At 71.8% G+C, this 56,355-nt stretch carries 50 protein-coding genes, 3 pseudogenes and 2 riboswitches (2 of these 55 cut by a window edge); of the genes and pseudogenes, 29 read left to right on the forward strand and 24 right to left on the reverse strand.

The features are described from left to right. A protein-coding gene (locus tag FSY66_RS01815; RefSeq protein WP_042529932.1) for a heavy metal-responsive transcriptional regulator crosses the window boundary here: on the forward strand, window positions 1-385 show its 3' portion. 5 nt of this gene lie to the left of the window's left edge; only the last 385 of its 390 coding nucleotides appear in the window; its start codon lies beyond the left edge, outside the window; it ends in the stop codon at window positions 383-385. A gap of 47 nt (window positions 386-432) precedes the next feature. On the opposite strand, the pseudogene FSY66_RS01820 reads toward FSY66_RS01815, so the two are convergent. Beyond that, a pseudogene (locus FSY66_RS01820) lies at window positions 433-681 on the reverse strand (LLM class flavin-dependent oxidoreductase); the annotation flags it as partial. A 127-nt stretch (window positions 682-808) separates the two neighbouring features. On the opposite strand from FSY66_RS01820, the gene FSY66_RS01825 reads away from it, so the two are divergent. From FSY66_RS01825 to FSY66_RS01835, 3 genes are all read left to right on the forward strand, one after another. Further along, window positions 809-1,429, forward strand: coding sequence for a TetR/AcrR family transcriptional regulator (locus FSY66_RS01825; protein WP_144790647.1), 621 nt, complete (start codon window positions 809-811; stop codon window positions 1,427-1,429). Next, window positions 1,426-3,303, forward strand: coding sequence for an MDR family MFS transporter (locus FSY66_RS01830; RefSeq protein WP_144790649.1), 1,878 nt, complete (start codon window positions 1,426-1,428; stop codon window positions 3,301-3,303). Before FSY66_RS01825 ends, FSY66_RS01830 begins: the two co-directional genes overlap by 4 nt. Before the next feature lie 189 nt (window positions 3,304-3,492). Then, entirely contained in the window at window positions 3,493-4,950 is a 1,458-nt protein-coding gene (locus FSY66_RS01835; RefSeq protein ID WP_144790651.1) for an aldehyde dehydrogenase family protein, read from the forward strand. Between the two features lie 30 nt (window positions 4,951-4,980). Here FSY66_RS01835 and FSY66_RS12490 read toward each other — a convergent pair whose 3' ends face one another. The 4 genes and pseudogenes from FSY66_RS12490 to FSY66_RS01855 all read right to left on the reverse strand — a co-directional run bounded on the left by FSY66_RS12490 (window position 4,981) and on the right by FSY66_RS01855 (window position 7,059). Next, the gene (locus FSY66_RS12490; protein WP_186304348.1) at window positions 4,981-5,415 is read right to left on the reverse strand and encodes a PhzF family phenazine biosynthesis protein; all 435 of its coding nucleotides are present in this window, start codon (window positions 5,413-5,415) and stop codon (window positions 4,981-4,983) included. Between the two features lie 68 nt (window positions 5,416-5,483). Beyond that, a pseudogene (locus FSY66_RS13085) lies at window positions 5,484-5,816 on the reverse strand (PhzF family phenazine biosynthesis isomerase); the annotation flags it as partial. 132 nt (window positions 5,817-5,948) lie between these two features. Continuing rightward, the gene (locus FSY66_RS01850; RefSeq protein WP_260853340.1) at window positions 5,949-6,185 is read right to left on the reverse strand and encodes a DUF6953 family protein; all 237 of its coding nucleotides are present in this window, start codon (window positions 6,183-6,185) and stop codon (window positions 5,949-5,951) included. A gap of 10 nt (window positions 6,186-6,195) precedes the next feature. Beyond that, the gene (locus FSY66_RS01855) at window positions 6,196-7,059 is read right to left on the reverse strand and encodes a TOPRIM nucleotidyl transferase/hydrolase domain-containing protein (protein ID WP_144790655.1); all 864 of its coding nucleotides are present in this window, start codon (window positions 7,057-7,059) and stop codon (window positions 6,196-6,198) included. A 230-nt stretch (window positions 7,060-7,289) separates the two neighbouring features. Here FSY66_RS01855 and FSY66_RS01860 point away from each other — a divergent pair, with 230 nt between their 5' ends. From FSY66_RS01860 to FSY66_RS01875, 4 genes are all read left to right on the forward strand, one after another. Then, entirely contained in the window at window positions 7,290-8,237 is a 948-nt protein-coding gene (locus FSY66_RS01860) for an ABC transporter ATP-binding protein (protein ID WP_144790657.1), read from the forward strand. Beyond that, complete coding sequence (locus FSY66_RS01865; RefSeq protein ID WP_144790659.1) at window positions 8,234-9,517, forward strand: ABC transporter permease; 1,284 nt, start codon at window positions 8,234-8,236, stop codon at window positions 9,515-9,517. Before FSY66_RS01860 ends, FSY66_RS01865 begins: the two co-directional genes overlap by 4 nt. Window positions 9,518-9,620: 103 nt before the next feature. Beyond that, window positions 9,621-10,232, forward strand: a complete 612-nt coding sequence (locus tag FSY66_RS01870) for a hypothetical protein (RefSeq protein WP_144790661.1) — start codon at window positions 9,621-9,623, stop codon at window positions 10,230-10,232. 170 nt (window positions 10,233-10,402) lie between these two features. Next, the gene (locus tag FSY66_RS01875; protein ID WP_144790663.1) at window positions 10,403-11,446 is read left to right on the forward strand and encodes a hypothetical protein; all 1,044 of its coding nucleotides are present in this window, start codon (window positions 10,403-10,405) and stop codon (window positions 11,444-11,446) included. A gap of 156 nt (window positions 11,447-11,602) precedes the next feature. On the opposite strand, the gene FSY66_RS01880 is transcribed toward FSY66_RS01875, so the two are convergent. Then, the gene (locus FSY66_RS01880) at window positions 11,603-12,946 is read right to left on the reverse strand and encodes a YihY/virulence factor BrkB family protein (RefSeq protein ID WP_144790665.1); all 1,344 of its coding nucleotides are present in this window, start codon (window positions 12,944-12,946) and stop codon (window positions 11,603-11,605) included. Between the two features lie 102 nt (window positions 12,947-13,048). On the opposite strand from FSY66_RS01880, the gene FSY66_RS01885 reads away from it, so the two are divergent. Continuing rightward, entirely contained in the window at window positions 13,049-14,305 is a 1,257-nt protein-coding gene (locus FSY66_RS01885) for a phospholipase D-like domain-containing protein (RefSeq protein ID WP_144790667.1), read from the forward strand. A gap of 140 nt (window positions 14,306-14,445) precedes the next feature. Here FSY66_RS01885 and FSY66_RS01890 read toward each other — a convergent pair whose 3' ends face one another. Together FSY66_RS01890 and FSY66_RS01895 are read right to left on the reverse strand one after the other, a co-directional pair. Further along, window positions 14,446-14,805, reverse strand: a complete 360-nt coding sequence (locus FSY66_RS01890; protein WP_144790669.1) for a hypothetical protein — start codon at window positions 14,803-14,805, stop codon at window positions 14,446-14,448. 176 nt (window positions 14,806-14,981) lie between these two features. Then, entirely contained in the window at window positions 14,982-15,188 is a 207-nt protein-coding gene (locus tag FSY66_RS01895; RefSeq protein WP_144790671.1) for a cold-shock protein, read from the reverse strand. A gap of 749 nt (window positions 15,189-15,937) precedes the next feature. Here FSY66_RS01895 and FSY66_RS01900 point away from each other — a divergent pair. The 3 genes from FSY66_RS01900 to FSY66_RS01910 all read left to right on the forward strand — a co-directional run bounded on the left by FSY66_RS01900 (window position 15,938) and on the right by FSY66_RS01910 (window position 19,466). Beyond that, complete coding sequence (locus FSY66_RS01900; protein ID WP_144790673.1) at window positions 15,938-16,624, forward strand: hypothetical protein; 687 nt, start codon at window positions 15,938-15,940, stop codon at window positions 16,622-16,624. 105 nt (window positions 16,625-16,729) lie between these two features. Further along, entirely contained in the window at window positions 16,730-17,560 is an 831-nt protein-coding gene (locus tag FSY66_RS01905) for a hypothetical protein (RefSeq protein WP_144790675.1), read from the forward strand. Window positions 17,561-17,792: 232 nt separating this feature from the next. Beyond that, window positions 17,793-19,466 (forward strand): alkaline phosphatase D family protein, encoded by a 1,674-nt coding sequence (locus tag FSY66_RS01910; protein WP_144790677.1) that lies wholly within the window; start codon window positions 17,793-17,795, stop codon window positions 19,464-19,466. Window positions 19,467-19,482: 16 nt separating this feature from the next. On the opposite strand, the gene FSY66_RS01915 is transcribed toward FSY66_RS01910, so the two are convergent. Further along, complete coding sequence (locus FSY66_RS01915) at window positions 19,483-20,277, reverse strand: hypothetical protein (protein ID WP_144790679.1); 795 nt, start codon at window positions 20,275-20,277, stop codon at window positions 19,483-19,485. A gap of 187 nt (window positions 20,278-20,464) precedes the next feature. Here FSY66_RS01915 and FSY66_RS01920 point away from each other — a divergent pair, with 187 nt between their 5' ends. Both FSY66_RS01920 and FSY66_RS01925 read left to right on the forward strand, forming a co-directional pair. Then, the gene (locus tag FSY66_RS01920) at window positions 20,465-21,124 is read left to right on the forward strand and encodes an SDR family oxidoreductase (protein ID WP_144790682.1); all 660 of its coding nucleotides are present in this window, start codon (window positions 20,465-20,467) and stop codon (window positions 21,122-21,124) included. Window positions 21,125-21,271: 147 nt separating this feature from the next. After that, window positions 21,272-22,780, forward strand: coding sequence for a sugar porter family MFS transporter (locus FSY66_RS01925; RefSeq protein ID WP_260853342.1), 1,509 nt, complete (start codon window positions 21,272-21,274; stop codon window positions 22,778-22,780). Window positions 22,781-22,836: 56 nt separating this feature from the next. Here FSY66_RS01925 and FSY66_RS01930 read toward each other — a convergent pair whose 3' ends face one another. Beyond that, on the reverse strand, window positions 22,837-24,204 hold the full coding sequence (locus FSY66_RS01930) for a galactokinase (protein ID WP_144790686.1): 1,368 nt from the start codon (window positions 24,202-24,204) through the stop codon (window positions 22,837-22,839). 78 nt (window positions 24,205-24,282) lie between these two features. Next, window positions 24,283-25,554 (reverse strand): FUSC family protein, encoded by a 1,272-nt coding sequence (locus FSY66_RS01935; RefSeq protein WP_144790688.1) that lies wholly within the window; start codon window positions 25,552-25,554, stop codon window positions 24,283-24,285. 302 nt (window positions 25,555-25,856) lie between these two features. Between FSY66_RS01935 and FSY66_RS01940 the strand changes: the two genes are divergently transcribed. After that, a complete protein-coding gene (locus tag FSY66_RS01940; RefSeq protein WP_144790690.1) occupies window positions 25,857-26,525 on the forward strand; it encodes a DUF6318 family protein in 669 nt (222 codons plus the stop codon). A gap of 528 nt (window positions 26,526-27,053) precedes the next feature. Continuing rightward, window positions 27,054-27,605, forward strand: a complete 552-nt coding sequence (locus FSY66_RS01945) for a hypothetical protein (RefSeq protein WP_260853343.1) — start codon at window positions 27,054-27,056, stop codon at window positions 27,603-27,605. A 21-nt stretch (window positions 27,606-27,626) separates the two neighbouring features. Here FSY66_RS01945 and FSY66_RS01950 read toward each other — a convergent pair whose 3' ends face one another. The 4 genes from FSY66_RS01950 to FSY66_RS01965 form a co-directional block, all read right to left on the reverse strand. After that, window positions 27,627-28,196: a DinB family protein gene (locus tag FSY66_RS01950; RefSeq protein WP_144790692.1), complete on the reverse strand. Its 570-nt coding sequence runs from the start codon at window positions 28,194-28,196 to the stop codon at window positions 27,627-27,629. Window positions 28,197-28,227: 31 nt separating this feature from the next. Further along, window positions 28,228-29,256: a hypothetical protein gene (locus tag FSY66_RS01955; RefSeq protein ID WP_144790694.1), complete on the reverse strand. Its 1,029-nt coding sequence runs from the start codon at window positions 29,254-29,256 to the stop codon at window positions 28,228-28,230. Window positions 29,257-29,328: 72 nt separating this feature from the next. After that, window positions 29,329-29,874, reverse strand: a complete 546-nt coding sequence (locus FSY66_RS01960) for an S-layer homology domain-containing protein (RefSeq protein WP_144790696.1) — start codon at window positions 29,872-29,874, stop codon at window positions 29,329-29,331. A 24-nt stretch (window positions 29,875-29,898) separates the two neighbouring features. Beyond that, window positions 29,899-30,945: a hypothetical protein gene (locus FSY66_RS01965; RefSeq protein ID WP_144790698.1), complete on the reverse strand. Its 1,047-nt coding sequence runs from the start codon at window positions 30,943-30,945 to the stop codon at window positions 29,899-29,901. 154 nt (window positions 30,946-31,099) lie between these two features. Continuing rightward, window positions 31,100-31,198: riboswitch (glycine riboswitch) on the forward strand. Between the two features lie 142 nt (window positions 31,199-31,340). Between FSY66_RS01965 and gcvP the strand changes: the two genes are divergently transcribed. The 4 genes from gcvP (at window position 31,341) to FSY66_RS01985 (ending at window position 37,469) form a co-directional block, all read left to right on the forward strand. After that, entirely contained in the window at window positions 31,341-34,412 is a 3,072-nt protein-coding gene (gene gcvP, locus FSY66_RS01970) for an aminomethyl-transferring glycine dehydrogenase (RefSeq protein ID WP_260853346.1), read from the forward strand. Further along, the gene (gene gcvT, locus FSY66_RS01975) at window positions 34,409-35,566 is read left to right on the forward strand and encodes a glycine cleavage system aminomethyltransferase GcvT (RefSeq protein ID WP_144790700.1); all 1,158 of its coding nucleotides are present in this window, start codon (window positions 34,409-34,411) and stop codon (window positions 35,564-35,566) included. Before gcvP ends, gcvT begins: the two co-directional genes overlap by 4 nt. Before the next feature lie 85 nt (window positions 35,567-35,651). Continuing rightward, window positions 35,652-36,032 (forward strand): glycine cleavage system protein GcvH, encoded by a 381-nt coding sequence (gene gcvH / locus FSY66_RS01980; protein ID WP_186304349.1) that lies wholly within the window; start codon window positions 35,652-35,654, stop codon window positions 36,030-36,032. Window positions 36,033-36,038: 6 nt separating this feature from the next. Next, on the forward strand, window positions 36,039-37,469 hold the full coding sequence (locus FSY66_RS01985) for an L-serine ammonia-lyase (RefSeq protein WP_144790702.1): 1,431 nt from the start codon (window positions 36,039-36,041) through the stop codon (window positions 37,467-37,469). 98 nt (window positions 37,470-37,567) lie between these two features. Here FSY66_RS01985 and FSY66_RS01990 read toward each other — a convergent pair whose 3' ends face one another. Then, complete coding sequence (locus FSY66_RS01990; RefSeq protein ID WP_144790704.1) at window positions 37,568-38,098, reverse strand: CPBP family intramembrane glutamic endopeptidase; 531 nt, start codon at window positions 38,096-38,098, stop codon at window positions 37,568-37,570. Window positions 38,099-38,215: 117 nt separating this feature from the next. Beyond that, window positions 38,216-39,841: a MocR-like pyridoxine biosynthesis transcription factor PdxR gene (gene pdxR / locus FSY66_RS01995; RefSeq protein ID WP_144790706.1), complete on the reverse strand. Its 1,626-nt coding sequence runs from the start codon at window positions 39,839-39,841 to the stop codon at window positions 38,216-38,218. Window positions 39,842-39,928: 87 nt separating this feature from the next. Between pdxR and pdxS the strand changes: the two genes are divergently transcribed. Further along, window positions 39,929-40,855: a pyridoxal 5'-phosphate synthase lyase subunit PdxS gene (gene pdxS, locus FSY66_RS02000; RefSeq protein WP_396350866.1), complete on the forward strand. Its 927-nt coding sequence runs from the start codon at window positions 39,929-39,931 to the stop codon at window positions 40,853-40,855. After that, window positions 40,852-41,409: pseudogene (pdxT, locus tag FSY66_RS02005) on the forward strand (pyridoxal 5'-phosphate synthase glutaminase subunit PdxT); the annotation flags it as partial. The gene pdxS and the pseudogene pdxT, both read left to right, overlap by 4 nt. Before the next feature lie 107 nt (window positions 41,410-41,516). On the opposite strand, the gene ald reads toward pdxT, so the two are convergent. Continuing rightward, window positions 41,517-42,608, reverse strand: coding sequence for an alanine dehydrogenase (ald, locus tag FSY66_RS02010; protein WP_144790710.1), 1,092 nt, complete (start codon window positions 42,606-42,608; stop codon window positions 41,517-41,519). A 95-nt stretch (window positions 42,609-42,703) separates the two neighbouring features. After that, window positions 42,704-43,186, reverse strand: coding sequence for an SRPBCC domain-containing protein (locus FSY66_RS02015; RefSeq protein ID WP_144790712.1), 483 nt, complete (start codon window positions 43,184-43,186; stop codon window positions 42,704-42,706). A 71-nt stretch (window positions 43,187-43,257) separates the two neighbouring features. On the opposite strand from FSY66_RS02015, the gene FSY66_RS02020 reads away from it, so the two are divergent. The 3 genes from FSY66_RS02020 to FSY66_RS02030 all read left to right on the forward strand — a co-directional run bounded on the left by FSY66_RS02020 (window position 43,258) and on the right by FSY66_RS02030 (window position 45,658). Then, entirely contained in the window at window positions 43,258-44,079 is an 822-nt protein-coding gene (locus FSY66_RS02020) for a GNAT family N-acetyltransferase (protein WP_222115493.1), read from the forward strand. Window positions 44,080-44,180: 101 nt separating this feature from the next. Continuing rightward, complete coding sequence (locus FSY66_RS02025; protein WP_144790714.1) at window positions 44,181-44,939, forward strand: YoaK family protein; 759 nt, start codon at window positions 44,181-44,183, stop codon at window positions 44,937-44,939. Further along, the gene (locus tag FSY66_RS02030; RefSeq protein ID WP_144790716.1) at window positions 44,936-45,658 is read left to right on the forward strand and encodes a M50 family metallopeptidase; all 723 of its coding nucleotides are present in this window, start codon (window positions 44,936-44,938) and stop codon (window positions 45,656-45,658) included. The genes FSY66_RS02025 and FSY66_RS02030 overlap by 4 nt, the downstream gene beginning before the upstream one ends. A gap of 771 nt (window positions 45,659-46,429) precedes the next feature. Here the strand turns inward: FSY66_RS02030 and FSY66_RS02035 are convergent. From FSY66_RS02035 to FSY66_RS02055, 5 genes are all read right to left on the reverse strand, one after another. Beyond that, window positions 46,430-48,058, reverse strand: coding sequence for an AbgT family transporter (locus tag FSY66_RS02035; RefSeq protein WP_144790718.1), 1,629 nt, complete (start codon window positions 48,056-48,058; stop codon window positions 46,430-46,432). Between the two features lie 7 nt (window positions 48,059-48,065). Next, window positions 48,066-48,575 carry a glutathione peroxidase gene (locus FSY66_RS02040; protein ID WP_144790720.1) on the reverse strand — a complete coding sequence of 170 codons (510 nt, stop codon included), beginning with the start codon at window positions 48,573-48,575 and terminating at the stop codon, window positions 48,066-48,068. Between the two features lie 141 nt (window positions 48,576-48,716). After that, the gene (locus FSY66_RS02045) at window positions 48,717-49,370 is read right to left on the reverse strand and encodes a LutC/YkgG family protein (RefSeq protein WP_144790722.1); all 654 of its coding nucleotides are present in this window, start codon (window positions 49,368-49,370) and stop codon (window positions 48,717-48,719) included. Further along, window positions 49,367-51,277, reverse strand: a complete 1,911-nt coding sequence (locus tag FSY66_RS02050; RefSeq protein WP_144790724.1) for a LutB/LldF family L-lactate oxidation iron-sulfur protein — start codon at window positions 51,275-51,277, stop codon at window positions 49,367-49,369. The genes FSY66_RS02045 and FSY66_RS02050 overlap by 4 nt, the downstream gene beginning before the upstream one ends. After that, a complete protein-coding gene (locus FSY66_RS02055) occupies window positions 51,274-52,134 on the reverse strand; it encodes a (Fe-S)-binding protein (RefSeq protein ID WP_144790726.1) in 861 nt (286 codons plus the stop codon). The genes FSY66_RS02050 and FSY66_RS02055 overlap by 4 nt, the downstream gene beginning before the upstream one ends. A 164-nt stretch (window positions 52,135-52,298) precedes the next feature. On the opposite strand from FSY66_RS02055, the gene FSY66_RS02060 reads away from it, so the two are divergent. The 4 genes from FSY66_RS02060 to FSY66_RS12740 all read left to right on the forward strand — a co-directional run. Then, on the forward strand, window positions 52,299-53,969 hold the full coding sequence (locus FSY66_RS02060; RefSeq protein WP_144790728.1) for an L-lactate permease: 1,671 nt from the start codon (window positions 52,299-52,301) through the stop codon (window positions 53,967-53,969). Next, window positions 53,966-54,739 (forward strand): FadR/GntR family transcriptional regulator, encoded by a 774-nt coding sequence (locus tag FSY66_RS02065; protein ID WP_313955527.1) that lies wholly within the window; start codon window positions 53,966-53,968, stop codon window positions 54,737-54,739. The genes FSY66_RS02060 and FSY66_RS02065 overlap by 4 nt, the downstream gene beginning before the upstream one ends. Before the next feature lie 77 nt (window positions 54,740-54,816). Further along, entirely contained in the window at window positions 54,817-55,410 is a 594-nt protein-coding gene (locus FSY66_RS02070; protein ID WP_186304350.1) for a hypothetical protein, read from the forward strand. A gap of 304 nt (window positions 55,411-55,714) precedes the next feature. Then, window positions 55,715-55,891, forward strand: a riboswitch (cyclic di-AMP (ydaO/yuaA leader). 2 nt (window positions 55,892-55,893) lie between these two features. Continuing rightward, window positions 55,894-56,355 carry the 5' portion of a C40 family peptidase gene (locus tag FSY66_RS12740; protein ID WP_260853353.1) on the forward strand. The gene runs 243 nt beyond the window's last position, so 462 of the gene's 705 nt are visible here — the first part of the coding sequence; the start codon lies at window positions 55,894-55,896; its stop codon lies beyond the right edge, outside the window.

Here is a 56,355-nt window from a genome sequence, read left to right on the forward strand (position 1 = left end):
CATCGGAGAACTCGCCGAACGCGCGGGCACCACCTCGAAGACGCTCCGGTTCTACGAAGAGCAGGGACTGCTGCCCCCGGCCGACCGGACGCCATCCGGGTACCGCGACTACGCGCCCGACGCCGTCGCCCGGATCGACTTCGTTCACCGTGGCCAGGCCGCAGGCCTCACCCTCGCCCAGATCCGCCAAATCCTCGACATCCGCGACAGCGGCCACGCGCCCTGCGAGCACGTGCGAGACCTCCTCGACGCGCGCCTGGCCGAGATCGAGCAGCAGATCGCCCAGCTCACCGCCCTGCACGGCACCATCGCCGACCTCCGGCACGACGCCGCGCACCCGGACCCCGACACATGCAGCCCAGACCAGGTCTGCCGGTACCTGTAGAGGGACGCGGACCGAGAAAACGAGAGCCATAACACGAACATGCGCTAGCGCATGTCGATCACGCCCGTGCCGATCTGGAGCCGCGATGTCCGGGCGCCGATCGCCGAGAGCAGCGGGAACGGCGCCGAGTGCTGCTGCGCGAAGTGGTGCACGCGGAAGAAGGCGCCGTCCACGCCGAGCTCCTCCGCGGCGACCGACAGGTCGATCGCCTGGTGCAGCACGTCCGCACCGGTCCGGGTCTGCGATCCGGGCACGTCCGACCAGTGTCCGAAGGACAGGAAGCCGAGCTGGGTCATGTCATCTCCTGGGGGTGAGCGATGTTCCGCCCTCAGTAACGTGATACGTCACGAGAATCATCCCGCTGTGCTGATCCTCACCAGAAGTGCAGTTGTGCACCATTGGCAGTGATGCAAAAATGCACAGGTGCAAGAATCAAGCCTGAGGGAGCGGAAGAAGGCCCAGACGTGGCATGAGCTCCATGTCGCCGCGGCCGAAGCCGTCCTGGACCGGGGGCTCCATGCCGTCACGGTCGAGGAGGTCGCCGCCTCGGCGGGGGTCTCCCCGCGCACCTTCTTCAACTACTTCGCGTCGAAGGACCACGCTCTCCTGGGCGTGCGCGACCCGGAGCTCCCGCCAGGGATCGCGGAGCACCCGCCCGAGGGGTCCTGCACGCTGCGCCGCGTGGTCGAGCTGTACGTGCAGCTCATGTACTCGGCCATGCCGGCGAGCAGCGCGCAGCTGCGGAGCCGTCTCATGAAGGCCCATCCGAGTCTCGGGGGCCTGCTCAAGGACACGATGCACCGCTGCGAGCACATGGTGCACGACGTCGTGCGCGGCTGGGCCGAGCAGGGCCTCGAGCCGCAGGTCCTCGGGCCGGGCGACGATCTCGACCAGCGCATCGGCATGCTCGTGCAGATGGCGGGCGCCGTGCTGCGCTTCGTGCTCACCAGCCCGGACCGGGTGCCGGGCACCCGACCTTCCCCGGAGGATCTCGACCGCGCGGTCGAGCTCCTCGACAGTCTCAGCAGAACGGACCGATCATGACCTCCACACCACCACGGGGCGGCCCCGGCGCGGGGCAGGGCTCCGCGGGGGACCGCCCGACCGGCACGCTGACCGCGGTCGACACGGCCAGCCTCTCCCTGCCCAGCTCCTCGACGATGACCGGGCAGCTGCCCGCCGTGCGGGGCGATGAGCGGCGGGAGCAGGAGGCGGCCGCGGCCCCGCGTCCGCGTCTCGTGCCGATCTTCATCGCCCTGATGCTCGCGATGCTGCTGGCCTCGCTGAACCAGACGGTGCTCTCGACGGCTCTGCCCACGATCGTCGGCGAGCTCGACGGCGTCCACCAGATGCAGTGGGTCATCACCGGCTACATCCTGGCCTCGACCGTGACCATGCCGTTCTACGGCAAGATCGGCGACCAGATCGGGCGCAAGCCCCTGCTGGTCGGGGCGATCCTCGTGTTCATGGCCGGCTCGATCGTGGGCGGGCTCGCCCCGACCATCTGGTGGCTCATCGCGGCCCGCGTGGTCCAGGGCCTCGGCGGCGGCGGCCTGATCATCCTCTCCCAGACGGTGATCGCCGACATCGTCCCGGTGCGCGAGCGCGGCAAGTACATGGGCGTCATGGGCGGGGTCTTCGCGCTGTCCTCGGTGGTCGGCCCGCTGATCGGCGGCTGGATCACGGAGGGCCCGGGCTGGCGCTACGCCTTCTGGATGAGCGTCGCGCTGGGCCTGGTGGCACTGGCGGGCGTCGTCTTCTTCCTCAAGCTGCCCACGCACCGCGGCCGCGTCGCGGTCGACGTCTGGGGCATGCTGACCCTGGCCGTGGCCACCGTCGCCGTGATCCTGACGATCACGTGGGGCGGCAGCACCTACGACTGGGCCTCCGCGCAGATCCTCGGCCTGATCGTGGTCGCCGTGGTGTTCACCGCGATCTTCATCGTCATCGAGTCCCGCACGGCCGAGCCCGTCATGCCGCTGCCCATGTTCCGCAGCCGCACCTTCGTGCTGGCCACGGTCGCGGGCATGATGATCTCCGTGGCCATGTTCGGCGCGATCGGCTACATGCCCACGTACCTCCAGATGGTCCACGGGGCCAGCGCGACGTCCTCGGGCCTGCTGATGACCCCCATGATGGCAGGCGTGCTGGTCGCCTCGATCGGATCGGGCGCCCTGGTCTCGCGCTACGGGCGGTACAAGGCCTACCCGATCGTGGGTGCGGTGCTCGTGATCACGGCGCTGTACCTGTTCTCGCAGCTCACCGTCGACGACTCCGTGTGGCATGTGTGCCTGGCGCTGGGCGTCATGGGCGTGGGCCTGGGCCTGATCATTCAGATCCTGGTCCTGGCGGTGCAGAACGTGTTCCCGGGCTCGATGGTCGGCACGGCCACCTCGGGCAACAACTTCTTCCGCCAGGTCGGCGCCACGATCGGCTCCGGCGTGGTCGGCGTGGTCTTCGCCGGGCGCCTGACCGATCTGATCGCCGAGCGCATGCCGGCCCAGGCGCAGGCGGCCATGGGGGACCAGGGCTCAGACGCCTCGTCCGGGCTGACCCCGGAGCTCGTCTCGGGCCTGCCGGGCCCGGTCAAGGACGCGGTCACGTCCTCCTACAACGACGCCCTGACCCCGATCTTCCTGGTGATGATCCCGCTCGTGGTGCTGGCGCTGCTCCTGATGATCTTCATCCCGGAGACGCCGCTGTCCACCACGCTCGAGCGCTCCGGGGCGCAGAAGGGCTCGGATGCCGAAGCGGACGACGACGGCCGCGCCGCGTCGGACGACCGTCCGGCCGGGACTGCCTCCGCGCCGAGCGCGCCGGAGCCGGCGGATGACCGGACGGCGACGGGCCCGTCCCGCCGCGAGCCCGAGCCGAGCGAGCTGCCCGTGATCCGGCAGCGCGAGGACGGCAGGGGCTGAGCCTGCCGAGCAGATCCTGCTGAGCGGCGCCCTGCCGCGCCGAGCCCGCTGAGCCGGGCCTCCCGGCCCGATCGGCGCTCCGCGAGCGGCCCGGCGGATGCGAGACATCGCAGCCGCCGGGCCGCTAGTCTCGGCAGCACCGACGATCCGTCCGGTGCCGGGCGGATCCCGATCAGCAGGGAGACCAGCATGGCGCTTCTGGACACGTCCGCGTTCGAGGGCAGGATCTTCACCGGGACCTGGGAGGACGGCGACGGCGAGCCGATCGTCGTCCGCAATCCATCCGACGACGCCGAGCTGGCCTCGATCGGCTCGGCCTCCGTGGAGCAGGTCCGCCGGGCGGCGCACCGCGCCGAGGAGGCGCAGCGGCAGTGGTACGGGCTCCGGCCCTCCGAGCGCGCGGCCGTGCTGCGCCGGGCGGGGCAGGTCATCGAGGAGAACCACGACGAGCTCGCCGACTGGGTCATCCGCGAGACCGGCGGCATCCCCGCCAAGACCGGCCTGGAGGTGGGCAATTCCGCGGCCGAGTGCTTCGAGGCCGCGGCTCTCCCGACCCATCCGCACGGCCAGTGGCTGCCCTCCGACGGCGCGCACTGGTCGTTCTCGCGGCGCCGGCCCTCGGGCGTGGTCACGGTCATCACCCCGTTCAACTTCCCGCTGCTGCTGGCCATGCGCTCCGTGGCCCCCGCCCTGGCCACGGGCAACGCGGTGCTGCTGAAGCCGGACCCGCGCACCTCCGTCATCGGCGGCTTCGCGCTGGCCCGCGTCTTCCAGGAGGCCGGGCTGCCGGAGGGCGTCCTGCAGGTCCTGCCCGGCGGCGGCGAGATCGGGGCCGCCTGCGTGGAGGCCGACGAGGTCCGGGTGGTCTCCTTCACCGGCTCGACCGCGGCCGGCCGGAAGATCGGGGCGACGGCCTCGGAGCGGCTCAAGCGAGCGCACCTGGAGCTCGGCGGCAACAACGCCACGATCGTGTTGCCGGGCGCGGATGTCGATCTCGCGGCCTCCGCCGGGGCCACCGGCTCGTTCTTCCACCAGGGCCAGATCTGCATGACCACCGGCCGGCACATCGTCCACGCCGACGTGCACGACGAGTACGTGCAGCGGCTGACCGAGCGGGCGGATGCGCTGGCCGTCGGGGACCCGTCGACCGGTCAGGTCCACCTGGGCCCGATCATCGACGAGGGCCAGCTCAAGTCCATCGACTCGATCGTCCAGGACTCCCTGGCCGCGGGAGCGGCCGCCAGCACCGGAGCCGATCACGACGGCCTGTTCTACCGCCCCACGGTGCTCACCGGCGTCACCGCGGACATGCCGGCCTGGTCGCAGGAGATCTTCGGACCGGTCGCCCCGGTGCACTCGGTCGCTTCCGTGGACGAGGCCGTGGAGCTCGCGAACTCCTCCGAGTACGGGCTGTCCATCTCGATCATGGGCCCGGTGGGGGAGGCCATGAAGGTCGCCGACCGCATCCGCTCGGGCAAGGTGCACATCAACGAGATGACGGTCGCCGATGAGGCGAACGCCCCGTTCGGCGGCGTGGGGGACTCGGGCAACGGCGGACGCTTCGGCGGCCCCGAGGCCAACCTCGAGGCCTTCACCGAGATCCAGTGGGTGACGGTCGCCCCGGACGAGGTCCAGCACCCGTTCTGAGCGGGCTCCCGCGGCGCCGCCGGACGGGGCTCAGGCCTCGAGCGTCCCGGCGCTGCGGGAGATCACGGCCCCGCCCACCCAGGTGGCGTCGGACTCGACGGCCACGGTCATCAGCGCGACATGGCCCACGGCCCTGCCCTGGGCCACCGTGAACGACGGCGGCATCAGCCCGCGCGGCACGAGCCAGGTGGCGAAGGCCGCGCTGAGCGTCGCGGCGGCCCGGGGCTCGTCGATCCTGCGCGACGGCGTGAACGAGCGCAGCTCGACGTCCGCGGGCCCTCCGGGCTCGTGCGGGCCGAGCACCCCCACCAGGTGCTGTCCGAGCTCGGCGATGCTCGGCTCCATGGCCATGACCGTCTCCGCGCTGTCCACGAGCAGCCCCAGGAAGCCGGAGCCGGCATCCAGCCACGCGGCCTCGCGCACGCGGGAGGCCTCCAGGCCCAGGACCTCGCGGATGATCTCCACGGTGAGGTCGTCGGGCTCGCCCGGTCGAACTGACTGGGGGCGGCGAAGCGCAGGGACGTCCCGTCCTGGACCTCGACGGCCGTCAGGCCGATGTCGCTCTGCTGGACCAGGCGGCCGGCGGCCGGGGCGCCGCCGCGGTCGAGCCAGGCGCGGGCGGCCGCGAGCGTCGAGAGGCCGGCGAAGCGGACCTCGGTCTGCGCGCGGAAGGCCCGCGTGCGGAAGTCGGCGCCCTCCTCGGTCGGGGAGAGCACGAAGACCGTCTCCTCGTGCGGGAACCATTCGACGAGGCTGCGGATCCGCTGCTCGCAGAGGCGGTCGGCCTCGAGCACCACGGCGACCGGGCTGCCCTCGAAGGGCTCGGTGGAGAACACGTCGACGACGGCATGGGGAAGGGCAGTCATGCCCCTGAGCGTAGGTGCGCGCTCACCCGTCCGAGGCCCGGCGGAGGGGTCCCGGCGCAGGTCCGGGTCCAAGTGCGGACGGGTCGATGCGGACACGTGCGCACCGCAGCCGCTGCGCTCAGCGGCGGGGACTCACTTCTTCGGCGACCAGAACCGGCGGTCGCGATCCCACTGGACGGTGCCGTCGTGGGCCTTGCGGAAGGCCTTCACGACGCCCTGGTCGAGGGCGGGATGCCCATGGGGGCTGGTCCGGACCCACTCGGGGCCGAACTTCTCCGGAACCAGGCGGACGGCGTCGTCCTGGTCGAGGCGGCCCTCCGTGCGGATCGTCTCGAGCATCCAGTCTGCGATCTCCTCAGGCGTCGTCATGCGGGACACCCTACGCCCCGGCCCCGCCGCCCCGTGCGCGCTGCGGCGGCGGAGGCAGGTCGGGCTCCAGCGCCGCGACCGCCGCGCAGATCCCCCGGAACGACGACGGCAGGTCGGTCATCTCGGCCGCGGCGCTCGCGGCGGCCAGGCGCTGCGGGCGCTTGGCCGCCAGGTCCCCGCCCAGGCGCCCCAGAGCCGCCATGAACGACGGCCAGCGGGAGAGCTCGTCCTCGAGGTCGATCCCGAGCGCGCTCCAGGTGCGGCCCACGACGGTGGGTCCGCCGAACCCCCAGTCCGCCGTCGGGTCCTCCGTCGGATCATCGGAGGACTCCGCGGACCGCAGAGCGGCGAGCAGCGCCTCGGTGGCGCCGCGCCGACTGCGCAGCGCCCGGTGGCGCGCGGCGGAGGAGCCCCCGATCGGACCGCCGTCGCCGTCGAAGAGCACGTGGTGCGGGATGCCCAGGGCCAGGTGGAGGTGGTGCAGCACGGCCAGGCGCGTCTTGCTGCCGGCGGGCTGCACGAGGCTCAGGGCATCGCCGCAGCGCCCGAGCAGGCTCCCGAGCACGGCCTGATCCGTGGTGCCCTCGACCAGCAGCGTGCGCGGCGAGCTGAGCATGCGCCCCAGGTCGTCCTCGGGGATCGCGGTCAGCTCCCGGGCCGCGTGATTGCGGGATCGGCCCATCGCCCGGGCGAGGTCCGCCAGGCGCAGGCTCCGGGGGCCGTCGGCGGTCAGGCGCACGACGGACTCCAGCCCGGCGGCGGGCAGCGAGGGCGGGGAGGAGAGCGGGGACTGCACCGGCACCTCGATCCGCCGCGGCGCAGGCGACGGGCCGTGCGGGGCCGACGGGCTCGGCTGCGGATCTCGGGCTGTCACGCGGCCCAGGGTAGGCGGAACCGCCCGGGGACCCGCGGGTCCGATCCGCACGCGCCTCCCCTGAAAGGATGAGGTCGACGCCGCCCCGCACCGGACGACGGGCCCGAGAGTTCACTCTCCGGTCTGATGCAGGGCACCCGTGTATGGGACAGGATGAGTCCCAGCCGGCCGAGCCCGGCCCGGAGCTCCCGGGCCGCGCGTCGCCGAATCCCCGATCAGGAGGCACCACGATGGAACCCGCGGTCCTGGAGACCGAGAATCTCGTCAAGGTCTACGGCAAGGGCGAGACCCGCTTCGACGCGCTCAAGGGCCTCACCCTGGAGATCCGCCGCGGCGAGTCCGTGGCCGTGGTGGGCAAGTCCGGCTCGGGCAAGTCCACGCTCATGCATCTCATGGCGCTGCTCGACCGCCCCACGCAGGGCGTGGTCGCACTGGACGGCAGCCCCGTCTCGGAGCTGAGCACCAAGGAGATCAACCGTCTGCGCAACGAGCGCTTCGGCTTCGTCTTCCAGCAGTTCTTCCTCAACGCCAACCAGACCGTCCTGGAGAACGTGGTCCTGCCCCTGAAGATCGCCGGCGTCAGGAAGTCCGAGCGCAACCGCCTGGGCATGGAGGCCCTCGAGCGGCTGGACATGGCCGACAAGGCCTCGAACAAGGCCACGAACCTCTCCGGCGGCCAGAAGCAGCGCGCCTGCATCGCCCGCGCGCTGGTGACCGAGCCGTCGGTGATCTTCGCCGACGAGCCGACCGGCAACCTGGACAGCCGCACCTCCGAGGTGGTCGAGGACATCCTCTTCGGCCTCCAGCGCGAGCAGGGCATCACGCTGGTGATCGTCACCCACGACGACGACCTCGCCTCGCGCTGCGATCGCCGCATCAACCTGGTCGACGGCGAGATCACCTCGGTCCAGGACCTCGACGACCAGCCCGCGGCCCCGGCTGCGGAGGCTCGGGCGTCGGAGGCCGCGGGCGAGCCCGATCCGAGCGCGGGACCGTGGGCCATGATCCCCGACGGCAACGGCGCCCACCGCGCCGAGACCGGCCCCGACGGCGCCGCGGGCCCGGAGCCGACCCGGCAGCCGGCGCAGCCGGGGGACCAGGACGGCCACGATCACGGGGACGGCCATGACCGCCAGGGCGGCCTGCGCCGCCTGTTCAAGAAGGGAGGCCGCCGATGAAGGCCACGGACATCGTCGCCACCGCGGCGGGGAACACGCTGCGGTCCAAGGCGAGGACGCTGCTGACGGTCATCGCGATCTTCATCGGCGCGTTCACCCTCACCCTGACCTCGGGTCTGGGCGTGGGCATCAACAAGTACATCGACACCCTCCTCCAGGGCTTCGGCAGCGAAGACCAGATCTACGTCATGAAGACCGCCGATCAGGCCTCCGGCACCGCCCAGGAGGGCCCGCAGGAGTACGACCCCGAGGCGGCCCAGAGCAGCAGCATGTTCGGCGGCTCGGAGATGCTGACCGAGGGCGACATCGAGACCATCGAGGGCATCGACGGGGTCGAGTCCGTCGAGCCGGTGGTCTTCGTGCAGCCGTCCTTCCTCGAGGTCGAGGACGGCTCGCAGTACCAGCTGACCCTGGGCTTCCCCACGGACGTCGAGGCCTACACCTACCTGGCCGGCGAGGCCCCCGCCTCCGACGCCCACGAGATCACGATCCCGCAGTCCTGGGTCGAGCCCCTGGGCTTCGACTCGGACGACGACGCCGTCGGCCAGAGCGTCCAGATCGGCATGCACAACTCCGTGGGCGAGGAGGACACCTTCGAGGCCACCGTCAGCGGCGTGACCGAGGAGCTCGCCTCCGGGCAGGGCGGATCGCCGACCCCGTCGGACGCCCTCAACCAGGAGCTGTACGACTACCAGACCTCCGGGATGGTCGAGCAGCGGCCCGAGGGCTACATCCAGGCCGTCGCCGAGGTGCCGGACGTCGATCGGCAGGGGCCGGTGAAGTCCGAGCTGATGGACGAGAACATGATCGGCATGACGGTTGAGGACCAGATCGGCGCGCTCAAGGGGATCATCAACACGGTGACCTGGGTGCTCAACGGCTTCGCCCTGATCGCGCTGCTGGCCGCGAGCTTCGGCATCGTGAACACGCTGCTGATGTCCGTGCAGGAGCGCACCCGCGAGATCGGCCTGATGAAGGCCATGGGCATGTCCGGAGGGAAGATCTTCGGGCTGTTCTCCGCCGAGGCCGTGCTGATCGGCCTCTTCGGCTCCGTGGCAGGCGTGATCGGCGGCGTGGCCGTGGGCTCGATCGCCAATGCGGTGCTCACCGGCGAGGGCGGCGCCCTGGCCGATGTGGCCGGTCTGACCCTCTACTCGATCGCCCCGCTCCAGCTGGTCCTCATCATCCTCGTGATCATGCTGATCGCCTTCCTGGCCGGCACCCTGCCGGCGGCCCGGGCGGCCAAGAAGGACCCGATCGAGGCCCTGCGCTACGAGTGACCGCGGCCGGCGGCCGGTCGCTCCGATCGGCCGCCGGCTCCCCCAGAACCCTCATCCCCCGACCGACGACGCACCGCCCCCTCGCACGACAAGGAGAGATGTCATGACGAACACCCCTCAGGGCTCCTCGGCGCCCGACCACGGTCAGCCCACCCCCGGCCCCGCCGACGGCCAGCTCGGCAACCGGTACGGCACGGCCGCCTACGACCCCCAGCGGTCCTTCGAGCAGGGCAAGCCCGACAAGGTGAGCACCCTGCACCGGATGACCATCGCGTCGCTGGCGATCTGGGTGATCTCCCTGATCCCGAGCGCCCTCATGACGCTATCCCCCGACTACGAGGAGCAGCTGCGCCAGACCTATGTGGACGGCGGCATGAGCCAGGAGATGGCGGACCAGGCGGCCTCGTCCGCCGGGGTCCTCGGCATCGCCACCCTCGGCGTCATGCTCGTCCTGTCGCTGATCCCCTACATCCTGGTGCTCGTCGGCGTGCCCAAGGGGAAGAACTGGGCTCGGATCCTCGGCATCGTGTTCTGTATCATCGGCATCGTCTTCACCGCCTTCGGCGTGGTCACCTCCCTCGGCACCCTGGGCGACGGCGGCGCCATGGCGATCGTCGGGCTCCTGCTGAGCCTGCTGTTCCTCGTGGTGAACATCTACTGGCTCGTCCTGGCCTTCAACGGCCGCGTGGCCGCCTGGTTCAAGGACCGCCGCTGAACGGCTGAGGCCCGGCAGCACCGCGCCCCCCCGCGACTCGTGACGACCCATCCGGTGTCACGGGGCGCGGGGGGCCTGTCGTCTCAGTAGGCTGACGCCAGAACCCGGGGTGAGGCGCTGTCGAGGCGCCGACTCCGGTGCCCGCCGGATCCCCATCGAAGGAGCACGACGTGTCGCAGAACCCCCAGGACGACGAGATCCGCCCGGAGGGCGGGCAGCCCCAGCACGAGGCCCCGCGCTATCAGGTCCCGGGCCAGCAGCCCCCGACCGATCAGCAGCGCGGCGACGGCTCGGGCTCCTCCTACGGAGCCCCGAGCTTCGGATCGCAGCAGCAGGCATCGCCCGGGCAGGGCGACGATGCCGCGCGGGGCTCCGGCTCCGGCAGCTCTGCCGTCGGAAGCTCGGCGGCGGGGGGCTCCGGCTACGGGCAGCCCTCCTACGGCGACTCGAGCCAGAGCCAGTCCCCGTACTCGCAGCCGTCGCACGGCCAGCAGGGGTACGGCCAGTCGGGCTATGGCCAGTCCGGTGAACCGCAGGCCTCTTCGTACGGGCAGGCTCCCCAGTACGACCAGACCGGCTACGGCCAGGCTCCGGCCTACGGCGGCCCGCAGCAGGCGTCCCAGGGCGCGCCCGGATACGGCCAGGCTCCCGCCTACGGCGGTCAGCAGGCGGCTCCCCAGTACGGCGGAGGCCAGACCCCGCAGTACCAGCCGACCCAGGCCGGCGGTCAGTGGAACGGCGCCCCGGCGACGACCACTGGCGCTCCGGGGAACCTCAAGCGGCTGCGCAGCCTGCTGATCGCCTCGGCGGTGCTGTTCCTGCTGCTGGCGCTGGCGCAGATCATCGGCCGCACGACCATGGCCTATGCCCGGTCCCTGCAGGACGCCGCTCAGATGTACGAGGGCCTCGGGATCCCCATGAGCGGCGCCCAGACCGGCGGCCTGGCCTTCGGCGTGAGCAACATCATCAGCTGGGTGGTCACCCTGGCCCTCTACGCCCTGGTCTTCGTGCTGCTGACCCGCGCACCCGGCCCTGCGCGCATCCTGGGCATCATCCTGGCGATCCTGGGCTCCATCGGCGCGCTGTTCGCCTTCATCAGCGCCTTCGCCTACGGCTGGGCCGCAATCCTGGTGATCCTCGCGGGGCTGGCGTTCATCGTCGTGAACATCATGTGGATCGTCCAGGCGGTCAAGACGAAGCCCGCGACCCGCTGACATCGGCCCGCCCGCACCGGTGCTCGGAGCGGCGCCCCGGTCCCTGCCGCCCGGCAGCGACCGGGGCGTCGTCCGTCGTGGCCCCGGCGCGCGCCGTCTCCGGCGAGCCTGCTCCGGGCCGCGAGGGCCCGGAGCCATCGGGTGCTCGGCTCTCGCTCAGCCGTCCTCCCGCTCGTCGTCGCGGCCCGCTTCCGGGCCCGGGCCGGGGTCCTCGGTGGAGCGGCGCCGCTCGAGCTGATGCCGCAGCGCGCTCGCCGCGGTGGAGCCGCCGCCCCGGGGCATGCGGTGCACGGCTCTGGTCGTGGCCGAGCGCAGCTCGCCCCAGCTGTGCACGAGCGCCTCGCGGAAGGCCTGGGCAGAGGAGTCGCCGTCCTCGGCGGGCACCTGGCGAGCGCGCTCCTCGTCGGCGGCCTCCCGGAGCTTCTGCTGCATCGCCGGCGTCCCGGTGACGGCCAGGGGGCTGTCGGCCTCGGTCAGCCACAGGGAGCGAGGCAGGCGGCGGGACAGATCGTCCACCGCGCTCTGCGCCACGATCTGCCCGAGCCTGGTGGCCTTCTGCCGGTCGTCGCGCAGGAAGTCGAGGGTCCAGCGATGGCGCGGGCGCAGATCGATGCGCTCCCAGGCCCGCAGGCCGATCGCCAGCTGCCGAGCGCGCAGCAGCTCGGCGTCCAGCGCAGCTCCGGCGATCAGCACGATGCTCGCGCACCAGGTCAGCACCAGGACGATGAGAACGCCGTTCAGCGTGCCCAGCAGGGCGTCGACGCTGCCGGCGATCGTCGTCAGCCAGCCCAGCAGCACCGCCATGGCGAACAGCGCCACCACGCTGACCAGTGACCCGGCGCTCATGATCCCGAAGCGCGGCAGCTCGACGTTGGGGCCCATGTGGTAGGCCACGTTGACGTAGATCACGAGCACGAACAGCAGCAGCGGCCAGCGCAGGAGGTTCCACGCGGAGACGACGGCCTGGTCGATGCCGAGGACCTCGCCCAGCCGGGAGGCCAGGTCCCCGCCGACCGCGATCATGAGCGCGGCGGCGGCGATGGCCACCAGCAGCACGATGGTCTCGAAGAAGACGATCGTGCGGAACGGCAGGAACTGCCGGCCCTCGCGGGTGTCGTAGATCCGGTGCATCGAGCGGTGGAACGCGGCGACCGCGTTCGAGGCTGCGATCAGGGTGCCGATGAATCCCAGGATCGCACCGGCGACGGTGCCGCCGTCGGGGTTCAGCGAGTGCAGGGACTCCGTCAGCGCCTCGGTGTCCACGGGCGGGAAGAGCACACCCACCAGATCGACGATCCCCCGCAGGACTCCCTCCTCCAGCCCCAGCAGGTTGATGATCGACACGAGCGAGACCAGCAGCGGGGCGATCGACAGCAGCAGGAAGAACGTCATCGACGCCGCCTGGTCCCAGACCTGGATGTAGATGAGCTTCATGACCGCGCGGCGGATGACATGCAGGACCGTCAGACGGGGGCGCTGGAGGGTCTGAGATCGCGTCACGCTGGGCTTCCCGGGTCGGGGCAGGGCCGATCGATGAGGTCGGGCGGGGGCGGGGCCATCCTCCCACGTCGCCTCCGGGCCGGGTCACGTAGGCTTCGCCTCATGCTCACTCGAATCCCTCAGCCGGTGCGCCGGATCGTCGCCCGGACCGCCGCCCGCGCCGCGGTGGGCGTCGTGGCCGTGCAGGCCACCACGATCGCCGGCCTGGTCGGCTACGACGCCGTGAAGAAGCACTACCGCAAGTCCCGCTCGGGGTTCCCCAAGCCGGGGCACTACGGGGCAGACGTGGCCGGATCGGACATGGAGGTCTTCACCTACGGCGCGGAGCTCTACGACGACATGATCGCGTCGATCGACGCCGCGCAGCGCACCGTCTACCTCGAGACGTACCTCTGGAAGGGCGACGAGTACGGCCGGCGCTTCCGGGACGCGCTCAACCGCGCCGGCGCCCGCGGTGTGGACGTCAAGGTCATCTACGACGGCGTCGGCAACATGGTGGTCGATCCGCGCTTCTACCGCTTCGGCCCCGGCGTCCAGGCCTATCGCTTCCCCGTGGTCCGGCCGCGGCTGCTCGTGACCCCGCTGCGGGCCAGCGGCCTGACCCACCGCAAGCTGCTGATCGTGGACGACCAGTACTCGTACATCGGCGGCTACAACCTGGGCTCCACGTACGCGACCGAGTGGCGGGACACCCATCTCAAGATCTTCGGCGCCGACTCGTGGCAGCTGCGCCAGGCCTTCGTCGCGACGTGGAACACGATCGCGGCCAGGAAGTTCGAGCAGATCGAGCGGCTGAACCCGACCGAGTGGGAGTCCCGGGTCCGGGTCCTGACCAACATGCCGGTGCGCCGCGTGTACCCGATCCGCAACATGTACCTCCAGGCGATCGACCAGGCCTCGCGCAGCATCTTCATCTCGACGGCCTACTTCATCCCGGATCAGCAGATCCTCGACGCCCTGATCCGCGCCCGGCACCGCGGCGTGGACGTCCGCCTCATGTTCCCGGCCGAGTCGAACCACGTCGTGGCGGACTGGGCCTCCCGCGGCTTCTACTCGCAGCTGCTGCGCGAGGACATCACGGTCCTGCAGTACCAGCACGCCATGATCCACGCCAAGACGGCCACGATCGACGGCATCTGGTCCACGATCGGCACGGCGAACATCGACCGCCTCTCGCTGAGCTTCAACTACGAGGTCAACATCGAGATCGTGGATCGGGACCTCGCGGCCGTGATGGAGCGGATCTTCGAGTTCGACAGCGACAACTGCCACCGGGTCACCAAGCAGGAGTGGGACGAGCGGCACCCCCTGGCATGGGTGGGCGAGGCCGCTCTCGCACCGTTCCGCCCGCTGCTCTGATCCGGGCTCGGACCCGATCCGTCCCGGCGGGCATGGGGCGGGCGGAGGACGACGGGGGGCGACCGGCATCAGCCGGTCGCCCCCCCCGTCGTCCTGAGCCGCCGCCCTGCAGGAGCAGGCGGCTCGGGTCGGCTGCGGGATCAGTCCTCGTCGTTGCGGTGCACGTACCAGGCGACGGCCAGGACGCCGACGACGACGAAGCCGCACAGGGCGGCGCCGAAGCGGTCGTCGTCGTACCAGGGCGTCCGGCCCGAGGCCAGGCCCCGGCCGCGGGCGCCGGCGGAGCTGACCTCGGCGGCGCGGCTGCCGGAGCCGACGCGCTCGCGGGAAGCGAGCGGGCCTGCAGCGGCGGCGCCGTGGTCCGAGTGCTCGGGGCGGCCGTGCTCGGCGGCGTAGGCGTCGGGCGTGGTGCCCTCGCGCTGGGCTGCGATGGCCGTGGGGGTGCCGGCGGCGGGCGTCTCGTGGTACTCGCCGTGACCGGGGATGGCATTGTGCGGCACGTGTGACTCCTCTGTGCTCGAAGGGCGGGGTGCTGGCCGGGGCGTGCGCGTCCGGCCACTGCCTCCAGCGTAGCCCGCGTCACCTCGCTGCGGCTCGGCCGTCGGGCGCGGATCAGCCCGGACATGCAGAAGCGCCCGGTGCGATCCGCACCGGGCGCTTCCGAAGCATCAGGTGATCAGTCGATCACGGTGATGTTCGCGGCCTGGAGGCCCTTGGGGCCCTCCTGGACCTCGAACTCCACGCGCTGGTTCTCCTCGAGCGAGCGGTAGCCGCTGCCGTTGATGGCGGAGAAGTGGGCGAAGACGTCCTGCTGGGAGTCATCGGGGCTGATGAAGCCGAAGCCCTTGTCGGCGTTGAACCACTTGACGGTGCCGGTCTGCATTGTTCTGGTCGATCCTTCCGGAACGGTTGACGAGGCGCCGACTTTCGGCGCTCGTTTGCCGTCGTGCTCCACATGACTACATCCGAGTGGACTACGTCGACCGCCTTGGTGAGCGGCAGTGGGTCCCGTCGATGCGGGGGTCGTACGACAACTGATGATGACGGTACACGAGTCGGAGCCCGTGCGGTGAGGCCGACGGGGCAAATGTCCGCCTGAGACGCCCGGAGGGCGTCGCGCCGATCACATCCGAGGCGCCCAGGGGTGTCCAGCCAATGCCCAGAGCATCCCCCGGCAAGGTGCAAGCGCATTCCAGCGCCATGCCAGGCGCGCGGGGTTGGGTGGTGCACACCTCGGCAACGAGGGCAGCGACGTCGACTGGAGGGTTCGCGTCAGCTGAGCTTCCCGCACCGGGAGGACGGTGGTGGTGCGTCGTCCATCCGCAGCAGATGAGGTGCGGGGAGGGGACACACAGAGAGCCGTTCGACGCCAGCCCCTGGCGTCGAACGGCTCTCTGCGTCGTGCGCGAGGATGCGCAGCCCCAGGGCGGCCTCAGGACGCGACCCGGGGCGAGCGCGGGCCGTTCCGCTTCCGGGCCGGGACGCGCCGGCTCCTGTGGGCCCTAAGGGGGACGGGATTCTGACGGGCCGGCCGTCCTGGGGCGGGTGCCCGCCGCTACTGTGAGGATCTCCGGGGACCCGTCAGCCGCTGCCCGTTCTGGCGCCCCCGCCGAGCAGGGAGGTCGAGGCGCCATGTCATCCGGTGTCGACCCGGGGGGTCACTACCTCACCGACAGCCCCACGGCGTGGCGCGTGCGGATCCGCGTGCTGGACACGGCATCGGCCCTGACGCACGTCGACTCGCAGACCATCGAGCGCGCCCGCAGCGGCGTGGCTCGCGTCTTCGAGGTCGCCTTCGCAGCCGTGGTGCGGGCGGAGAACGCCGACCGGCTGGTCCGAGCGACGCCGCTTCGGGTCGAGCACGTGGAGCTGGGCCGGGGCAGCATCGGGCTGTGGTTCGACGTCCGCGACGAGCGCAGTCGGCTGGCCCGCCTGGTCACCGAGCCCTCGGTGTGGGCCGAGAGCGTCGATCGGCTGCTCGGGATCGCCTCGAAGGAGCTGATCGCGATCCTGCGGAGCCAGCTGATGCGGTTCGAGGTCGCCGCCGATCAGCTGCTCGTGCGGCGGATCCCCGGCCCCGACGGCCCCCGCTCGCGGGTGGAGGTCTCCGTGCCGGGGGCGCCGCCGTCGCGCATGCACTCCGATCTCTGGGAGTGGGCCCTCGGCGACGACGGCCGCGCGGCGCGCCGGGACCTGCTCGCGGTGCTCGCGGCGCCCGGGGTGGACCGCCTCGAGATCATCTTCTACGAGGGCCAGGAGAGCGAGCACGTGATGGTCGTGCAGAGCACGCAGGGGCTGCGGGACTTCGCCGCAGGGTGAGCCGCGGATGATCGGGGGATCATGGGGGACAGCATCGGGAGTCCGGAGAGGACGTCGGGGACGAGGAGGCGGGGGTTCGCCGTCGCGGCAGCGGGGGCTGTCGGAGTGAGCGCGCTCTCCGGGTGCACGGCGGGCAGCGGGGAGCCGGCCAGGGCGCAGGGCGTCACGTGCCTCGCGCCCGAGGCCCTGCAGGTCCAGGTCGCGCACAAGCCGGGGGAAGGTGAGCTGATGATCATCTCCGGCGGCATCGGCGCCACCGAGCTGGCGACGGGCGATGCCCCCTCCGCCGGGCACCCGCAGGCCCCCGGCGGCGAGATGCCGGTGCAGGATCTGCCGCCCGGGGTCCATGCTCGGATCGCAGACACCTCGAGCGGAGAGGTCGTCCGAGCCGAGACCCTTGAGGGCGGCGTGGCCGGCACCGGGCCCCTGCCCGAAGGCGACTACCTCGTGGGGCTGGTCTCCGTGGAGCAGCCCGGTCGCATCGACGGGGTGGCCACGGCCGAGCTGCGGATCGACGACCGGGGCGGCCTGGTCGGCCGCCCCGCCGTGGAGCGCAGGCGCGAGCTGCCCGTGACGGGGCTGACGATCGACGACGGAGCTCTCAGGGCGGAGCTCAGCCCTGCGGAGGAGGCCGCGGCCGAGGCCGAGTGGTGGCTCGACGCCCCGGGAGCCGGCGCGTCCGGAACGACCGGGGAGGACGGGACCCTGAGCGTCGAGGGGGTCTCCGACGGGCCGCACACGCTGAATGCCGCCGCCGCCTCCGAGCACGCGCCGGGGATCGTCGAGCAGGCCGTGCGGTGCGAGTTCGGCGCGACCGACGGCGAGCTGATGCCGACGCCGGGCGCCGTGCGGACCGGCGATCCCGACCCGACGGATCCCGCCGCGGGCGCGGATCCGGGCCGGGACTCGAGCGCAGCGGCCGGGCAGCAGGGCTGAGGCCCGGGCGGCGCGGCTCCGGGCCGGTCGGCGGGCCCGCCCTGCCGCGGCATCCTGTCCGCCGGGCTTCACCGAGTGTTCATCGCACGAGGCCCGCGCGGGCGGATCGCGGTGCCAGGCTGGGGGCCGCTCCTCACGATCCCGACGACGCCCGCGCCGTCCCTGCGGTCCGCTGCGGAGCACAGCCATCAGCCACGGGCGCCGCAGCCGGCGTGCCTGCACAGGGAGAGCCATGACCGCGCACGATCCATTCGCACGTCACGAGACCGAGGCATGGGACGCGGAGGGGGCGGTCCGCGCCGGCCGCGCCCGCAGCGGGGCGGGGGAGTCGGCAGGCCGCGTCCTCCGGCCGTCCCGGCGCGCGATGCTCGCCGGCGCGGGCCTGACCGGCGTCGGAGCGGCGACCGCGGGGCTGGCGACGCCGACGTTCGCGGTGACCGAGGACAATCCGTTCCAGCTCGGCGTCGCCTCCGGCGACCCCTGGCCCGACGGCTTCGTGATCTGGACCCGTCTGGCCCTGATCCCGGAGGCCGAGGACGGCCGCGGCGGGATGCCCCGCTCGAACATCGTGCTGACCTGGGAGGTGGCCGAGGACGAGGCCTTCACGCGGGTGATCCGCAAGGACCGGGTCACTGCGACCCCCGAGACCGCCCACGCGGTGCACGTGACGCTGACGGGCCTGGAGCCGCAGCGCGAGTACTGGTACCGGTTCTCCGCCAACGGGTACCGCTCGCGCATCGGGCGCGCCAAGACCGCGCCTGCCGCCGGGGCCATGCCCTCCAGCCTGAGGTTCACGATGGCGTCGTGCGCCCAGTGGGAGCACGGCTGGTTCACCAGCTACCGGCACATGGCGCAGGAGCGCCCGGACCTGATGCTCCACCTGGGCGACTACTACTACGAGCACTCGGCGGCCGGCTATCCCGTGAGCTCCGGGGCCGTCCGCTGGCATCCGGTGGGGGAGATGCGCGACCTCGCCGCCTACCGCCAGCGCATGGCCATCTACAAGTCGGATCCTGACCTGCAGGCCGCCCACGCGGCGGCTCCCTGGGCCGTGATCTGGGACGACCACGAGGTGGACAACAACTGGGCCGACGACACCCCTGAGGTCGTGCAGGCGGACTGGATGCGTCGCCGCCGCGATGCCTTCCGGGCCTACTACGAGAACATGCCGCTGCGGGCATCCTCGGCGCCGACCGGGTACGACATGCAGCTCTACCGGCGCATCCAGTGGGGGCAGCTGGCCACCTTCCACATGCTCGACACCCGCCAGTACCGCGACGACCAGGCCAATGCCGATCTGGTGAAGATCATCGGGAAGCAGGCCAAGGACCCCCGGCGCACCATCACGGGGAAGGCGCAGGAGGACTGGCTCCTGCAGGGCTTCGGGGCCTCGACGGCGCGGTGGGACTTCGTGACGCAGCAGGTGCCCTTCGTGCAGTACGACCGCAACGGCGGGCTGCACGTATGGGGGGACATGGACTCCTGGGACGGCTACATCGGCTCCCGCGGCCGGGTCATCGACGGATGGGTGGGCGCGGGCGTCCGCAATCCGGTGGTGCTCACGGGCGATATCCACGAGTCCTTCGCCGCCGAGATCCTCTCGGACTTCGCGGACCCGACCTCCGAGCCGGTGGGCGTGGAGCTGATCACCACCTCCATCACCTCGGGCGGCGACGGCTCCGACGCGTCGGCGTCGAACCTCCAGTACAACCCGCACATCAAGTTCAACAACGACCTGCGCGGCTACCTCTCCGTGGAGGTCACCCCGCAGGCCACGACGGCGCGGTACCGAACGGTGGACAGGGTCTCGGTCCAGAACCGGCCGGTCGCCGAGCGAGCTCGGTTCGTGGTCGCCGACGGCGACCGCCGGCTGCACAAGGTGCACGACACGCCCCTCGGGTCCTGAGCAGGACCGGAGCCCATCAGCGGGCGTAGGCGATGAACGAGCCGCCCCGGCCGTCCATGCGGATGCAGGCCCACATCTCCCGGGTGCCGTCGTCGAAGGCCTCCGTGCCCTGGTTGCAGCGCACGCCGTCCATGACGCCCTCGACCTGCTGATCCAGGAAGCCCTGCATCACGTCGTCCACCTCGGCGCAGTCCAGGCCCTGGACGTCCGCGAAGTCGTAGTCGTCGTTGAAGCACTCGGCGTCCACTGCGTCCGCGTACGTGCCCAGCCCGGAGACCCCCGGGGCCTTCGACGGGTTCGCAGCCCCCGACTCCGGCTCGAGGGCGGTGACCGACCCGGTCTCGGCCAGGGGGTCGTCCTCCGGATCCCGGGGCTCGAGCTCGATGGTCGCCGGGGACTTCTCACCGGCGAACGTGCAGGTCCACCGGCCGCTGCCCGGGGTGCAGGCGGTCTTCCCGTCCTCGACGGAGAGGTGGGTCTTCTTCCCGTTGTCCACGACGCCGCGGACGGCCTTCCGAGCATGGTCGCAGCTCACGAGCTCGAGCAGCACGTAGTCGTAGTCGTCGTCGGAGCACTGCCCGGCATCGTCGGCCGTCTCCTCGGCGGAGGGGGTGACCTCGGCCTGCGCCTCTGAGGGCGCGGCGCTCGGCGCGCTCTGCTCGTCCGACGGGTCGCCGCCGGCCGCCTCGGCCTGCGTGTCGTCGGGCTGCGGCGTGCAGGCGCTCAGCAGCAGAGCAAGGGCCAGGACGGCAGCGGCGCCGCGCCGGATCGGCCGGAGCGCGGCCCTGGAAGCGACAGTGATATGAGCCATGCGTCGCATGATGCCCGAGGTTCGCGACAGGGAACATCCATCTCCCCCGGGCAGCGCCTCATGACGGCCTGGATGCGGTCCCGCCGTCGGCGAACACCCTTCATCCGGCTCGGCGGCGGAGAGACCATGGAGGCATCACGTGACAAGAGGGGCGGTCTCCCGCACCGCCTCGGGAACGGAGGACATCATGACGAACATCACGATCATCGGCGGCCACGGCAAGGTCGCCCTGCGCCTGGCGCCCATGCTGACCGAGGCGGGCGACGAGGTCACCTCGTGGATCCGCAAGGAGGAGCAGATCGAGGACGTCGAGCAGACGGGCGCCACCGCGAAGGTCCTCGACGTCCAGCAGCTGTCGACCGAGCAGCTGGCCGACGAGTTCGAGGGCGTCGACGTCGTCGTCTGGTCGGCGGGCGCCGGAGGCGGCGATCCCGAGCGCACCTGGGCCATGGATCGCGACGCCGCGATCCGGACCATGGACGCGGCCGAGCGCGCCGGCGTCGGCCGCTACGTGATGGTCTCGTACCTGAACGCCGGCCCGAACCACGGCGTGGACGAGTCCGACGACTTCTACGCCTACGCCGAGGGCAAGAGCCAGGCCGACGAGCACCTGCGCAAGTCGTCCCTGCGGTGGACGATCCTGGGCCCGGGCATGCTCACGCTCGACGACGCGTCCGGGAAGATCGCGGTCCTGCCCGAGGGCCAGCAGCCGGAGAACGCCGACACCTCGCGCGCCAACGTGGCGCAGGTGGCCAAGGCCGTCATCGCCGACGACTCCACGATCGGGCGCAAGATCGACTTCGTCGACGGCGACACCCCGATCGCCGAGGCGGTCTCCGCCTCCTGATCCGCTCCCGCCCCGGAGGGCGCGCCAGGGATTCCCCCGACGGCCGCCCCGAGCTGAACAGCTCGGGGCGGCCGTCGTCTGCGTGGCGGGAATCCCCGGCCGCCGCTCCAAGCGGCCCGGGAAGCGGCTAATGTCGGCCACCGAGAGGTGGACCACAATGGTCCCTCGGCACCATGGAGGCATGCGATGAGTCAGGTTCGGAGCGCAGGAGCAGGTGAGACGGGGCTGCCGCCGCTGACCAAGGGCCCGCACTCGAGGTTCCTGGATCGGCTCGTGGTCATCGCGACCTTCGGAGGGCTGCTCTTCGGCTACGACACCGGCGTGATCAACGGCGCCCTGGGCCCCATGTCGGAGCCCGATGCGCTGGACCTCTCCCCGGTCGAGCAGGGGGTCGTGACGTCGTCGCTGCTGATCGGAGCCGCCGTCGGCGCCCTGGTGGGGGGACGCTGCTCCGATCGCTGGGGCCGCCGGAGGACGATCCTGGCCATGGCGGTCCTGTTCTTCATCGGCGCCGTCGGCTGCGTGCTCTCCCCGACCGCGGGCTTCATGGTGCTGTTCCGCGTCGTGCTGGGCCTGGCCGTCGGCGGCGCCTCCGTCACGGTGCCGGTCTACCTCTCCGAGATGGCTCCCACCGAGCGGCGCGGGGCCATGTCCGGGCGCAACGAGGTCATGATCGCGGTCGGCCAGCTGCTGGCCTTCGTCATCAACGCGATCATCGGCAGCGCCTTCTACGAGGTCCCGGGCCACTGGCGGATCATGCTCGCGATCGCCGCGCTGCCGGCCATGGCCCTGTTCTTCGGCATGCTCCGGATGCCGGAGTCGCCGCGGTGGCTGCTGGCCCGGGGCGATCGCGATGCCGCGCTCCAGGTCCTGGGCCGGGTGCGCTCGCCGGAGCGGGCCGAGGCCGAGCTGAGCGAGGTCGAGGGCCTGGCCGCCCGCGACGCCGCCGAGCACGAGGGCGGGATCGTCACCCTGCGCACCGAGCCGTGGGTGCGCCGCGTGCTGCTGATCGGGATCGGCGTGGCCGTGTCCCAGCAGCTCTCGGGCATCAACTCGGTCATGTACTACGGCACGCTGCTGCTCGAGCAGGCCGGCTTCTCGTCGTCGGCGGCCCTGATCGCCAACGTGGCCAACGGCGTCATCGCCGTGATCGGCATGCTCACCGGCATGGCGCTGATCGACCGCGTGGGACGACGGCGGCTGATGATCGCCGGCTTCACGGGCATCACCTCGATGCACCTGCTGATCGGGCTGAGCGCGCTGCTGCTGCCCGAGGGGCTGGGGCGAGCGATCTTCATCCTGATCTTCGTGGTGCTGTTCGTGGGATGCATGCAGGCCTCGATCGGCTTCGGCGCGTGGATCATCCTGGCGGAGATCTTCCCGCTCAAGTTCCGCGGCGCCGGCATCGGGATCTCGGTGCTGATGATGTGGCTGGCCAATGCCACGGTGACCCTGCTGTTCCCGGTGGTGGTCTCGGCCACGGGCATCACCGTGACGTTCTTCCTGTTCGCGGGCCTGGGGGCGGTCTGCCTGTTCTTCTTCTGGCGCTTCGTGCCGGAGACCAAGGGGCGCTCCCTCGAGCAGATCGAGGAGTCCTTCGCCGCGGGGGAGCTGCAGCGGATCCACCAAGGGCAGCGGGAGAGCGCACAGAGCTGATCCCCAGCCCGGACGGATCGCCGTCGCACCCCGAGGGGCGGCAGCGATCCGTCGTCTCAGCGGCAGCCGAGCGCGGCCAGCTCGACGCAGTCCCGGCAGACCAGGCCCCCCGGGCCCGAGGGCACGATGTCCAGGAAGCGGGGGCTCGGCAGCTCCGCGGCAGCCATGGCAGAGGCCACCGCGGCCGCGATCGGCTCCGTCCGCGCCGTGGGGACGAGCATCAGCACCGAGCCGCCGAAGCCGCCTCCGATCAGGCGGGCGCCGTCGGCGCCCTCGGCCAGGGCGGTGTCCACGATCAGGTCTGCGGCCCAGAAGGAGGCCTCGGCGTCATCGCGCATCGAGAGATGGCCCGCGGTGAGGATGCGCCCCACCGCCTCCGGGACGGAGGTGTCCGAGACGCTGCCGCTGAGCAGCGCGTCGATCTGCTCGGAGCGCAGCATCTCCGTGAGGGCATGGCGCAGTCGGCGTGCTGCATCTGCCGGATCGCGGCCGTCGAGCTGCCCGGCAGCGGGCGCGGCGGCCTCCCACCGGCGCAGGACGGCGTCGACGTCCTCCTGGGCGGGCGTCTCGGGCAGCAGGTCGCGCAGTCGACCCGCGCCGAGGAAGCGCGCCGCGGCCTCCGCGTCGAGACGGCGCGAGGAGAAGTCGTCACCGCCGAGCCAGTGGGGCGTGCGGGTGTCCACGGCGATCAGGCGGCGGCCCGCCAGCAGCGCCTCGGCGGAGCGGTACGTGATCGAGAAGTCGCGGCAGTCCAGGGAGACCACCTGCCCTGGGTGCGAGCGCAGGCTCGCGGTCTGGTCCAGGCCGCCCGTGCTCGCGCCCACGACCTTCACCTCCGCCATCATGCAGGCGTGGGCCAGGACGGCGCGGACGTCGTCGTCGTGGTCGTCGGAGTCGGTGATCATCCCGGCGAAGGCCAGGATGGAGGCGCACTCGAGCGCGGCCGACGACGACAGCCCGCCGCCCACCGGAAGCGTCGAGCGGATCAGCATGTCCGCACCGAAGCCCTCCGGGATCCGGATCCCGGAGACGGCGGCCGATTCGTGGAGGCCCCACAGGGCGCCGGCCACGTAGCCCGTCCAGCCCTCGGGGCGGCCCGGTCCGACGTCCTCGGTGCGCACCTCGACGATGCCCGTGTCCAGGGACGGCTCGAGGGTGCGCATGCGCAGGAGGCCGTCGGTGCGCGGCGCGGCGGCCACGAGCGTCCCGTAGGGCAGCGCCATGGGCAGGCAGCGCCCGCCGAGGAAGTCGATGTGCTCGCCGTTGAGATTGGCCCGGCCGGGCGACTGCCAGATGCCCTCCGGTCGGCGGCCGAAGACGGCCTCGAAGTTCTCGAGGCCGCGGCGGGCGATCGCTGCGTGGTCCGGATGGGGCACCCACTCAGGCGCGACGGACCCCGGATTCTCGGAGCGGACGTGATGCACGAGGCCTCCTGGTGCTGAGCAGTGCGCACCACTCTAGACCCGCGGTGACGCGGCCGACGGAGTCCTGCTGCTGCATGCTCAGCGTCCGCCTCGCTCGCGGCCGGAGCCGGGGCCCTCGGCGGTGCGTCGCGGGCGCAGCGACCGCCGCGGCTTGGGCGGCGGATTCGACGCGCCGTGGGTCGTGACCACCTGGAGGATGCGCTCGAGGTCGGTGCCCACGGTGACCAGCCACCAGTGGTCCCAGGAGTTGCGGATCTCGAGCTCCTCGAGGCTGTCGGAGAGGTCGGCGACGTGACCGCGGGCCTTGTCGGCGAGGATCTGGATCTCGTCCTTCGCCTCGTCGTCGGGGGCCAGCGGGACGGTCGACAGGACGGTGGTCATGGTGGAGAACGACTCGGTGTCCACGTGCCAGGCCACGCGCATGACCTCGGCGACGGCGCGCAGCGTGCGCTCCAGCTCCCGGGAGACCCCGGCGGGGACGACCATGTGGGATCCGTCGGCCGCGAAGAGGCGACGCAGGACGTCGGTGAGGTCGCGCATGTAGAAGGACACGTGCTCCACGCGGATCAGGCGGGCCAGGCCGGGGTCCTGGCCCTTGTTGTTGGGCAGCATCATGCGGGGATTGCCCTTGGCCGATGACGCCGACTCCTGGACCACGCCGCGGACCTCCGCCGCGACCGCGGCGAGCTGGTTGTTGACCTCGAGCCAGTCGGTGCGGGAGGTGGAGCCCGGAGTGCGGACCTCCATGGCGACGTCGCGCAGGTAGAACACGAGCAGCCGCTCGATCCGTCGGAGCTCGAGCGAGGCGGAGCGGAAGTCGACCGGCTGGGCCACGAGGTAGTTGACCAGCAGGCCGATCGCGGCGCCCGTCGCCATCTGGACGATGTAGCCGAGCGAGTACTGGTCGGCGTTCGGGCCGCCGACGATCAGCACGAACAGCGCGGTGATCGGGATGTAGTCCGCTCCTGCCCCGAACCATCGGAAGCCGGCCAGGATCACGCCCACCGCGATCGCCAGGAACATGGTGACGAGCGTGGCCCAGGGGGTGAGCTGCACCAGCAGGGCCAGCACCATGCCGATGCCGAGGCCCAGCAGCGTCTGCCCGGCCGTGCGCAGCGAGCCGGTCAGGCTCGGGTACATGACCACCAGGGCGCCCAGGGGCGCGTAGTACGGGTACTGCGCGACGACGCCCGGCATGAACGGCGCCACCAGGTAGGCCAGGGCGCAGGCCAGGCCGGCCTTCAGGGCGAGCAGCAGGCGCGACGTGTTGATCGAGCTGTTGTGCCAGGGGCGCAGCAGCGAATCGTCGTCGTCGTGGACGGGCGACGACGCCTTGGGGGAGAAGCGCAAGGTGGTCCTGTTCAAGCGGGGCGAGCGCCCGGGGTCAGAAGCTTGAGAGGCGTGAGAAGTGATCTACGCGACGGTCACCTTAGCGGTCGGCGACGGGCCTGGTCGATGGCTGTGGACGCCCGATCCCGGTGCTCCCATCTCGATGCAGATTCGACCCGTGACCTGCTGTGACGAGCATCCGCCCGGGTCGTCCACACCGGGCACGCGCACTCTGTTGCCCGTGCGTGCCCCGCGCCTACGATCACGGCACTTGCCGACATGCGCCCCTGCCTGCAGCGGGCGCCGAGCACTGGGGTCTCCTGATGAGCACTCGAACCGTCACGCTGTCCGTCCTCGCTGCGGGGCTCGGGCTGCTGCTCGCGGGCTGCAACGAGTCCGGCGGGCCCTCGCCCGATGAGTCACCAGCCGATCCGGCGTCTGCTGTCGCGACCTCGGAGTCTCCCGGGAGTGAATCCACGGGCGGTGACGGGGAGTCCCCCGGGGGCGAGGGGGAGTACGTCCCGGCCTCCGCCGAAGGCCCGGCGCAGAACGTCCCCAAACCCGAGAAGCCCGCTCTGGCCGATGAGGAGAGCTACGAGGGCGCCCAGGCCTTCCTGGACTACCTCGCCGATGCCCGGGCCTACGCGTGGCAGACGGGCGATACGACGCTGATCCGCGAGATCACGTCTGATGCATGCGAATCGTGCCTGGCGGAGTACGACGAAATTGAATTGGTGTATGACGAAGGTGGATGGGCCAGCTCGGGCCAGGAGGAAATCGAAATCATAGACACGGATATGCCTGTCAACTCATTCGGTTTTCCCTCTCCTCGCGCTGATGTTCGGTATGAGGGTCAGACTATCTGGAATTCAAGCGGGGAAATCGATCAGAAATACCCTCCAACTGGAAGCGACGACAGTTTGACACACATGCACATGAGTCACGACGGGGTGGAGTGGATATTTGTTGTCGCTTCGGCTGATGCGATGTGAGTGCTCGGCATGAGATCTGGATTTCACAGAATGTTCACCATTTCGCTTATGTCGAGCATCGCGCTAGTGGGATCTGCCGGGATTGTCGTTGCCGACCCTGGAGAACGTCGCAGGGGCGGGCTCGAGGGGACGCGGGTTGAGTCAGATGCGAGTGCCTCCGGGTCTCGCATCGATGTCGAAGTGAGCTTGGAAGGGTTGGCGAGGGGCCAAGCAAAGACCCCCGGTACTTCGAGGTCGCAGCCCGACGTCTCCCCCGCCACTGGGGGCTCCGGAAAGGCTTCCGGTCCAGATAGTGCTAGCGCTCGGGATTCGCACCAACTGGAAATGACCTTAAGGAAATTTGTTGCCGATACTGAGCCCGCGGAACTCAAAGCGGATACCGCCAGCGTGGAAATGGCTGACTACACTCTGGTCGACATCTGTTCAGAGGCAGGGGCCTCGTGCGCGGAACAGGAAGCCTGTACGTTGCCAGACGGGGCGGCGGGTCAGAATCTCTACGTAGAGTACGAGACGGATGAGGGGGAGCCCGTGCGAGCATCGACCCCCATCTGCTCGCCGCGCGACCAGATCCCCGAGGGCGATGAGCCGGCGCCGCTGCCGGTCTTCACCGTCGAGGATCTCCGGCGGCTCGCGGTCAGCCCCGCTGTCTCCGCCGTCGAGCCTGCGCCGGACACGCTCGTCGGGCTGCACACCAACATGTATGCGACGGCCGAGGAGCAGGTCTTCGACACCGAGCTCGCGGGCTTCCCCGTGCGGGTGCGGGTGACGCCCGAGTCCTTCACCTGGGACTACGGCGACGGTGCGACGCTCGGCCCCACCGCGCTCGCCGGCGGCCCGCTTCCGGAGGGATCGTGGGACGTCCCCACAGACACCAGTCATCAGTACGCCGAGACCGGCGACGTGGGCGTCGTGCTGACCACCGAGTTCTCGGGCGAGTACTCGATCAGCGGCGGGCCGTGGCTGCCCGTGGACGGGACCAGCACAGTCGCCAGCGAGCCCGTCCAGCTCAGCGTGTGGCGCTCGACGGTCCGCAACTACGCCGACGACTGCTTCGAGAATCCGAGCGGCGCGGGCTGCTGAAGCTCAGGCCACCGAGGGGTCTCAGCCCTGGTGGGCGTAGAGGTCCCGCAGCAGCGCGACCTCGGCGAGGTGATGGATCACCTCGCGATTGATGTGCAGGGCGAGATCGATGAACGGCCGCTCGCCCCACGGGCCCTCGGCGGGGCCGCAGGGCTGCTGCATCCGGGCGCCATCCATGCCGCGCAGCCCCTCGAGCCACCGGGCGACCTCCGCATCGAGCTGAGCGAGGGCCTCCCCGGCGGTGGTCGCGAAGTCCCACGAGGCATAGGAAGCCTCGGGGCCGTCGAAGTGGCTGTGGCTGCGCATGGCGAGCACCCCCACGATCACGTGACCCAGGCGCCACGCGATCGTCGTGAACGGCTGGGGCTGCCCCTCGACCAGGTCGAAGTCGATCACCAGCGCCCCTGCGCCGGCTTGGTGGGTCGTGCGCTGCTCGTCGGCGGGGTGGACGGTCCACGCGGGTCGGCCGTCGGGCGTGGGATCCCAGAAGAGCTCGTCGTCCGTCAGCCCCTCCAGCCGGGGGCGCAGCAGGTTCTGCCAGTGCCACTCGAGCTGCTCGACGGCGGCGGCGGTCATGGGGTTCTCGGTCATGTCGTCCTCCGGGAGCTGTCGAGGGGGCGGCTCAGGCCATGCCCAGGCCGCGGATCTGCTGGGCCAGCGCCTGGGACAGGATCACCAGGCCGTAGGCATTGAGGTGCGCGTGGTCGTGGGCGATCAGCGACTTCGGCGGCAGCCCGAGGGCCACGCGCTCCTGATCGACGTCGCTCTGCCCGATCCCCTTGTCGGCGATCTCGGGCAGCCGCCACATCTGCGGGTCGAGCAGATGCCGGGCGGTGTCGAAGAAGCGGGGCCCGTACTCCTCGGCGTACGCCCGGTTCAGCTGATCGATGGGCTCGCTCTTCTCGGTCCCGGGGCGGTTCATCCACGTCTTCCAGTGCCCCATGACGATGGTGCGCTCCGGCTCGACCGCTGCCGCCCGACGGGTGTCCTCGAGCACCTGCGACAGGTCCAGCACATTGTTCTTGCCCATCCACAGCACGTGCACGTCGCCGCGGTGGTGCTGCTCGAGCGCGGTCCGCCACGTCCCGTCCGATTCGGCGTGCAGGTCCACGGGCTCGCCGGGCTCCAGCCGCCGCAGCCGCACCAGGCGGTCGCTGCCCCAGATCCCCGACGCGGTCACCGGCAGCCCCGCGAGCGTGCCGGGGATCGGCTGGTTCGTGATGGGCACGCGCCCGTCGCGAGCGGTGAGGACGATCTCCCCGGAGGTCGGCAGGACGCCGTCGAAGCCCCGGAAGCCCAGGTCCAGGTCGATCCCCGTCGCCTCCGAGCGCCTGATCAGCACCTCGGTGGAGTCCGCGCGGGACATCGCCCGGTTGATGCCGGTGGTCCCGAGCAGGCGGGCCACCTCCCGATGCAGATGCAGCGTGCGGAACCCGCGGGGCTCGTCGCCCAGGTAGGAGGCCGCCGACGACGACCCCCAGACGACGATGCGCCGCCCGTCCTGGGCTTCGGGGGCCGTCGCCGTGATCAGCGTGCTCGCCGCGGCGAGCGCACCGCCGGCGAGCAGCGCCCGGCGCGTGAGGGACCGGGTGCTCGGCCGGGCGGGGGAGTCGTCTCCCTTCGAGTGCGGGCAAGCGGGGTCTGACGTCACGTTCTGCTTTCCGGCGGCGGTCTGGGGCGGCATCGATTCTACGAGCCGTCGGACCGCCGTCGCCCGCCGGGATCAGCCGACCGCCAGGTCGAAGCGGCGCAGGAAGGCGGCCATGGCGTTGCGGGCGGTGGGGCTCAGGGGGCGGAAGGTGCGATCGGGCCAGCCGGTCGTGATCCCGACGCTGTGCGCCCAGCAGATCTCCTTGTAGAACTGCGTGCGGGGTGAGATGTCCCGGAACGGGGATCCCGCGGGAGCCGAGTACCCCGGGGAGCCGGCGGCGCGGTAGAACAGCGCGCACGAGGCGTCGCGGGTGATCGGGTGCAGCGCGCGGAACGCGCCGTTGCTCCAGCCGGTGAGCAGCCCGCGGTCCCGGGCCCAGCAGATCTCCCGGTAGAACTGCTGGTGGGGACGGATGTCCGCGAAGGGCGACGACGCCGGGGGCGCGAAGTCCGGCGAGCCCGCCATGCGGTGGAAGACCGCCGCCATGGCGTCGCGGTGGATGGGGCTGTAGGGGCGGAAGGTGCCGTCCGCCCAGCCGCGCAGATAGCCGAGGTCGGAGACCCAGCCGATCTCGGCGGCGAACGGCGACGTGGTCCTGACATCCCTGAAGATCGTCATGGGGAGTCCTTTCGAGGGGTCCGGTCAGTACCAGCCGAGAGCGCGCAGCTTCTCGGCGATGGCGGTCGCGACGATCAGGTAGCCGAAGCGGTTGAGGTGGAAGTTGTCGCCCTTGAGCTCGAGCGGTGCCATGCCCCATGACGCGCGCTGACGATCAGCTGCTGTCGAGCCGATGTTGTAGCGGCGCAGCTCGGGGTGCTGCCAGCGGCGGGGGTCCGTGATCACGGCGTTGATGTCCAGGTACTGAGCCCCGTAGTCGCGCGCATAGGCCCGGTTGACCGTGTCCACCTGGCCGTAGGCGGCGGTGCCGGGGGTGTCGAGGAAGTTCTTCCAGTGGCCCAGGACCAGGGTGGAGCCCGGTTCGACGTCGAAGGCGGCGCGGGTGTCGGCCAGGACGCGGTCGACGTCGGCGATGTTGTTCTTGCCCATCCACAGCAGATGCGTGCTGCCGCGGTGCCGCGCCTCCAGGTCGGTGACCCACCGGGAGCGCTCGGAGCCGCCCACGTGCACGGATGCGCCGGCGTTCGCGCGGCTGATCTGCACCTTGCGGTTCGTCCCCCCGACGTATCGGAGATCGAACGCGGCCCCGTCGATGGTGCCCGGATAGGTGCGTCCGGTGTTGGGCGCGCGGCGGTCGAGCGTGGGCAGGACGAGGCTGCCGGAGGCCGGGAGCATGCCGGCTGCGCCCATGTATCGGAAGTCCAGGCGCACGGCCGCCCTCTCGGAGCGGGCCAGCAGGATCTCCGGCGACTGCGCGGCGGGCGTGGCCTCGGACCGGGCGTTCGTCCCCAGCAGCTTCGCCAGCTCGGTGTCCAGGTGGACCACTCGGAAGCCGTCGGTGATGGCACTGGCATGGGAGGCCGCGGACGAGCTGCCCCACAGGACGATCGGACGTCCGGCGGCGGAGGCCGGTGCAGCGGCGCCGAGGGCGCCGGCGCTCAGGGCGGTCAGGGAGCCGGCTGCGAGCAGGCCGCGGCGGGACAGCTCGCGCGGGCCGCGAGCCGCGGGATCGGAGGAGGGGCGGGCCGGGCGAGGATCCGGGCAGGGTGAAGCCGCGCGGTGCTCAGTCATGGGAGGGAGCCTCGGGTGAGTGAGAGGGCGGTCGGTGCCGCGGCGCAGGGAGCGCCCGGTGAGATTGTGGCCGCCGGCGAGCACGTCGTGATCTTGGAGTCGCACTGTGACGCGGGGTACTCTCGCCTCGGAAGACGACGACAAGACACGCCTATGAGCGGTTCCGGGAGAGACCCCGCGGACACCGCCGCGCGGGCGCCGTAGGAGCAACCCTCCCCGGGAAACTCTCAGGCACCGGCACCGGAATCGCTCGGCACCTCTGGAAAGCGCGGAGCGGCTCGCGGGCCGCTCCGGCACCGACGGAGCAAACGGGTCAGCCCGTGGAAACTCTCAGGTCCCACGACAGAGCGGGGAGGAACCGACGGGGCGCGGCCCCTCAGACCAAGGAGTTCCCCATGAGCCCTTCCGCACCTGCAGAGAACGCCGTCAGCGCGTCGGGGGTCGGCTCCGACGCCCTCGCCTTCGTGGACCGCCACGTCGGCCCGCGCGGCGAGGAGATCGATCAGCTGCTGAGCACCGTGGGCGTGGGCTCGCTGGCGGAGCTCGTGGACCGGGCCGTCCCGGCCGCGATCCGGATGGACGGCGAGCTGGAGCTGCCCGAGGCGCTGAGCGAGGCCGAGGTCCTCACCGCGCTGCGCGGCATCGCGGATCAGAACACTCCCGGCCGCCCGATGATCGGCCAGGGCTTCTACCGCACCGACACCCCCGCGGTCATCCAGCGCAACCTGCTCGAGGACCCGGGCTGGTACACGGCCTACACCCCGTACCAGCCCGAGATCTCGCAGGGCCGCCTCGAGCTGCTGCTGACCTACCAGACGATGGTCCAGGACCTCACCGGTCTGGACATCGCCAACGCATCGCTGCTGGACGAGTCCTCCGCGGTCGTCGAGGCCGCGCTGCTGATGAAGCGCGCCAACCGCAAGGCCAAGGGCGGGGCGATCCTGGTCGACGCGGACCTCTTCCCGCAGTCGCTGGCCGTCATCCCGGGCCGCGCCCGCGCGGTCGGCATGGACCTCGAGATCCTCGACCTCTCGGGCGGCATCCCGCAGGAGCAGCTCGAGCGCGAGGGCGGCATCGCCGGCGTGATCCTCCAGCAGTCGGGCTCCTCCGGCCGGGTCCACGACTGGACGGACGTCATCGCCCAGGCCAAGGACGCCGGTGCCATGACGACCGTCGTGGCCGATCTGCTGGCGCTCACCCTCGTGACGTCCCCGGGCGAGATGGGCGCGGACATCTCCGTGGGCACCTCGCAGCGCTTCGGCGTCCCGCTGTTCGCCGGCGGCCCGCACGCCGCCTTCATGGCGGTGCGCTCCGAGCTGCAGCGCAGCCTGCCCGGGCGTCTGGTGGGCGTCTCCCACGACGACACCGGCCGCCCCGGCTACCGCCTGGCCCTGCAGACCCGCGAGCAGCACATCCGCCGCGAGAAGGCCACCTCCAACATCTGCACCGCCCAGGCCCTGCTGGCCGAGGTCGCCGCCTGCTACGCCGTCTACCACGGCCCGGACGGGCTGCGCCGCATCGCCCGCCGGGTGCACAGCCGCGCCCGCACGATCGCCGACGCCCTGAAGGGCGCAGGCATCGAACTGGTCTCCGACGAGGTCTTCGACACCGTCGTGGCCCACGTGCCCGGCCGCGCCGAGGAGATCCTCTCCGCCGCCGCGGAGAAGGACATCGACCTGCGCCGCGTGGACGACGACCACGTGGGCGTCTCGGCCGATGAGCGCACGTCCTCGCAGGACGTGCTGGACGTGCTGGCGGCCTTCGGCGTCGCGGCCGACGCCGTCGAGGAGGCCGATCCCACCGGTGCGCCGGCGCTGCCGGAGGGCCTGGTCCGCACGTCGCAGCTCCTGACCCACGAGGTCTTCAACACCCACCGCTCCGAGACCTCGATGATGCGCTGGCTGCGCTGCCTCTCGGACCGTGACCTGGCGCTGGACCGCACCATGATCCCGCTGGGCTCGTGCACCATGAAGCTCAACGCCGCGGTCGAGATGGCCTCGATCACCTGGCCCGAGTTCGCGGACGTCCACCCGTACTCGCCGGCGTGGCGCATGCAGGGCTGGCAGCACCTGGTGGAGGACCTCGAGTCCCGCCTGGCCGAGCTGACCGGCTACGCCAAGGTCTCGATCCAGCCGAACGCCGGCTCCCAGGGCGAGCTCGCCGGCCTGCTGGCGATCCGCCGCTGGCACATCTCCCGCGGGGACGAGGCCCGCGACCTGGTGCTGATCCCCGCCTCCGCCCACGGCACGAACGCCGCCTCGGCGGTGCTGGCGGGACTGCGGGTGCGCGTCGTCAAGACCGCCGCGGACGGGACCATCGATCACGACGACCTCGACAAGGCCCTGGCCGACAACGAGGGCGCCGTCGCCGGCATCATGATCACCTACCCGTCCACGCACGGCGTGTTCGAGGAGGACGTCCGAGAGGTCTGCGGCAAGATCCACGCCGCCGGCGGCCAGGTCTACCTGGACGGCGCGAACCTCAACGCCATGGTCGGGCTCGCCCAGCCGGGCCGGTTCGGCGGCGACGTCTCGCACCTGAACCTGCACAAGACCTTCTGCATCCCGCACGGCGGCGGCGGCCCGGGCGTCGGCCCGGTGGCCGTGGCCGAGCACCTGGTGCCGTTCCTGCCCGGCGACCCGCTCGAGGGGGATCCGGGTCGGCCTGCCGTGGGCGGTGCGGCGGACGGCGACCACGACGCCGACGAGCCCGTCGACGCCGCCGCGGACGGCCGCGGCCTGCCCGTGACCAGCACGCGCTGGGGCTCGACCGGCGTGCTGCCGATCTCGTGGGCGTACCTGGCGCTGATGGGCGGCGACGGCCTGACCCGGGCATCGGCCATCGCGCTGCTCAACGCCAACTACATCGCCCGCAGCCTGAACGAGTACTACCCGGTGCTCTACACCGGCGAGAACGGGCTGGTCGCCCACGAGTGCATCCTCGACCTGCGCAAGCTCACGGATGCCTCGGGGATCAAGGTCGCGGATGTCGCCAAGCGCCTGATCGACTACGGCTTCCACGCGCCCACCGAGTCCTTCCCGGTCAGCGGCACGTTCATGGTCGAGCCGACCGAGTCCGAGGACAAGGCCGAGCTGGATCGCTTCATCGCCGCCATGATCTCGATCCACGGCGAGATCCAGCAGGTCGTCGACGGCGAGGTCGCGGAGGCCGACTCCGTCGTGCGCCAGGCCCCGCACACGGCCGCGGCGCTCGTGTCGGACTCCTGGGACCGCGCGTACTCCCGGGAGACGGCCGCGTTCCCGCTGCCGAGCCAGCGGGTGGACAAGTACTTCCCGCCGATCGGGCGCATCGACGGCGCCTACGGCGACCGCAACCTCGTGTGCAGCTGCCCGCCGCCCGAGGCCTTCGAGAGCGTCGACGAGACCGAGCCGGATCCCGCCGCGCAGCCCGAGGCCGACAGCGAGACCAAGACCACGGTCGAGACCACCCAGGAGAGCGCCCGATGAGCACCGACGCCGCATCCCGCCCCACGGCTCTGGCCCCCGTCCACGAGCGCCTGGGCGCGTCCTTCACCGACTTCGGCGGCTGGTGGATGCCCCTGCGCTACGGCTCGGACCTGGCCGAGCACCGCGCCGTGCGCGAGGCGGCCGGCATCTTCGACCTCTCCCACATGGGCGAGCTGCTCGTCGAGGGCCCGGACGCCGCGGCGTTCCTGGACTACGCCCTCGTGGGTCGGCTGTCGGCCATCGAGATCGGCAAGGCCAAGTACTCGCTGCTGTGCAACGAGCAGGGCGGCGTGATCGACGACCTGATCACCTACCGGCTCGGAGAGGACTCCTACCTGGTGGTCCCGAACGCGGCCAACACCCCCGCGGCGCTGGCCGCGTTCCGCGAGCGCACGACCGCCGCCGACGGCACCGCCTTCGACGTCGGGATCACGGACCGCACCGAGGCCACCGCGCTGATCGCCGTGCAGGGCCCGGCCGCCGAGGCCGTGCTGCTCGACGCCGTCGAGGCGGACTCCGCGCAGGCCGTGAGGGACGTGAAGTACTACGCCATCACGGCCGTCGTCTTCACGACCCCGGAGGGGCCCCTGCCCGCGCGGCTGGCCCGCACCGGCTACACGGGCGAGGACGGCTTCGAGATCTACCTCGATGCCGAGGCGGACGCCTCCGCCCCCGAGCGGCTGTGGAGCGTGCTCGAGAAGGCCGGCGAGTCCCACGGCCTGATGCCGTGCGGGCTGGCCGCGCGCGACTCCCTGCGCCTGGAGGCCGGCATGCCGCTGCACGGCCACGAGCTCTCCCCGGAGATCAGCCCGTACCAGGCCAACCTGCCGATCGTCGCCCTCAAGTCCAAGGACTCCTTCGTGGGCCGCGAGGCCCTGGCGAGGATCAAGGAGGAGGGCCCCTCCTCCCGGCTCGTGGGCCTGGTCAACGACGGCAAGCGCGCCGCCCGGCCCGGCTACGCGGTGCTCAAGGACGGCGAGAAGGTCGGGGAGATCTCCTCCGGTGCCCCGAGCCCCACCCTGGGCCACGCGATCGCCCTGGCCTTCGTCTCGCCGGAGCTGACCGAGCCCGGCACCGAGCTCGACGTCGACCTGCGCGGCAGGCCCACGCCGTTCCGCGTCGTGCAGCTCCCCTTCTACAAGCGCGACAGCTGATCCTCCGCCGTCCCGCCGCACGACCCGCCCCGCCCGGGGCTGGACATCACCCCTCAGCAGGACCCCATCATGGAAGGACCAGGCAATGAGCGCTCTGGACAAGGTCAACAAGGACTACCGCTACTCGGCTGAGCACGAGTGGATCGACTCCTCGTCCCCGGCCAAGGTCGGTCTCTCGCAGATCGCCGTGGACGCCCTGGGCGAGGTCGTGTACGTCGACCTCCCGGAGGCCGGCGCCTCCGTCACCGCGGGCGAGGTCTGCGGCGAGGTCGAGTCGACCAAGTCGGTCTCCGAGCTGTACTCGCCCGTGACCGGCACCGTCGCCGAGATCAACGACGAGGTCGTGGACAACCCCGGCGTCCTCAACGAGGACCCCTACGGCGCCGCCTGGCTCTTCACCGTCGAGGTGGAGTCCGAGGGCGAGCTGCTCAGCCCCGAGGACTACGCCGCAGCACAGGAGGACTGAGCCCTTATGACCGTCAGCGTCTTCAATCTCTTCAGCATCGGTGTCGGCCCGTCGTCGTCCCACACCGTGGGCCCCATGCGCGCAGCCGCGGACTTCGTCGCCGATCTGGTGGACGAGGGGCTGCTGACGCGTCTGGATCATCTCAAGGTGGACCTGTACGGGTCGCTGTCCTCCACGGGCCGCGGGCACGGCACGTTCGACGCGGTGCTCATCGGCCTGGAGGGCCACCAGCCCGACAAGGTCCTGCCCGCCACCATGGACTCCCGCAAGGAGGCCCTGGCCGCCGGCCAGCCGCTGCGGGTGGCCGAGGCCATCGACGGGGTCGAGCAGCCGGTCGAGCTCGACTACCACGTCGAGGACATCGTCCAGCACCCGCTGACGCTGCTCCCGTACCACCCCAACGGCATGACGATGGCCGCCTACGACGCCGACGACAACGTGCTCGCCGAGCGCACGGCGTACTCCGTGGGAGGCGGATTCGTCGTCGTCGATCCGGTCGAGGGGGAGGATCCCCTGCCGGACGAGGGCGAGGTCGAGATCCCGTACCCGTACGAGGACGCCGAGGGGCTGCTCGCGCACTGCCTGACCCACGGCCTGTCGGTCGCGGAGCTCGCGATGGCCAACGAGTCGGCCCGGCGCTCGCCGGAGGAGGTCCGCGCAGGCCTGCTCGAGATCGCCCAGGTCATGGAGGACTCCAAGAACTCCAACCTGGAGCGGGAGGGCCCCCTGCCGGGCGGTCTCAAGGTCCGCCGCCGCGCGCCCGAGTGGTACGCGCGGCTCAAGGAGATCGACGAGGACTTCGATCCGCAGCACTGGGTCGAGTGGGTCAACCTCGTGGCGCTGACCGTCAACGAGGAGAACGCCTCCGGCGGTCGCATCGTCACCGCGCCCACGAACGGCGCGGCGGGCATCGTCCCGGCCGTGATGTTCTACGCCACGCACTACACTCCGGCCGCTCGCGGCCCGGAGCAGCGCTCGCGCGAGGACATCACGGTGGACTACCTCCTGGCCGCCAGCGCGGTCGGCTCGCTGATCAAGGAGCAGGCCTCGATCTCCGGCGCCGAGGTCGGCTGCCAGGGCGAGGTCGGCTCGGCCTCGTCGATGGCCGCGGCCGGACTGGCGCAGGTCCTGGGCGGCACCCCCGTCCAAGTGGAGAAGGCCGCCGAGATCGCCATGGAGCACCACCTGGGCCTGACCTGCGATCCGATCGCCGGGCTCGTCCAGGTGCCATGCATCGAGCGCAATGCGATCGCCGCGGCCACGGCCGTGAACGCGGCGCGGATGGCGCTGTTCGAGGAATCCGGCCCCGGCTTCGTGAGCCTGGACCAGGTCGTCGAGACCATGCGCTCGACGGGCGCGGACATGTCCGAGAAGTACAAGGAGACCGCCCGCGGCGGGCTCGCGGTCAACGTGGGCGTCAACATCGTGGAGTGCTGAGGCGCCCCTTCGACGGCGCCCTGGCCGGCGCACTGCGCACGAGGCGCGGATCCCCTGAGGGTCCGCGCCTCGTGTGCGTCCTGCCGCCGTGGGGCCGGTCAGCCCGTGATCAGGACCACGAGCACCACGGCGGTGACCAGGGCGTTGTTGATCGCATGCAGGATCAGCGGGGCCCACAGCGAGTCGAACCAGAGCCGGGTGAGTGTGAGCGCCGTGCCGAGCAGCGCGATGCAGAGGATCGCTGCGGGGTGCACGTGCACTGCCGCGAAGGCGATGACCACCAGGACGGCCGCTGCGGCCGTGGGCAGATGCGCGCGCAGTCCGTCGAGCAGCAGTCGCCGGAAGATCACCTCCTTGAAAGCCGGGAGGATGACCACGGCCGCCAGGACGATCGTCGCCGCGGACAGGGGGCCCAGCTCGAGTGCCTCCGATGCCGAGGACGACGCCGGCGGGGCCGGCGATCCGCCGCCGAGCAGCCCGAGCCCGACCGCACCGGCGGCCATGAGCAGGCTCGCCACCAGGCTCCACAGCAGATGCGGCAGCCGAGGTGTCGGGAAGGGCCTGCGATGGCCGTGGGCCCGGGGTGCGCGGGCCCCGGAGCCGATGCTCTGGGAGAGAGTCGTGGTCATGCTGCCGAGCGCAGGGGGCACTGGGGCGCGGCGTCGTCGTTCCTGCGGAGGATCCCCGCAGGATCGTCCCCGGAGAGGAGACCCCGCATCGCTCGGGAACCCGCAGACCGGGCCGGATCAGCTCCCGCCGGTCGGAGATCCGCCCGTCGGGGCATCGCAGGCGGCGACGAGCTGCGGCAGCACCCTCCGGAGCACCTGCTCGTCCGCTCGGGCGAAGCCCACCACGACGCCGTCCTCGCCCCCGTCGGCCTCCTCTCCGGCGGGCGCCCCGGCCCAGTAGGCGCTCCGCCGCCCCACGAGCAGCCCGGCCTCCCGGCAGCGCCGCGCCACGGCGTCCCCGGGGGCCGCGGTGGTGATCAGGGCGTCGACCCCGCCGTGCATGGGCGCCAGCCGCGCGTGCGCGCACTCGGCGAAGGCCTCGACCACCCGGTCGCGGCGCCGGGCGTAGACCGAGCGCATCCGCCGCGTGTGCCGGCGCAGATAGCCGGAGTCGAGCAGGTGGGCGATCGCGGTCTGGGTGAGTGCGGAGACCGGGACGCCGAGCTGGCGGCGCCGCTCGAGCACCTGCCCCAGCAGCGGTTCGGGCAGCACGAGGTAGCCGGTGGCCAGGGCGGGGCTCAGCAGGGCGGAGAAGGTGCCGAGCAGGGCCACGGACCCTCCCGTGCGGTCGAGCGCGGACAGCGCGGGCAGCGGGGCGCCGACGTAGCGCAGCTCGGAGTCGAAGTCGTCCTCGATGAGCAGGACGTCGTGGTCCTGCGCCCACTCGAGCAGATCCAGACGTCGCTGCAGGCCCAGCGAGCCGCCCAGGGGGTACTGGTGGCTGGGGGTGACGATCAGGGCGTCGGGGGCTTCTTCTGCCGCGGGCAGGAGGTCGATGCGCAGGCCGTCGTCGTCGACCGGACAGGGGACCCGCTCATGGCCCAGTGCCTCCACCGCCGCGCGCAGGGTCGGGTATCCGGGCGATTCGACCCCCACGCGCAGCCGCGCGCGACCGGTCCGGGCAGCCAGTGCGCCCAGCAGCAGGCTCAGGCCCTCGCGGGCGCCGGCCGTGATCGCGAGCCGATCGGGCTGCGCCGGCAGGGCGCGCATCAGGCGCAGATGCTCGGCCGAGGCGCGGCGCAGGGCCTCCTGCCCCGCCGGATCAGGGCGAACGGGCAGCGGCTGGGCGGCGGCATGGCGCCAGGCCGCCCGCCACGCGGCGCCCTCGAGGCGGCTCGTGTCGGGCTGCCCCGGGCGCAGATCGAGCAGGACCTCCCCGCCGTCCTCGCGCGCTTCGCCCACCTCCTCTTCCGCGACTGGCCGATTCCGCACCGCTTCTGCCGCGAGGGGCCGCTTCTTCACCGCTTCGTCGTCGAAACGGTGAAGATTCGGCCACTCGGAGGTTATGGGGTGAGGAATCGGCCGCTCGGCGAGTGGGGGTGCCGACGGCGCGCGGGCCGCACCGGGGTGCGGATCCGCCGTCGGCGGATGGATGCGCGCGAGGTCGGGGTGGACCACGGTCGGGCGGCCCTGAGCTGCCAGGAGGAACCCCTCCCCGGCGAGCTGATCGAATGCGGCCACGACCGTGCCGCGGGAGATCCCGTGGCGCATGGCCAGGAACCGCGAGGAGGGGAGGGGGTCCCCGGGGCGCAGCCGACCGTCGGAGATGCGGGTGCGCAGGGCGTCGGCGATCTGCACGGGCAGGGAGCGCTCGTCGGCGCGGTCCAGCGGCAGGGAGAGATCGATGCTCGAGCGCGCGGTCATGCGCACGATCCTGCCCGCCCGGCATCTACTGGTCCACTCGGAACGTGCGGAAGTGGATCTTGTGATGGACCAGTGGTGGGCGACAGCATGGCGGGCATGACTCAGAGCACCACCGCATCCACTTCCTCCACCGGTTCCCCCCTGGTCAAGCGCGGCCTGGCCGAGATGCTCAAGGGCGGCGTCATCATGGACGTCGTCACCCCGGAGCAGGCCCGCATCGCCGAGGACGCCGGGGCCGTCGCCGTCATGGCCCTCGAGCGCGTGCCGGCCGACATCCGCGCCCAGGGCGGCGTGGCCCGCATGTCCGATCCCGACCTGATCGACGGCATCGTGGAGACGGTCTCGATCCCGGTCATGGCCAAGGCCCGCATCGGCCACTTCGTGGAGGCCCAGGTCCTGCAAGCGCTGGGCGTGGACTACATCGACGAGTCCGAGGTGCTCAGCCCCGCCGACTACTCGCACCACATCGACAAGCACGGCTTCACCGTCCCGTTCGTCTGCGGGGCGACCAACCTGGGGGAGGCCCTGCGCCGCCTGGCCGAGGGCGCGGCGATGATCCGCTCCAAGGGCGAGGCCGGCACGGGCGACGTCTCCGAGGCCACCAAGCACATCCGGACGATCCGACGGCAGATCGCCGAGCTGCAGGCCGCCTTCCGGAGCAGCCCGGACGAGCTGTTCGTGGCGGCCAAGGAGCTGCAGGCGCCGTACGACATCGTCCGCGAGGTCGCCGAGACCGGGAAGCTGCCGGTCGTGCTGTTCACCGCCGGCGGCGTCTCCACCCCGGCCGACGCCGCGATGATGATGCAGCTCGGCGCCGACGGCGTCTTCGTGGGGTCCGGCATCTTCAAGTCCGGCAACCCCGCCGAGCGCGCCGCGGCGATCGTGAAGGCCACCGCCCAGTACGACGACCCCGCCGCGATCGCCGAGGCCTCCCGCGGGCTGGGCGAGGCCATGGTGGGGCTCAACGTGGCCGATCTGCCGGCTCCGCACCGCCTGGCCGAGCGCGGCTGGTGAGTCCGGCCCGCATCGGCGTCCTGGCCCTGCAGGGCGGGGTCGCGGAGCACGTCCGGATGATCGAGGGCCTGGGCGCCGCGGCCGTGCCGGTGCGCTCGACCGCTGCCCTGGAGCAGCCGCTCGATGCGATCGTGCTGCCCGGCGGCGAGTCCTCGACGATGGACCGCCTGCTGCGAAGGCTCGGGATGCGGGACCGTCTGGCGCGGCTGCTGGGGGACGGGCTGCCCGTGCTCGGAACGTGCGCCGGGCTGATCATGCTGGCCCGCGAGGTCGTGGATCCCGCCCCCGAGCAGACCGGCCTGTCCGTGCTGGACATCCGGGTGCGCCGCAATGCCTTCGGCCGGCAGGTGGATTCGACGGCCGAGACGGTACACACCGCGCTCGGGCCGGTGGCCGGGGCCTTCATCCGCGCTCCCGAGGTCCTCGAGGCGGGGGAGGGGGTCGAGGTGCTGGCCCGCCGCGGGACCGCCCCGGACGGCGACGGCCCGGTGGTCGCCGTCGGGACGCCCACGGCGCTGGGCCTGTCCTTCCACCCGGAGCTCACCGGCGACGACGCCTTCCACCGGGAGCTGCTGCGCCGGCTGGCATGGGGCGGACACGACGGGAGGGCCGAGCCGTCCGGCTCGGCCCTCCCGTCGTCCTGGGCTTCGGGGAGCCGGCCTCAGGCGGCGGGCAGGTCCGGGAACTCCGCGATGACGTCGGCGTTGCGCAGCTTCCCGTGCGAGGTGCTCAGCCCGTGCTCGAGCTCCCGGGAGTCCGCGCAGGCCTTCTTCCAGCCGTCGTCGGCCACCCGCAGCACGTACGGCAGCGTGGCATTGGTCAGGGCCGCCGTGGAGGTCGCCGGCACGGCGCCGGGCATGTTGGCGACGCAGTAGAAGACCGCGGGGCCGACCTCGAAGGTGGGGTCCTGGTGCGTGGTCGGGCGGGTGTCCTCGAAGCAGCCGCCCTGATCCACGGCGATGTCCACGAGCACGGCGCCCTTCTTCATCTTCAGCACCATCTCGTGGGTGACGACGTTGGGTGCCTTGCGTCCCGGGATCAGCACGGCGCCGACCACCAGATCCGAGTCGACCACGCAGTTCTCGACCTCGTACGGGGTCGACATGATCGTGCGCACGCGGCTGCCGTAGAGGTCGTCCATCCGACGCAGCGCGTCGATCGAGGTGTCCAGGACGGTCACGTCGGCGCCCATCCCCACGAGCTGGTGGACCGCGCTGCCGCCGGCCTGGCCCGCGCCGATCACGGTGGCCCGGGCGGGGCGCACGCCGGGCACTCCCGCCATCAGGATCCCCCGGCCGCCGTGCGAGGACAGCAGGGCATTGGCCCCGACCGTGGCGGCCATGCGCCCGGCGACCTCGGACATGGGCGCCAGCAGCGGGAGGGTGCGGCGCTCGGTCTGCACGGACTCGTAGGCCAGCGACGTGGTCCCCGACTCCAGCAGCGCCTGCGTCAGCTCCCTGCTGGCCGCCAGGTGCAGGTAGGTGAACAGGGTCAGGTCCTCGCGGAGGAAGCCGTACTCCTGCGGGATGGGCTCCTTGACCTTCAGCACGAGCTCGGCCGCCCAGGCCTGGTCGACCGGGACGATCGAGGCGCCGGCGGCGGCATACTCCTCGTCCGGGATGCGGGAGCCGAGGCCGGCGCCCTCCTGGACCCGGACCTCGTGGCCGTGGCCCACCAGCTGATGCACCCCGGCCGGGGTGAGGGCCACCCGGTCCTCCTGCGCCTTCGTCTCTGCGGGAACTCCGATGATCATGTGCTCTCCTGCGGTTCGGGCGCCGCCGGCCTCATTGCGCAGCGGCGCGGCGTGGCGCGCGGGTCCGCGCGCCTGAGCTCTCCGGCCCGTGCGGCTCAGCCCAGCGTCTCGGCCAGGTTGCGCAGCGTGGCCTCGATCCTATCCCTGTCCACCACGGGGAAGCCCTTGTCCTCCCGGGTCTGCTCCGAGGTCTGCGACCAGTCGCAGCAGCAGACCGCCACGGTGCTGTCATCGGGCGCGGAGGCCAGCGTCCACCCCCAGGTCCACCCCTGCGGGGCCTTCCCCTCGTCGGCCACGAGCCATTCGAGCCGGTGCTCGATGTCGTAGCGGGTCACGTGGTTCTCCGTGCGGTACCGGGTCGTGCCGTCGCTCCAGAGCATCTCCATGACGAAGACCTGCCCCACGCGCTCGATCCTCTCGGTCCCGGCCGCCGCGCGGATCATGTCCGAGCCGTCGATCTGCGCGTGGTGGCCGGGATCGCGCAGGAAGTCCCACACGGTCTCGATGGGAGCGGGGAGGGCAGCCTGCAGCGCGAGCCCGTCGTCGACCTCGAGGTCCGTGATCGTCAGTTCGCTCATGGGGCCATTGTGGTGCCGCGCCGCGGGCCGCTCAATGGACCGGCCGGCGGTTGCCGAGCATGATGAGCCCCATGAGCGATCTCCAGTGCCCCGTGGTCCTGCTGCTCTCCGAGGACCCCGGCGTCGAGCTCGCCGGCGAGCCGACGGGGCCGACGACGGAGCGGCTGGACCTCTCCGCAGCCGCCCCGGGCGACGACGACGCCCTGCTGGCCGAGCTCGAGGACACCCGGCGGGGCGAGACGGTGATCCTCGCGGCCCCGGCGCAGCGGCTGCGGGGGATCCTGGAGCGGCACGGCTGCGACATCGCGCTGCCGGCCCGGGTGGAGGCCGACTCGGACGGGTGGCGCCGGGTCGCCATGATCGCCGAGGGCAGCGGGTCCGCACCGGCGAGCGCCGCGCAGGGTGAGCCGGGGGCCCCCGAGCCGGCGGCTGCGAGCGTCGGCGCCCCGGGGGCGGAGCGGCACGTCGCACTGCCGCTGTCGCGGATGACCGGTCTGCAGATGCATGCGATCACCCTGCTGCGCGAGAGGGTCTTCGTGGTCGAGCAGGGGACCACGGAGGTCACGGAGATCGACGAGCTCGATGCTCTGGAGACCACGACCCACCACTGGCTCGAGCTCGGCGGACGCCCCGTGGCCGTCCTGCGCGTGCTGGGGCACGGGCCGTCGATCGCGATCGGCCGCGTGGCCACGGACGCCGGGCACCGCGGCCGAGGGCTGGCCGGCAGGCTCATGCGGATCGTCGTCGAGCAGCTCGGCGATGCGCAGCGCCCGGTCGTGCTGCTCGGGCAGTCCCATCTGGAGCAGTGGTACACCCGGTTCGGCTTCGTGCGCAGCGGCGATGACGTCCTGGAGGTCGGCATCCGGCACACCCCCATGCAGCTGCGCCGCTGACCCCTGGCCTGCCGCCGGGCCTGCGCCGACCTGGGGCTCGACAGGCGTGATGCTCCTCTCCGGACGGCCGGGGAGCCTCCCGGCATGCCTACCGTGAGGACATGCGCCGACTCTCCCGCTATGCCCAGCTGCTGTCCGGCCCCCGGCGCAGCCCGCTCTTCGATCGTCACCTCGCGTACCTGCTCGTGGTCATCGCGGGCGCGCTCAACTCCGTGGGCTTCGTGGCCGTCGGCCTCTACACCTCCCACATGACCGGGATGACCGCCTCCGCCGCGGATCACCTCATGGCAGGAGACGGGGGCCTGGTGATCGCGGCGGTCAGCGGCATCGCGTCGTTCGTCCTGGGGGCCATGGTCTGCACCGTGGTCTTCAGCTGGGGCCGACGCAGGCGGATGTCGTCGAGGTACGCCCTGGTCCTGGCCCTCGAAGGCATGCTGATGCTGATCATCGGACTGCTCGCGGGCCGGTTCGAGGGCCCCGAGACCGAGGTGGTGCTCGTGATCCCGCTGTGCTTCACCATGGGCCTGCAGAATGCCCTGATCACCCGGATCCGGGACTTCCCCGTGCGCACCACCCATGTGACGGGGATGATCACGGATCTCGCCGCGGAGCTCGGACGCCTGGTCTGCCGCGACGACGGACCCGACACCCGCGCCGACCGCGAGAAGCTGGGCGTCCTGAGCCTGCTCGTGGCGCTGTTCTTCCTCGGGGGCATCATCGGCACCCTGGGGTACTGGTGGCTCGGCTTCGGGGCGCTCGTGGTCGGGGCGGTGCTCATCCTCGCAGCCGCCCTGCCCCCGATCCTCCGCGACCTGCGACGCAGGCGCGTCCCAGCCGTCCGTGCCAGGGTCGGCGCATGACCGACCTGCTCGTGGCACGTCCCGCACCGCCGGCCGAGGACTGGGAGCTCGTGCTGTGCGCGCTGCTGGCACTGGCGCTGTGCGTGCCGCACCGCACGTGGCGCTGGTTCGGGCTCGTGGTCACGGCGGTGCACGAGCTCGGCCACGCCCTGGCCGGGCTGGTCGTCGGCCGCCGCGTCATGACGATCCGGATCGAGGCCGACCACTCAGGGGTGACCCACTCGTTCGGCACCGGTCCCACGGCCGTCTGGTCGACCTTCTGGGGGTACCCGTTCCCGGCGCTCGTCGGGGCCCTGTGGGCGGGCGCGGCGTGCGCCGGGCTCTGGCCCCTGGCCGCCGCCGTGAGCGCCGTCGTCCTGCTGGCCTCCCTGATCGTGATGCGGGGGCGGCTCTCCTGGGCGGTCACCGCGGGCGCGGCCGGAGCGCTCGCGGCCCTGGCCTGGGCCGACCTGGCCCTTGGCAGGTGGCTCATGCTCGCGGCGGGCGCCGCACTGTGGCTCGGATCCCTCAGGGCGTGGTGGCTGCTGGCCCGTCGTCACGTGGGCGGGCAGCTGAGCCGCCGCCCCCGGCGCGATCACCCGCTGGGACTGCCCTCCGACGCCGTGGCCCTGGCGCGTGCCACGCGGGTGCCCGCCGTCCTCTGGATCGCTGCCTTCCTCGCGGTCATCGTGCTGTGCGGGGCGGGGATCCTGCTCGCCTGGGCGCCGCCGACGGCCTGAGCCGGACCGCCCGGCCGGCTCGGGCCGAAGATTCCTCGGATTCTTCTGCGGAACCGCGTCACGATCCGCACCCTGCCCGGTCTACCCGTATGAGAGCTCGCAAGAGCTCTTGCACCACTGGTGCGGAGAGATGCAGGACCTCCCCGGTTCGTGGGAGGCCCCGCGGTCCTCGAGCAGCCGCCGATGGGCAGTCGCGGCTGCCGCGAGGACCGGGTGCTGCGGCGGGTGGTCCGCAGCGCCGACAGGAGCCCGGGCGGGCAGAGCCCGGGGCTCCTGGCCCCGGGATGCTCGGGTCGAGGAAGGGCAGAGCCTCCCCGAGCATCCCGGGCACCCAGCACGGAAGGCCGCTCCCTGGTCCAGGGGGCGGCCTTCCTCCGATCGGCGCGCTGCCGGATCCTCCCGAAGATTCCTGCGCGGACCGCGTCACGATCCGGCCCCTGCCCGGTCTCACCTCTGAGGGCTCGCAAGAGCCCTCCCGATCCTCGGCTCAGAAGCTCCCGCGGGCAGCGGGAGCGCCGAGGGCCCGAGCACCGCATGATGGGCAGTCACGGTGCTCGGTGCAGATCGGGTGCTGCGGCTGGTGGGCCGCGGCACGGGCAGCGCTCCGGCGGGCAGAGGCCGGTGCGCATTCCTCGGGGCGCTTCCGGGCAGCGGGTGGGCAGACCCGCCCGGAAGCGCCCCGTCCCTCTCTCCGGCTCCCGGATCGGGGTCGTCCCGCGTCGGCCTCCTCCCGGTGGCACGGTCTTCCCGCGCGGGCCGGGCGCGGGAGCCTCAGGCAGCCGGCGCCCCCGGGCCCAGCGGGATCCCGAGGCTCCACCAGAGCAGGAAGAACAGGAACCACACCACCAGGATCGAGACCGCGAACGGCAGCAGCAGCGACATCAGCGTCCCGATGCCGGCGCGCGGCAGCCGCTGCTGGATGACACCCAGCGTCAGCGCGAAGAACGCGTTGAGCGGGGTGATGATGTTGAACGCGGAGTCGCCGATGCGGTACAGCATCTGGGTGGTCTCCGGATTCACGCCGAGGTACATGAACATCGGCACGATCACCGGGGCCACGAGCGTGTAGAGAGCCGACCCGGAGGTCAGGAACAGGTTCAGGACCGCGACGATCAGCACGACGCTGAAGAACAGCAGCGGCAGCGGGAGCCCGGCCGCGTCGAGCAGGCTCGAGCCGCTGATCGCGATCACCGTCCCCATGTCCGTCCAGGTGAAGAAGGCGATGAACTGGGACGCCGCGGCCAGCAGGACCAGCAGCGCGGCGATGTCCCGGATGCCGCGGGCCATGAGCTCCGGGATGTCAGAGAACGATCGGATCGTCCCGGCGGGAATGCCGTAGGCCACGCCCGCGACCAGGAAGAGCAGCGCGATCGGCCCGGAGATGTCGGTGATCAGCACCGAGCTCAGCGCCCCCGTCTCCTCGACGCCGCGCAGCGGGGAGAAGGGCAGGAGCAGCGCCAGGAAGTACAGCACCACGTAGCCGGCCGTCGCGATGCCCGCCCACTTCAGGCCGCGGATCTCCCCGGGGCTGTAGACGCGCAGGTTCTCCTGGGTGATCTGCGGGCGGTCGTCGTCCTCGCCGTCGGCCTGCGCCGTGCCGTCGCGCTCGGCCTCGAGCTCCGCCTCGTGGATGCGGGCGGTCATCCGGGTCAGGACCCGCTCGGTCACGAAGGTGATGAGCACCGCGAGCACCACGGCCGAAGCGGCCGAGAAGTAGTAGTTGGCGATCGGGGAGACCTCGTACTCCGGATCCACCAGCTGGGCCGCCGACGTCGAGATCCCGCCCAGGAGGGGGTCGGTCAGGTTCACGACGAGCGACGCATTGAAGCCCGCCGAGGCGGACGCGAACGCGACGACCGCGCCCAGGACCGCCGAGCGCCCCGCGGCCTTGAAGGCCGCGGCCCCCAGCGGGATGAGCACCACGGTGATCGCGTCGGAGGCGATCGAGCCGGTCACCCCGGCCAGGGCCAGCACGAACGTGAGCCAGCGCGCCGGGACCTTGGCCACGGCCACGCGCAGCGCCGTGTTGATCAGCCCGGCGCCGTCGGCCACGGCCACGCCCAGCATGACCACGAGCACCACGCCCAGGGGCGGGAACTCGACGATGTTCGGCACCACCCCGGCGACGATCTGCCGCAGCCCCTCGGCGTTCATGAGGCTGGTGACCGCGACCGTCTCGCCGGTCACGGGATCGACCGCGCTGGCGCCCAGCCGGGCGAGCAGCTCGGAGAGCGGGATGATGAGCAGGGCCAGCAGCACGAAGAGCCAGAACGGGTGCGGCAGGCGGTTGCCGATCACCTCGATGACGCCCAGGACCCGGGCCAGCGGCCCGCCCTGGATCAGGGGGCCGCTGCCGGGGCCTCCGGGGGAGCGCCGCTGGGCGGCTGCGGAGGAGGACACGGCGGGATCAGGCCGTCCGGCCGTCGCCCTCGTCATCCCCCGACAGCAGCTGCTCGATGTCCTCGCGCAGCTGCTCCGGGGCGGTGCGGGGAGAGTAGCGCTCGACCACGCGGCCGTCGCCGTCGATGAGGAACTTGGCGAAGTTCCACTCGATCTCCGCGCCGTCCTCACCGGACTTCTGGGACTTGAGCCATGCCCACAGCGGGTGGGCGTCGAGCCCGTTGACGTCGACCTTCCGGTACAGCGGGAAGTCCACGGAGTGCTCGGTGCGGCAGAACTCCTGGATCTGCGCCTCGTCGCCGGGCTCCTGGGCGCCGAACTGGTTGCACGGGAAGCCGAGGACCGTGAAGCCGCGGTCCTTGAACTCGTCATGCAGCTTCTGCAGCCCGTCGTACTGCGGCGTCAGGCCGCATTCGCTGGCGGTGTTGACCACCAGGACGACCTGGCCCGCGAAGCGGTCGAAGACGTCCTGCGAACCGGCGATGGTGTCGGCGCTGAAATCGTGGAGCGTGGTCACGGGTCCTCCTCCGGGTCGGCCCCGGTGCGGGGCCTGACGACGTTCGGTCGCCCACCACAGTAGCGGGCGTGCCGAGGCCCCCTTCCCGGAGGCGGGGTTCGGACGCTTCCGGGAAGGGGCCCTCGGGCCGGCGCGGCGGGCTCAGCCGCGGTCGAGCAGGATCACGTCGAGACGACGGGGCCCATGGACGCCCTCCACGCGCTCGAGCTCGATGTCGGAGGTGGCCGACGGCCCCGAGATCATCGTCACCGGGGCCTCCGGATCGATCCGCTCGAAGGCCTCGGGGATCAGCTCCACGACCGAGTCCAGGGGCACGATGCACACGTGGTGGTCGGGGACCAGCGACAGCGCCCGCCTCCCCTCGCCGGGGGCGGAGTTGAGGAAGATGGTGCCCGTCTCGGCGCACGACACGGTCGAGGTGGTCACGACGGCCGCCACCTCGTCCAGCTCGCGCGGCGAGAGCGGCTGACCCGTGTCGGAGCTGTCGCGCACCGTGTGCAGCGACTCCGGCAGCCACCCGGCGTCCAGCCCCTCGGGCACGATCGTGGGCCCTTCCGCCAGCAGCTCGGCGAGGCGGTCGCGCAGGGAGGACATGTCCTCCCGGTGGACCGTGGCGCGATAGTCGACCAGCCGGTTCTCGAGCATGTCCACGATCTGCTCCGGCGACAGCTCCGAGCGGCGCCGGTAGCCCCGGGGGATCTGCGGGGCCTGCGGCTGATCCGCGATCGAGGCGCGGATCCTGGTCAGGATCGTGCTGCGGGCATCGGCGGCCTCGGCCCTCGGATCGGTGCTCATGCCTGCTCCTCCGTGTCGGTGCGTCCGGCGGCCTCGTCGATGCCGCCGATGGTCTGCTCGCTGAGGGCGCTGCCGATCATCCCGTCGACCACGGGGGACTCCGGCTGCACGAGACCGGCCCTTCGGGCGCGGACCTGCGGCGCGGTCGAGCCCCAGGCCGCTCCGTCCTCCGTCCGTCCGGCCAGCGAGGGGCCCTCGGGGGGTCGGGGCTCGGCGGACTCGAGCGAGCGCTCGCCCAGATCCGCGCTGCGGCGCTGCTCGGCCTCGCCGTCGTGCTCGCGCCACCAGTTGCGGAAGGACTGCTGGGGCACCACGGGGATGTCGCGCTGCTGGGTCCAGCCGCCGACGACGCCGGGCATCCACTTGAGCCCGCCCATCGGCTTCATCGCGGCGCGCCCGAGCGGGAGCGCCTTCTCGGCCAGGCGCATGCGGGTGCCCGAGGTCATGGCGAAACCCGCGGCCTTCATCAGCAGGTCCATCTGCGACGGCATCGCGCCCTGGAAGCGTCCGATCGCCGTGCGCAGCGCCGAGGGCCCGGAGTCGTCCGGGGCCTCCGGCATGCCGTGGGTCGTGCGGGCATCGGGCCGGTCGCCCTGATGGGCGAGCACCTGCTTGCGGTGCCGGCCGGACGTCTCGTGCTGGATGCGCTCGGCCTCGCTGCGCTCGCCGTGCTGCGTGCGCACGTCCTCGTCGCGCATGTGCACCAGGATCGACGGGATGTCGATCTTGACCGGGCAGACCTCGTAGCAGCGTCCGCACAGGGACGACGCGTAGGGCAGGGAGTCGTTCTCCGCGGCCGCGATGCCGGTGAGCTGCGGGGAGAGGATCGCGCCGATCGGGCCCGGGTAGACCGAGCCGTAGGCGTGGCCGCCGGCGTGCTCGTACACCGGGCAGGCGTTGAGGCAGGCCGAGCAGCGGATGCAGCGCAGGGCATCGCGGCCCTCGGGATCCGACAGCACCGCGGAGCGGCCGTTGTCCAGCAGGACCACGTGGAACTCCTGGGGGCCGTCGCCCTCGTGCACGCCCGTCCACATGGACGTGTAGGGGTTCATGCGCTCGCCGGTCGACGAGCGCGGCAGCAGCTGGGTGAAGACCTCCAGGTCGGAGAAGCGGGGCAGCAGCTTCTCCACGCCCATCACGGTGATCAGGGTCTCGGGCAGGGTCAGGCACATGCGGCCGTTGCCCTCGGACTCGACCACCGTGAGGGTGCCGGTCTCGGCGATGCCGAAGTTGGCCCCGGAGATCGCCACGGAGGTGTCCAGGAACTTCTCGCGCAGGAAGCGGCGGGAGGCCTCGGCCAGGACGGCCGGCTCGTTCGTGAGCTCGCGGGTCAGGCCCGGCATCCGGCGGGAGAAGATCTCGCGGATCTGGTCGCGGTTCTTGTGGATCGCCGGGACCAGGATGTGCGACGGCTTGTCCTCGCCGAGCTGCACGATCAGCTCGGCCAGGTCGGTCTCGATCGCGCGGATCCCCTCGGCGTCCAGGTGCTCGTTGAGACCCATCTCCTGGGTGGCCATCGACTTGACCTTGATGACCTCCTCGACCCCCTTGGCCCGCACCAGGTCGGTGACGATGCGGTTGGCCTCCTGGGCGTCGCGGGCCCAGTGCACGATCCCGCCGCGCGCGGTGACATTGGCCTCGAACTGCTCGAGCAGCTCGGGCATCCGCGCGGCGACCTCCTGCTTCACGGCGGCGCCGGCGTCGCGCAGCTCCTCCCAGTCGGGCAGCTCGCCGACGACGCGGTTGCGCTTGGTGCGGATGCTGTGGGTCGCGTGACCGATGTTGGCCCGCATCTGGTCGTCGCGCAGCTCCTCGCGGGCGTGGCGCGGGAACGGGGTCTCCTCGTAGAGGTTGCCGACTCCGTAGGCGGGGGGCATGGACGGCATGCCGAGCTGGACAGAGGTCATCGTGCGGCTCCTTCGGCGGTCTCGACGGCGGGGGCCGTGGTGCGGGGTTCGATGGACGCGGTCCCGCGGGGGATGGACAGCTCGGCGGTGTCCTCGATCTCGAGGGGGTTCTGCCGGGTCGAGGCCAGGATCTCCGCGAGGTGGATGGTGCGCACGGGCGACTTGCGGCGGGCGGCCGCCCCGTTCATGTGGAGCATGCAGGAGACGTCGCCGCCGGCGCATGCCTCGGTCTGCGTCTCCTCGATCCGCCGGAGCTTGGCCTCGGCCATGGCCCCGGAGACGTCGGGGTTCTTGAAGGAGAAGGTCCCGCCGAAGCCGCAGCACTCGTAGGCGTCGCCGAGCTCGACGAGCTCGAGATCCTCCACCGAGGACAGCAGCGCCTTGGGCCGGTCGCCCAGCCCCAGGATGCGGAGCCCGTGGCAGGAGGGGTGATAGGTGATCCGGTGCGGGAACCACGAGCCCAGCTGCGCGGCCGCGTCCGTCACCCCGAGCACGTCCGTGAGCAGCTCGCTGAGCTCGTAGGTGCGCCCGGCGACCTCCTCGGCGCGCCGGGCCAGGGCCTCGTCGCCGCCCTTGCGCGCGACCAGCGGCTGCTGGTGGCCCAGGGAGGCCACGCACGAGCCCGAGGGAGCGACAGCCACGTCGTAGTCGGCCTCCGTGAACGCCTCGACGTGATTGCGCACGATCGGCAGGGCGTCGTCGAAGTAGCCGCTGTTGACGTGCATCTGGGAGCAGCACCCCTGCCCCGGGGGGAAGACGACCTCGTGGCCGAGCCGCTCGAGCAGGCGGACGGTCGCCAGGGCGACCTTGGGATACATCGCATCGACGATGCAGGTGGCGAACAGTGCGATCCTCATGGGCCCTCCCGGACGTCCTCTTCCCGACGGGTCCGAAGATGTGATGGGCATCATGTACAGTCCCGTCAGGATCGTGTGGTCAGACCATACCTGAACGTGACTTCGGTCGCAGGTGAGCGGCCGGTCGATCCCGGAACATCTGCCCACACCCTCCGGAGGTCCCCATGGACACCTACACCGCACAGGTGGATGCCGTCGGCGGAAGCCTCGGCCTCTCCGCCCTGGTCGGCCTGATCCCCCTGGTCGTCTTCTTCGTCTGCCTGGTCGGGCTCAAGCGCAGCGCCTGGCTCTCCGGGCTCATCGCCCTGGCCGCAGCGCTGCTGGCGGCCGTGCTCGGCTTCGACATGCCGGTCGACCTGGCACTGCTCTCGGCCACCCAGGGCGCGGCCTTCGGCCTGTTCCCGATCGTGTGGATCGTGATCATGGCGCTGTGGTTCTACCAGGTGACCGTGGCGGCCGGGCGCTTCGAGGACATGCGCTCGATCTTCGACACGATCGGCGGCGGCGACGTCCGCATCCAGGCCATTCTGATCGCCTTCTGCTTCGGCGGCCTGCTCGAGGCCCTGGCCGGCTTCGGCGCCCCCGTGGCGATCACGGCCACGATGATCATGGCGATCGGGCTCAAGCCCCTGAAGACTGCGACCGTCGTGCTGATCGCCAACACCGCGCCGGTCGCCTTCGGCGCCGTGGCCATCCCGATCACCACCGCCGGCCGGCTGACCGGCATCGACTCCGCCCACATCGGCGCGATCGTGGGCCACCAGGCCCCGTTCTTCGCGCTCGTGGTGCCGATGTTCCTCCTGCTGCTGATCGACGGCGTGCGCGGCGTGCGCGACGCCTGGCCCGCTGCGCTGGTCATCGGCGGCTCCTTCGCGGTGGCCCAGTGGTGGACCTCCACCCACTTCTCCTACGAGCTCACGGACGTCGTCGCGGCCCTCGTCGGGCTGGTCGCGGCCGTGATCCTGCTGCGCTTCTGGCGCCCCCGCGGCGCCATGGAGGCCAAGGACCGCCTGGGCATCGAGCACGTCGAGTCGGTCTCCGAGCTCACGCCGGCGCGGGTGTGGATGGCCGTGCTGCCCTACGTCCTGGTCGTCGCGGTCTTCGGCATCGCCAAGCTGTGGACCGCCGGCGTCGATGTCCCCGCCGCCCTGGCCGCGACCGACGTCAAGATCCCCTGGCCGGGCCTCGACGGCCGCCTGGTCGACGCGGCCGGCGAGCCGGTCTCCTCGACGGTCTACACCTTCCAGTGGCTGTCCTCGCCGGGCACCCTGCTGCTGATCACCGGCCTGCTCGTGACCGTGATCTACAGCATCTTCACGCACGGCGGCCGGTTCCCCATGACGATCGGCAAGGGCCTGCGGGAGATCGCCGAGTGCATCTACAAGATGCGCTTCTCGGCGCTGACCATCGTGTCGGTGCTCGCCCTGGCCTACGTCATGAACTTCTCGGGCCAGACGCTGGCCATCGGCACCTTCGTGGCGGGGCTCGGCGCGGCCTTCGCGTTCTTCTCCCCGGTGCTCGGCTGGGTCGGCACCGCGGTGACCGGCTCGGACACGTCGGCGAACGCGCTGTTCTCCAACCTCCAGCAGACGGCCGCCGAGGGCGCCGGGCTCGACCCGGCCCTGATGGTCGCGTCGAACACCACGGGCGGCGTCGTCGGCAAGATGATCTCGCCGCAGTCGCTGGCCATCGCGGCCACGTCGGTGGGCCTGCCGGGCAAGGAGTCGGAGATCTTCAAGAAGGTCCTCCCGTGGTCGGTCGGCATGCTGCTCGTGCTCTGCCTGCTCGTGTTCCTGCAGTCGAACGTCCTGGCCTGGATGCTCCCGGTCCAGTGACGGACTCCGAACCGGCCCACGGGCCCTTCGTCCCGGAGCCCGAGGGGCCCCGGGACGCGGCCCACGCCGTGGTCCTGGAGTGGGTGGAGCAGCAGCTGCGCGCGGGGACGCTCTCGGTCGGGGACAAGCTCCCGGGGGAGCGGGCCCTGGCGGAGCGCTTCGGGATCTCCCGGGCCTCGGTGCGCGAGGGCATCCGGGTCCTGGACGCCCTGGGCCTCGTGCGCAGCGCGGCGGGGTCGGGACCGCGGTCGGGGGCGATCGTCGTCTCCGAGCCGTCCCGGGCCCTCGCGTGGGCGCTGCGGATGCACGTGGCCACTCGGGCGCTGCCCATGGACGACGTCGTCGAGGCGCGCCTGCTGCTCGAGACCCAGGCGATGGAGCGCGCCGGCGCGGCATCCCCCGAGACGCGGGAGGAGGTCTGCGGGCGCGCCCGGGACCTCCTGCTGCGCATGGACGACGACGTCCCCGACGACGACTTCCACTCGCTCGACGCGGAGTTCCACGTGACCCTGAGCGAGATGTCCGGGAACGTGGTCTCGACGACCATGCTGGCCTCGCTGCGCACCGCGGTGATCGGCTACGTCACGGAAGGTGTCGCGCGGGTGAACGACTGGCCCGCGCTGCGCCGCAGGCTGCAGTCGGAGCACTGGGCGATCCTCCGAGCGGCCTCGCGCGGGGACCACACAACGGCGTCTGGCCTGTTGCGAAGTCATATTCTCGATTTCCAGGACGCCGTGGCGGGCCCGGGCGAGGGGCTGCCGCGCGCATGAACGCCAGGTGAACGAGCGGGCTCCCAAGTTTGAGGGAGTGTCTGCTCGGCCGTCACGCCGATGGTGTGGAGTGAGCGATGTCAGACCTGGCGCCGCTGCCCGCGGATGCCGCGCACCACGACGAATCTGAGGAGACCATCATGCGTCGCACGTCCGTCCTGTCCGCCTCCGCGCTCCTGCTCGGCCTGGGCGCCGTGTCCGCGACTCCGGCCATGGCCGCCGAGTTCGGCAGCACGACGACCACCACGTCCCACGACCGCTTCTACGCCGAGAGCACCTTCACCCAGGGCGACTACTCGTTCTCCGACGTCTACTCGGATGAGTTCTCTGAGCGCACCGTGGAGAGCGAGCACTCCCGCGACGGCAGGAACCCGGTCCGCAGCAGCTCGTTCCAGAGCGAGTCCAAGGCCGAGTCCTGGAACGAGATCACCGAGCAGGACGGCGAGAGCTTCTACAGCACCTACTACGGCGACCGCGCGACCGACCGCGTCGCCGAGCGGTACTCGGAGGACGCCACCGGCTACTCGGGCAGCCTCTTCGAGTCCTCCTTCGGCTACTCGTGGGACGAGACCACCGAGGGCTACGCGGACAGCCCCGAGGGCCGGAGCGTCGACTTCTGGGAGAACGACTGGGCGGATTCGACCGAGGAGTCCTACTGGGGCACCTGGTGATCCCGGCCCGATCCGGGCTGTGCGGCGACCGTGATCTCACTGTGATCCCTCGCTGAATCCGGTGTCCGCCCAAGTGTGGCGGTTTTCACGAGAGGGCCCCGGCCGGGGGCCGCTGAACCCCTTCTGACCAGGGGGTATGCGGTCCCGGCCGGGGCCCTCGGCTGTCTCTCGAGGGTGCCGCGAGGGGGTTGCGGGGCGTGTCACGTTATCGAGCCGTGACAAACCGTGACCTGTTCGTTACTGTTCTATCCGTGCCGCTCGGACGGGCGGCGCTCCCGGGCGGATCGCCGCATCCTGCTGCCGCCCGGCGAAGATCCCTAAACGGACCTGGCAGGAGCGGGGGACCCACTTCCCGGCACGCGTGAACCATCGCGATCGCGGGCCTTGGGGTGAAGCCGAGGCTGTCCACCCACTCGAGCCTCGGCCGGATGCTCCAATCCGAACCCGACAGCTCACCTCGTAGGCACACTGGAGGAGAACACCATGCAGAACATCACCACCGCCGCCCGTCGCACCGGCCTCGGCCTGGCAGTCGCCGGCTTCGCCGCCGCTGCCACCATCGCCCCGGCCTCCGCCGCCGCGCCGACCATCACCGGCACGCAGCCCGCCTCCTCGGCCGGCTTCGACTCCGCCGCCGCGGCCTCCGCCGGCTGGAACTACTCCTGGAGCACCGACGCCTCCGGCAACACCACCTACACCTACGGCGACGGCTCGTCGACCTCCTCGGCCGCCCCGGCCTCCACGCTCGGCGCCGCCTCGGCCTCCTCCGAGGCCCCGGCCGGCCCCGCCGCCGCGGACGACTCGAACGACGTCTCGACCCAGTCGGTCGGCTCGGCCTCCTCCGAGGCCCCCGCCTCGACCTCCGGCATCGCCGGCTCCGCGATGTCCTACCAGGGCTCGCCCTACGTCTGGGGCGGCACCACCCCGGGCGGCTGGGACTGCTCC

Source organism: Kocuria palustris (assembly GCF_007666205.1).
Lineage (GTDB): Bacteria > Actinomycetota > Actinomycetes > Actinomycetales > Micrococcaceae > Kocuria > Kocuria palustris_A.

What these genes read in the sequence shown, in the direction of transcription:
- FSY66_RS01830 (WP_144790649.1), top strand. Translation starts at nt 1,426, where the DNA reads ATGACCTCCACACCACCACGGGGCGGCCCCGGCGCGGGGCAGGGCTCC.
- FSY66_RS01835 (WP_144790651.1), top strand. Translation starts at nt 3,493, where the DNA reads ATGGCGCTTCTGGACACGTCCGCGTTCGAGGGCAGGATCTTCACCGGG.
- FSY66_RS01850 (WP_260853340.1), bottom strand. Translation starts at nt 6,185, where the DNA reads ATGACGACGCCTGAGGAGATCGCAGACTGGATGCTCGAGACGATCCGC.
- FSY66_RS01860 (WP_144790657.1), top strand. Translation starts at nt 7,290, where the DNA reads ATGGAACCCGCGGTCCTGGAGACCGAGAATCTCGTCAAGGTCTACGGC.
- FSY66_RS01865 (WP_144790659.1), top strand. Translation starts at nt 8,234, where the DNA reads ATGAAGGCCACGGACATCGTCGCCACCGCGGCGGGGAACACGCTGCGG.
- FSY66_RS01870 (WP_144790661.1), top strand. Translation starts at nt 9,621, where the DNA reads ATGACGAACACCCCTCAGGGCTCCTCGGCGCCCGACCACGGTCAGCCC.
- FSY66_RS01885 (WP_144790667.1), top strand. Translation starts at nt 13,049, where the DNA reads ATGCTCACTCGAATCCCTCAGCCGGTGCGCCGGATCGTCGCCCGGACC.
- FSY66_RS01895 (WP_144790671.1), bottom strand. Translation starts at nt 15,188, where the DNA reads ATGCAGACCGGCACCGTCAAGTGGTTCAACGCCGACAAGGGCTTCGGC.
- FSY66_RS01900 (WP_144790673.1), top strand. Translation starts at nt 15,938, where the DNA reads ATGTCATCCGGTGTCGACCCGGGGGGTCACTACCTCACCGACAGCCCC.
- FSY66_RS01910 (WP_144790677.1), top strand. Translation starts at nt 17,793, where the DNA reads ATGACCGCGCACGATCCATTCGCACGTCACGAGACCGAGGCATGGGAC.
- FSY66_RS01915 (WP_144790679.1), bottom strand. Translation starts at nt 20,277, where the DNA reads ATGGCTCATATCACTGTCGCTTCCAGGGCCGCGCTCCGGCCGATCCGG.
- FSY66_RS01920 (WP_144790682.1), top strand. Translation starts at nt 20,465, where the DNA reads ATGACGAACATCACGATCATCGGCGGCCACGGCAAGGTCGCCCTGCGC.
- FSY66_RS01940 (WP_144790690.1), top strand. Translation starts at nt 25,857, where the DNA reads ATGAGCACTCGAACCGTCACGCTGTCCGTCCTCGCTGCGGGGCTCGGG.
- FSY66_RS01950 (WP_144790692.1), bottom strand. Translation starts at nt 28,196, where the DNA reads ATGACCGAGAACCCCATGACCGCCGCCGCCGTCGAGCAGCTCGAGTGG.
- FSY66_RS01960 (WP_144790696.1), bottom strand. Translation starts at nt 29,874, where the DNA reads ATGACGATCTTCAGGGATGTCAGGACCACGTCGCCGTTCGCCGCCGAG.
- FSY66_RS01965 (WP_144790698.1), bottom strand. Translation starts at nt 30,945, where the DNA reads ATGACTGAGCACCGCGCGGCTTCACCCTGCCCGGATCCTCGCCCGGCC.
- gcvP (WP_260853346.1), top strand. Translation starts at nt 31,341, where the DNA reads ATGAGCCCTTCCGCACCTGCAGAGAACGCCGTCAGCGCGTCGGGGGTC.
- gcvT (WP_144790700.1), top strand. Translation starts at nt 34,409, where the DNA reads ATGAGCACCGACGCCGCATCCCGCCCCACGGCTCTGGCCCCCGTCCAC.
- gcvH (WP_186304349.1), top strand. Translation starts at nt 35,652, where the DNA reads ATGAGCGCTCTGGACAAGGTCAACAAGGACTACCGCTACTCGGCTGAG.
- FSY66_RS01985 (WP_144790702.1), top strand. Translation starts at nt 36,039, where the DNA reads ATGACCGTCAGCGTCTTCAATCTCTTCAGCATCGGTGTCGGCCCGTCG.
- FSY66_RS01990 (WP_144790704.1), bottom strand. Translation starts at nt 38,098, where the DNA reads ATGACCACGACTCTCTCCCAGAGCATCGGCTCCGGGGCCCGCGCACCC.
- pdxR (WP_144790706.1), bottom strand. Translation starts at nt 39,841, where the DNA reads ATGACCGCGCGCTCGAGCATCGATCTCTCCCTGCCGCTGGACCGCGCC.
- pdxS (WP_396350866.1), top strand. Translation starts at nt 39,929, where the DNA reads ATGGCGGGCATGACTCAGAGCACCACCGCATCCACTTCCTCCACCGGT.
- ald (WP_144790710.1), bottom strand. Translation starts at nt 42,608, where the DNA reads ATGATCATCGGAGTTCCCGCAGAGACGAAGGCGCAGGAGGACCGGGTG.
- FSY66_RS02015 (WP_144790712.1), bottom strand. Translation starts at nt 43,186, where the DNA reads ATGAGCGAACTGACGATCACGGACCTCGAGGTCGACGACGGGCTCGCG.
- FSY66_RS02020 (WP_222115493.1), top strand. Translation starts at nt 43,258, where the DNA reads ATGAGCGATCTCCAGTGCCCCGTGGTCCTGCTGCTCTCCGAGGACCCC.
- FSY66_RS02025 (WP_144790714.1), top strand. Translation starts at nt 44,181, where the DNA reads ATGCGCCGACTCTCCCGCTATGCCCAGCTGCTGTCCGGCCCCCGGCGC.
- FSY66_RS02030 (WP_144790716.1), top strand. Translation starts at nt 44,936, where the DNA reads ATGACCGACCTGCTCGTGGCACGTCCCGCACCGCCGGCCGAGGACTGG.
- FSY66_RS02045 (WP_144790722.1), bottom strand. Translation starts at nt 49,370, where the DNA reads ATGAGCACCGATCCGAGGGCCGAGGCCGCCGATGCCCGCAGCACGATC.
- FSY66_RS02050 (WP_144790724.1), bottom strand. Translation starts at nt 51,277, where the DNA reads ATGACCTCTGTCCAGCTCGGCATGCCGTCCATGCCCCCCGCCTACGGA.
- FSY66_RS02055 (WP_144790726.1), bottom strand. Translation starts at nt 52,134, where the DNA reads ATGAGGATCGCACTGTTCGCCACCTGCATCGTCGATGCGATGTATCCC.
- FSY66_RS02060 (WP_144790728.1), top strand. Translation starts at nt 52,299, where the DNA reads ATGGACACCTACACCGCACAGGTGGATGCCGTCGGCGGAAGCCTCGGC.
- FSY66_RS02070 (WP_186304350.1), top strand. Translation starts at nt 54,817, where the DNA reads ATGTCAGACCTGGCGCCGCTGCCCGCGGATGCCGCGCACCACGACGAA.